50 protein-coding genes, 7 tRNA genes and 1 pseudogene (1 of these 58 running past the window's edge) are annotated in these 57,548 nt (G+C 70.8%); 24 read left to right on the top strand and 34 right to left on the bottom strand.

Annotated elements, in window-relative coordinates; all coding sequences use genetic code 11:
- The 14 genes from secD to pgsA form a co-directional block, all read right to left on the bottom strand.
- Positions 1-1,144 carry the 5' portion of a protein translocase subunit SecD gene (gene secD, locus ACWEF2_RS17710; protein WP_453816404.1) on the bottom strand. Its footprint begins 623 nt before the window's first position, so the window shows 1,144 of its 1,767 coding nt (coding positions 1-1,144); the start codon lies at positions 1,142-1,144; the stop codon falls past the left edge of the window.
- Between the two features lie 83 nt (positions 1,145-1,227).
- Complete coding sequence (yajC, locus tag ACWEF2_RS17705) at positions 1,228-1,602, bottom strand: preprotein translocase subunit YajC (protein WP_453816402.1); 375 nt, start codon at positions 1,600-1,602, stop codon at positions 1,228-1,230.
- Between the two features lie 226 nt (positions 1,603-1,828).
- On the bottom strand, positions 1,829-2,887 hold the full coding sequence (gene ruvB, locus ACWEF2_RS17700) for a Holliday junction branch migration DNA helicase RuvB (protein ID WP_453816400.1): 1,059 nt from the start codon (positions 2,885-2,887) through the stop codon (positions 1,829-1,831).
- A gap of 115 nt (positions 2,888-3,002) precedes the next feature.
- Entirely contained in the window at positions 3,003-3,623 is a 621-nt protein-coding gene (ruvA, locus tag ACWEF2_RS17695; protein WP_453816398.1) for a Holliday junction branch migration protein RuvA, read from the bottom strand.
- On the bottom strand, positions 3,620-4,210 hold the full coding sequence (gene ruvC / locus ACWEF2_RS17690; RefSeq protein ID WP_453816428.1) for a crossover junction endodeoxyribonuclease RuvC: 591 nt from the start codon (positions 4,208-4,210) through the stop codon (positions 3,620-3,622). The genes ruvA and ruvC overlap by 4 nt, the downstream gene beginning before the upstream one ends.
- Positions 4,211-4,313: 103 nt before the next feature.
- A complete protein-coding gene (locus tag ACWEF2_RS17685; RefSeq protein WP_453816396.1) occupies positions 4,314-5,471 on the bottom strand; it encodes a GNAT family N-acetyltransferase in 1,158 nt (385 codons plus the stop codon).
- 256 nt (positions 5,472-5,727) lie between these two features.
- Positions 5,728-6,480, bottom strand: a complete 753-nt coding sequence (locus ACWEF2_RS17680; RefSeq protein ID WP_355599485.1) for a YebC/PmpR family DNA-binding transcriptional regulator — start codon at positions 6,478-6,480, stop codon at positions 5,728-5,730.
- A gap of 3 nt (positions 6,481-6,483) precedes the next feature.
- Positions 6,484-7,074 carry a pyridoxal 5'-phosphate synthase glutaminase subunit PdxT gene (pdxT, locus tag ACWEF2_RS17675; RefSeq protein WP_453816394.1) on the bottom strand — a complete coding sequence of 197 codons (591 nt, stop codon included), beginning with the start codon at positions 7,072-7,074 and terminating at the stop codon, positions 6,484-6,486.
- 310 nt (positions 7,075-7,384) lie between these two features.
- A complete protein-coding gene (pdxS, locus tag ACWEF2_RS17670; RefSeq protein ID WP_453816392.1) occupies positions 7,385-8,299 on the bottom strand; it encodes a pyridoxal 5'-phosphate synthase lyase subunit PdxS in 915 nt (304 codons plus the stop codon).
- A gap of 367 nt (positions 8,300-8,666) precedes the next feature.
- Positions 8,667-9,674: a DUF3048 domain-containing protein gene (locus ACWEF2_RS17665; protein WP_453816390.1), complete on the bottom strand. Its 1,008-nt coding sequence runs from the start codon at positions 9,672-9,674 to the stop codon at positions 8,667-8,669.
- An 82-nt stretch (positions 9,675-9,756) separates the two neighbouring features.
- The gene (locus ACWEF2_RS17660) at positions 9,757-10,296 is read right to left on the bottom strand and encodes a hypothetical protein (RefSeq protein ID WP_355599489.1); all 540 of its coding nucleotides are present in this window, start codon (positions 10,294-10,296) and stop codon (positions 9,757-9,759) included.
- Positions 10,293-11,420, bottom strand: a complete 1,128-nt coding sequence (locus ACWEF2_RS17655; protein ID WP_355599490.1) for a glycosyltransferase family 4 protein — start codon at positions 11,418-11,420, stop codon at positions 10,293-10,295. The genes ACWEF2_RS17660 and ACWEF2_RS17655 overlap by 4 nt, the downstream gene beginning before the upstream one ends.
- A 67-nt stretch (positions 11,421-11,487) precedes the next feature.
- Positions 11,488-12,402 (bottom strand): phosphatidylinositol mannoside acyltransferase, encoded by a 915-nt coding sequence (locus tag ACWEF2_RS17650; protein WP_453816387.1) that lies wholly within the window; start codon positions 12,400-12,402, stop codon positions 11,488-11,490.
- A complete protein-coding gene (gene pgsA, locus ACWEF2_RS17645; protein WP_453816385.1) occupies positions 12,399-13,031 on the bottom strand; it encodes a phosphatidylinositol phosphate synthase in 633 nt (210 codons plus the stop codon). Before pgsA ends, ACWEF2_RS17650 begins: the two co-directional genes overlap by 4 nt.
- A gap of 198 nt (positions 13,032-13,229) precedes the next feature.
- Between pgsA and ACWEF2_RS17640 the strand changes: the two genes are divergently transcribed.
- From ACWEF2_RS17640 to ACWEF2_RS17630, 3 genes are all read left to right on the top strand, one after another.
- Positions 13,230-15,362, top strand: a complete 2,133-nt coding sequence (locus tag ACWEF2_RS17640; RefSeq protein ID WP_453816383.1) for an elongation factor G-like protein EF-G2 — start codon at positions 13,230-13,232, stop codon at positions 15,360-15,362.
- Between the two features lie 127 nt (positions 15,363-15,489).
- Positions 15,490-17,130 carry a glycoside hydrolase family 10 protein gene (locus ACWEF2_RS17635; RefSeq protein ID WP_453816381.1) on the top strand — a complete coding sequence of 547 codons (1,641 nt, stop codon included), beginning with the start codon at positions 15,490-15,492 and terminating at the stop codon, positions 17,128-17,130.
- Positions 17,131-17,223: 93 nt separating this feature from the next.
- Positions 17,224-19,461, top strand: coding sequence for a hypothetical protein (locus tag ACWEF2_RS17630; RefSeq protein ID WP_453816379.1), 2,238 nt, complete (start codon positions 17,224-17,226; stop codon positions 19,459-19,461).
- Here ACWEF2_RS17630 and ACWEF2_RS17625 read toward each other — a convergent pair.
- The 3 genes from ACWEF2_RS17625 to ACWEF2_RS17615 form a co-directional block, all read right to left on the bottom strand.
- On the bottom strand, positions 19,404-19,970 hold the full coding sequence (locus tag ACWEF2_RS17625) for an HIT family protein (protein ID WP_453816377.1): 567 nt from the start codon (positions 19,968-19,970) through the stop codon (positions 19,404-19,406). The genes ACWEF2_RS17630 and ACWEF2_RS17625 overlap by 58 nt on opposite strands.
- Positions 19,971-20,107: 137 nt before the next feature.
- Positions 20,108-22,075, bottom strand: a complete 1,968-nt coding sequence (thrS, locus tag ACWEF2_RS17620) for a threonine--tRNA ligase (RefSeq protein WP_453816375.1) — start codon at positions 22,073-22,075, stop codon at positions 20,108-20,110.
- Positions 22,076-22,291: 216 nt separating this feature from the next.
- A complete protein-coding gene (locus ACWEF2_RS17615) occupies positions 22,292-22,897 on the bottom strand; it encodes a glycoside hydrolase family 25 protein (protein WP_453816374.1) in 606 nt (201 codons plus the stop codon).
- Positions 22,898-22,991: 94 nt separating this feature from the next.
- On the opposite strand from ACWEF2_RS17615, the gene dapD reads away from it, so the two are divergent.
- Positions 22,992-23,969, top strand: a complete 978-nt coding sequence (dapD, locus tag ACWEF2_RS17610) for a 2,3,4,5-tetrahydropyridine-2,6-dicarboxylate N-succinyltransferase (protein WP_453816372.1) — start codon at positions 22,992-22,994, stop codon at positions 23,967-23,969.
- 78 nt (positions 23,970-24,047) lie between these two features.
- Positions 24,048-24,662: a phosphatase PAP2 family protein gene (locus ACWEF2_RS17605; protein WP_453816370.1), complete on the top strand. Its 615-nt coding sequence runs from the start codon at positions 24,048-24,050 to the stop codon at positions 24,660-24,662.
- A gap of 77 nt (positions 24,663-24,739) precedes the next feature.
- On the opposite strand, the gene ACWEF2_RS17600 is transcribed toward ACWEF2_RS17605, so the two are convergent.
- The 3 genes from ACWEF2_RS17600 to ACWEF2_RS17590 all read right to left on the bottom strand — a co-directional run bounded on the left by ACWEF2_RS17600 (position 24,740) and on the right by ACWEF2_RS17590 (position 27,073).
- Entirely contained in the window at positions 24,740-25,489 is a 750-nt protein-coding gene (locus ACWEF2_RS17600; protein ID WP_453816368.1) for a DUF4232 domain-containing protein, read from the bottom strand.
- A gap of 104 nt (positions 25,490-25,593) precedes the next feature.
- Complete coding sequence (locus ACWEF2_RS17595) at positions 25,594-26,436, bottom strand: alpha/beta fold hydrolase (protein ID WP_453816366.1); 843 nt, start codon at positions 26,434-26,436, stop codon at positions 25,594-25,596.
- A 382-nt stretch (positions 26,437-26,818) separates the two neighbouring features.
- Positions 26,819-27,073: a hypothetical protein gene (locus ACWEF2_RS17590; RefSeq protein WP_453816364.1), complete on the bottom strand. Its 255-nt coding sequence runs from the start codon at positions 27,071-27,073 to the stop codon at positions 26,819-26,821.
- Positions 27,074-27,364: 291 nt separating this feature from the next.
- Here ACWEF2_RS17590 and ACWEF2_RS17585 point away from each other — a divergent pair, with 291 nt between their 5' ends.
- The 3 genes from ACWEF2_RS17585 to ACWEF2_RS17575 all read left to right on the top strand — a co-directional run bounded on the left by ACWEF2_RS17585 (position 27,365) and on the right by ACWEF2_RS17575 (position 29,493).
- Positions 27,365-27,898, top strand: coding sequence for a hypothetical protein (locus tag ACWEF2_RS17585; protein WP_453816362.1), 534 nt, complete (start codon positions 27,365-27,367; stop codon positions 27,896-27,898).
- A gap of 8 nt (positions 27,899-27,906) precedes the next feature.
- On the top strand, positions 27,907-28,569 hold the full coding sequence (locus ACWEF2_RS17580) for a TetR/AcrR family transcriptional regulator (RefSeq protein WP_453816360.1): 663 nt from the start codon (positions 27,907-27,909) through the stop codon (positions 28,567-28,569).
- A gap of 366 nt (positions 28,570-28,935) precedes the next feature.
- Complete coding sequence (locus tag ACWEF2_RS17575; RefSeq protein ID WP_453816358.1) at positions 28,936-29,493, top strand: AAA family ATPase; 558 nt, start codon at positions 28,936-28,938, stop codon at positions 29,491-29,493.
- A gap of 235 nt (positions 29,494-29,728) precedes the next feature.
- On the opposite strand, the gene ACWEF2_RS17570 is transcribed toward ACWEF2_RS17575, so the two are convergent.
- Positions 29,729-29,800, bottom strand: a tRNA-Val gene (locus tag ACWEF2_RS17570).
- Between the two features lie 462 nt (positions 29,801-30,262).
- Between ACWEF2_RS17570 and ACWEF2_RS17565 the strand changes: the two genes are divergently transcribed.
- The gene (locus ACWEF2_RS17565; RefSeq protein WP_355598152.1) at positions 30,263-30,679 is read left to right on the top strand and encodes an SsgA family sporulation/cell division regulator; all 417 of its coding nucleotides are present in this window, start codon (positions 30,263-30,265) and stop codon (positions 30,677-30,679) included.
- A gap of 15 nt (positions 30,680-30,694) precedes the next feature.
- On the opposite strand, the gene ACWEF2_RS17560 is transcribed toward ACWEF2_RS17565, so the two are convergent.
- Entirely contained in the window at positions 30,695-31,330 is a 636-nt protein-coding gene (locus tag ACWEF2_RS17560; protein ID WP_453816356.1) for a DUF305 domain-containing protein, read from the bottom strand.
- A 53-nt stretch (positions 31,331-31,383) separates the two neighbouring features.
- On the opposite strand from ACWEF2_RS17560, the gene ACWEF2_RS17555 reads away from it, so the two are divergent.
- Positions 31,384-32,754 carry an LVIVD repeat-containing protein gene (locus ACWEF2_RS17555; RefSeq protein WP_453816427.1) on the top strand — a complete coding sequence of 457 codons (1,371 nt, stop codon included), beginning with the start codon at positions 31,384-31,386 and terminating at the stop codon, positions 32,752-32,754.
- A 35-nt stretch (positions 32,755-32,789) separates the two neighbouring features.
- On the opposite strand, the gene ACWEF2_RS17550 is transcribed toward ACWEF2_RS17555, so the two are convergent.
- From ACWEF2_RS17550 to hutH, 3 genes are all read right to left on the bottom strand, one after another.
- Positions 32,790-33,620 carry an aminotransferase class IV gene (locus ACWEF2_RS17550; RefSeq protein ID WP_453816354.1) on the bottom strand — a complete coding sequence of 277 codons (831 nt, stop codon included), beginning with the start codon at positions 33,618-33,620 and terminating at the stop codon, positions 32,790-32,792.
- Positions 33,617-34,639 carry a chorismate-binding protein gene (locus tag ACWEF2_RS17545; protein ID WP_453816352.1) on the bottom strand — a complete coding sequence of 341 codons (1,023 nt, stop codon included), beginning with the start codon at positions 34,637-34,639 and terminating at the stop codon, positions 33,617-33,619. The genes ACWEF2_RS17550 and ACWEF2_RS17545 overlap by 4 nt, the downstream gene beginning before the upstream one ends.
- Before the next feature lie 65 nt (positions 34,640-34,704).
- Entirely contained in the window at positions 34,705-36,252 is a 1,548-nt protein-coding gene (gene hutH / locus ACWEF2_RS17540; protein WP_453816350.1) for a histidine ammonia-lyase, read from the bottom strand.
- Between the two features lie 290 nt (positions 36,253-36,542).
- Between hutH and ACWEF2_RS17535 the strand changes: the two genes are divergently transcribed.
- From ACWEF2_RS17535 to ACWEF2_RS17495, 9 genes are all read left to right on the top strand, one after another.
- Positions 36,543-36,614 (top strand) — tRNA-Gly (locus ACWEF2_RS17535).
- A gap of 23 nt (positions 36,615-36,637) precedes the next feature.
- Positions 36,638-36,708, top strand: a tRNA-Cys gene (locus ACWEF2_RS17530).
- Between the two features lie 14 nt (positions 36,709-36,722).
- A tRNA-Val gene (locus tag ACWEF2_RS17525) sits at positions 36,723-36,794 on the top strand.
- A 330-nt stretch (positions 36,795-37,124) separates the two neighbouring features.
- Positions 37,125-38,903 (top strand): phosphatidylglycerol lysyltransferase domain-containing protein, encoded by a 1,779-nt coding sequence (locus ACWEF2_RS17520; RefSeq protein WP_453816347.1) that lies wholly within the window; start codon positions 37,125-37,127, stop codon positions 38,901-38,903.
- A 167-nt stretch (positions 38,904-39,070) separates the two neighbouring features.
- On the top strand, positions 39,071-39,748 hold the full coding sequence (locus ACWEF2_RS17515; RefSeq protein WP_453816345.1) for a helix-turn-helix domain-containing protein: 678 nt from the start codon (positions 39,071-39,073) through the stop codon (positions 39,746-39,748).
- A 323-nt stretch (positions 39,749-40,071) separates the two neighbouring features.
- Positions 40,072-41,916 (top strand): tetratricopeptide repeat protein, encoded by a 1,845-nt coding sequence (locus ACWEF2_RS17510; protein WP_453816343.1) that lies wholly within the window; start codon positions 40,072-40,074, stop codon positions 41,914-41,916.
- Between the two features lie 62 nt (positions 41,917-41,978).
- Positions 41,979-43,259, top strand: coding sequence for an MFS transporter (locus ACWEF2_RS17505; RefSeq protein WP_453816341.1), 1,281 nt, complete (start codon positions 41,979-41,981; stop codon positions 43,257-43,259).
- Positions 43,260-43,329: 70 nt separating this feature from the next.
- Positions 43,330-43,458, top strand: coding sequence for a hypothetical protein (locus ACWEF2_RS17500; protein ID WP_453816339.1), 129 nt, complete (start codon positions 43,330-43,332; stop codon positions 43,456-43,458).
- Between the two features lie 77 nt (positions 43,459-43,535).
- Complete coding sequence (locus tag ACWEF2_RS17495; protein ID WP_453816425.1) at positions 43,536-44,615, top strand: HesA/MoeB/ThiF family protein; 1,080 nt, start codon at positions 43,536-43,538, stop codon at positions 44,613-44,615.
- A gap of 1,010 nt (positions 44,616-45,625) precedes the next feature.
- Here ACWEF2_RS17495 and ACWEF2_RS17490 read toward each other — a convergent pair.
- Entirely contained in the window at positions 45,626-46,807 is a 1,182-nt protein-coding gene (locus tag ACWEF2_RS17490) for a phosphotransferase enzyme family protein (protein WP_453816337.1), read from the bottom strand.
- Between the two features lie 114 nt (positions 46,808-46,921).
- On the opposite strand from ACWEF2_RS17490, the gene ACWEF2_RS17485 reads away from it, so the two are divergent.
- Entirely contained in the window at positions 46,922-47,335 is a 414-nt protein-coding gene (locus ACWEF2_RS17485) for a GlcG/HbpS family heme-binding protein (protein WP_453816335.1), read from the top strand.
- A 116-nt stretch (positions 47,336-47,451) separates the two neighbouring features.
- Here the strand turns inward: ACWEF2_RS17485 and ACWEF2_RS17480 are convergent.
- The 3 genes and pseudogenes from ACWEF2_RS17480 to ACWEF2_RS17470 all read right to left on the bottom strand — a co-directional run.
- Positions 47,452-47,550 (bottom strand): annotated as a pseudogene (locus ACWEF2_RS17480) (RNA-guided endonuclease TnpB family protein); the annotation flags it as partial.
- A 42-nt stretch (positions 47,551-47,592) separates the two neighbouring features.
- Positions 47,593-48,237 (bottom strand): response regulator, encoded by a 645-nt coding sequence (locus tag ACWEF2_RS17475; RefSeq protein WP_453816333.1) that lies wholly within the window; start codon positions 48,235-48,237, stop codon positions 47,593-47,595.
- On the bottom strand, positions 48,228-49,475 hold the full coding sequence (locus ACWEF2_RS17470) for a sensor histidine kinase (protein WP_453816331.1): 1,248 nt from the start codon (positions 49,473-49,475) through the stop codon (positions 48,228-48,230). The genes ACWEF2_RS17475 and ACWEF2_RS17470 overlap by 10 nt, the downstream gene beginning before the upstream one ends.
- Before the next feature lie 234 nt (positions 49,476-49,709).
- Here ACWEF2_RS17470 and ACWEF2_RS17465 point away from each other — a divergent pair, with 234 nt between their 5' ends.
- Complete coding sequence (locus ACWEF2_RS17465; protein WP_453816329.1) at positions 49,710-52,202, top strand: DEAD/DEAH box helicase; 2,493 nt, start codon at positions 49,710-49,712, stop codon at positions 52,200-52,202.
- On the opposite strand, the gene ACWEF2_RS17460 is transcribed toward ACWEF2_RS17465, so the two are convergent.
- The 4 genes from ACWEF2_RS17460 to dusB all read right to left on the bottom strand — a co-directional run bounded on the left by ACWEF2_RS17460 (position 52,180) and on the right by dusB (position 56,785).
- Entirely contained in the window at positions 52,180-52,569 is a 390-nt protein-coding gene (locus tag ACWEF2_RS17460; protein WP_453816327.1) for an MmcQ/YjbR family DNA-binding protein, read from the bottom strand. The two genes, ACWEF2_RS17465 and ACWEF2_RS17460, sit on opposite strands and share 23 nt — an antisense overlap.
- Positions 52,570-52,620: 51 nt before the next feature.
- Positions 52,621-53,592, bottom strand: a complete 972-nt coding sequence (locus ACWEF2_RS17455) for a TAXI family TRAP transporter solute-binding subunit (protein ID WP_453816325.1) — start codon at positions 53,590-53,592, stop codon at positions 52,621-52,623.
- Positions 53,589-55,508, bottom strand: a complete 1,920-nt coding sequence (locus tag ACWEF2_RS17450) for a TRAP transporter permease (RefSeq protein WP_453816323.1) — start codon at positions 55,506-55,508, stop codon at positions 53,589-53,591. Before ACWEF2_RS17450 ends, ACWEF2_RS17455 begins: the two co-directional genes overlap by 4 nt.
- A 155-nt stretch (positions 55,509-55,663) precedes the next feature.
- Positions 55,664-56,785, bottom strand: a complete 1,122-nt coding sequence (dusB, locus tag ACWEF2_RS17445) for a tRNA dihydrouridine synthase DusB (protein ID WP_453816321.1) — start codon at positions 56,783-56,785, stop codon at positions 55,664-55,666.
- Positions 56,786-57,019: 234 nt separating this feature from the next.
- On the opposite strand from dusB, the gene ACWEF2_RS17440 reads away from it, so the two are divergent.
- From ACWEF2_RS17440 to ACWEF2_RS17430, 3 genes are all read left to right on the top strand, one after another.
- Positions 57,020-57,091: transfer RNA gene (locus tag ACWEF2_RS17440), tRNA-Gly, on the top strand.
- Between the two features lie 25 nt (positions 57,092-57,116).
- Positions 57,117-57,187 (top strand) — tRNA-Cys (locus ACWEF2_RS17435).
- A gap of 14 nt (positions 57,188-57,201) precedes the next feature.
- Positions 57,202-57,276 (top strand) — tRNA-Val (locus ACWEF2_RS17430).
- 139 nt (positions 57,277-57,415) lie between these two features.
- Here the strand turns inward: ACWEF2_RS17430 and ACWEF2_RS17425 are convergent.
- Positions 57,416-57,548 (bottom strand): tectonin domain-containing protein (locus tag ACWEF2_RS17425; protein WP_453816423.1); only part of this gene is annotated, 133 nt, incomplete at its 5' end.

Below are 57,548 nucleotides of genomic sequence, written 5' to 3'. Positions count from 1 at the left end.
AGCCCTTCTCGAACTTCAGCGGCAGGGCGCCGAACTTGAGCTGGCTGGCCAGCTCGTTGGCCGACGCGTCGGTGAAGTTGCCGGAGATCTGCGCCCGGCCGCCGGTGATGGGCTCCTGGATGACCGGCGCGGAGATCACCACGCCGTCCAGGACCATGGCGACCTGGTTGCGCGGCGGCTGCGAGTTGAAGGCGGTGGTGGTGACCCTCGACCACTGGTCGGGGCCCTGCCCCTTGAAGGAGAGCTGGACGAGCCACTCGCCGGTGGTCTGGTCCACACCGGCGTTCGCGGTGGCGATCGAGCTGCCGATCACGGCCGCCTTGTCGAGAACGTACTTGGCGCTGCCGTCCTCGCTACAGCCGACGAACTGCTTGTTGGGGTCGTCCTGAGCGCCCTGCCCCTTGTCCTTGGAGCAGTCGAGGGCCTCGAACTGCTTGAGCACCGCCGGATCGATACCGGTCGGGTCCACCCCCGCCAAGGGGTCGTCGGACTCCCCGGGCTGCGGCGGCTGCGCGGACGGAGTCGCGCTCTTGCCGGGCTTGTCGGACTTGCCAGGCTTGGTGGAGGGGGTGGGCGCCGGGCTGGGGTTGATGAGCGCCGCGGACAGGGCACGACCGGCGGGTGAGCCGTTCGGGGTGGGTGCCGCGGTCGTGGTCGCGGCCGGCCGAGACGAACCGGTGTCCTCCTTGCCCTCGGCCTTGGGCGAGGAGGACGGGGCCGGCGTTTTTGCCCCCTTCCCGCCGGGGGCTGTAGGAGTCGGCGTCGGCGCCTGGGTGGGCATTTGCCCCGGGGGCTGAGGTGATCCCGCCGCGACCGCCATCACCTGACGGAATCGCAGTTCCGCGGTGGTGCCGACCAGCTTGACGACTTCCTCTTGGCCCACTCCGGGGACGGAGATGATGATGTTGTCGCCGGACTTGGCGACCTCGGCGTCGGAGATGCCGCTGCCGTTCACCCGATTCCGGATGATGCCAACGGCCAGGTCGATACTCTCCTCGGTGGGAGGGGTACCGTTCGGGGTGACGGGTTGCAGCGTCACTGTCGTGCCGCCGGCGAGGTCAAGGCCATATTGGGGGGTGTACGCCTTGTTCAGGAGCATCACCCCGCCCATGGCGAGAATAATCGCCAGAAGCAGGAGGAGCATGCGTCCCGGTCTGCTCTGGCCACTGGTCGATCGGGCCACTGGTCGTCAGTTCTTTCGGCTGTAGGGATTGTTGGCGTGCCTACTCATGACTTCTTGGTCGTCGAGTCCTGGTCGTCACCATGCGGCTCCACGGTCCCGGCCACGTTGTCGTCCACGGTTCCGACGTTCTTGACATCATCGTCCTCCACGTCGTCGACCGGTGTCAGCACGCGGCCGATCGCGGCCTTGACCCAGCGGGTCTCAACACCGGGGGCGATCTCAAGGATCACATCGTCGGCGTCGATCGCCACCACAGTCGCGAAAAGCCCGGTGGTCGTCATGATGCTGGTCCCCGGGGCCAGGGAGTTCTGCATCCGGGCCTGCTCCTGCTGCCGCTTGCGCTGCGGCCGGATCAGCAGGAAGTAGAACACCACGACCATCAGAGCGATCATGATAAGGCTCGAATAGTTGCCGCCCATAGGGCCGCTCCTTCACTTAAGAATGACCGGCCTGGCGCCGGACGTCGTATACGGCCACGCCGCTCAGCACGTCAGCCTACACAGCCAGCCAAGCCACGGAGTTTAGGCGAGCTGTTAGGAGCGCGGCAACGAAGTCACGATCTGGCGCGCGGGGAAGTTCCCATTTCGATACCGTTGTCACCAATTCGTGATCAACGTGACGCGGCCTTCCTCCCAGGATTCAACGTCAGGGAGGGGCCGAATCATCCCCGAAATCACCGATCATCGAGGCGCCGAACGCCTCCGGGGGCGGGGTCAGGCCCAGGTGAAGCCAGGCGGCGGCGGTCGCGACGCGCCCGCGGGGCGTGCGGGCCAGCAGTCCCTGCCGCACCAGGAACGGCTCGGCGACCACCTCGACGGTCTCAGGCTCCTCACCCACCGCGACCGCCAGGGTGGACAGGCCCACCGGGCCGCCGCCGAACTTACGCAGCAGCGCCCCGAGCACGGCCCGGTCCAGCCGATCCAGCCCTTCGGCGTCGACCTCGTAGAGGTTCAGCGCCGCCGAGGCGACATCCCCGGTGATCACTCCGTCGGCCCGCACCTCCGCGAAGTCGCGCACCCGGCGCAGCAGCCGGTTGGCGATGCGGGGCGTGCCCCGGGAGCGCCCGGCGATCTCGTGGGCCGCGTCACCGGGAAGCCGCAGGCCGAGCAGCCGCGCGGAACGGTGCAGAACCTGCTCCAGCTCGGCGGGGTCGTAGAAGTCCATGTGCGCCACGAACCCGAACCGGTCGCGCAGCGGCGCGGGCAGCAGGCCGGCCCGGGTGGTGGCCCCGACCAGGGTGAACGGCGCGACCTCCAGCGGGATCGCGGTCGCCCCCGGCCCCTTGCCAACCACGATGTCGACGCGGAAGTCCTCCATCGCGAGATAGAGCATCTCCTCCGCCGGGCGCGCCATCCGGTGGATCTCGTCGATGAAGAGGACCTCGCCCTCCGAGAGGGTCGACAGGATCGCCGCGAGGTCGCCTGCCCGCTCCAGCGCGGGGCCCGAGGTGATCCGGAGCGGCACGGAGAGCTCGGTGGCGATGATCATGGAGAGGGTCGTCTTACCCAGTCCCGGTCCACCGCTCATCAGCACGTGGTCCGGCGGCCGGTTGCGCCGCAGCGCGCTGTGCAGGACCAGGGACAGTTGCTCGCGCACCCGCGCCTGGCCGATGAACTCCTCCAGCCGTTTGGGCCGGAGCGCCGCCTCGACGAGCCGCTCGTCGCCCTCGGCCTCCGGCGACACCAGATCCCGCTCGGAAGTCACGCCGATCCACCCTCACTCGCTGGGACGCCCGCCCGGGCCGCCGTCCTGCCGATCCTTCGCCACCCGGACCCGTGGCGCCCCGGGACGACCGGCGCCCGCGTCGCGGCGTCCGGGGTCACCGGACGCTCAGCATGCGGAGCGCGGCCTTGAGCAGCGCCGCCACCTGCGGGACCCGGCCCTGCGCGATCTCGGCGTCGGCCTGGGGGGCGACGGCGGCGACGGCCTCGTCGGCGTCCCTGGCCGGGTAACCCAGCCCCACCAGGCCGGAATGCACCTGGTCACGCCAGGGGGGCGTGACCCCGCCCCCGTCGAGCGCGGCGTTGACGGCCTCCTCGGGCGTGCCGAGCCTGTCCTTGAGATCGACGATGATCCGCTGGGCGCCCTTGGGCCCGACCCCCGGCACCCTGGTCAGCGCCTTGACGTCCGCGCTCGCCACGGCCATCCGGAGGGCGTTGGGCGTGTGCACGGCCAGCATCGCCAGGGCGACCTTGGGGCCGACCCCGTTGGCCGTCTGCAGCATCTCGAAGACCGCGCGCTCGTCGTCGGCGGCGAAGCCGAACAGCGTCAGCGAGTCTTCACGGACCACCAGGGAGGTGGCCAGCCTGACCTCCTCCCCCAGCCGCAACGTGGCCAGCGTGCCCGGCGTGCAGTGGACCAGCATGCCCACCCCGCCGACCTCGATCACCGCCCCGTCCGGCGCGATCGTGGCCACCCGTCCGCGCACCGAGGCGATCACTGCGTGGTTCCTCTCGGATGCCCCGCGGCCCGGCCGCGTCCGCGGAAGTAGGCGGCGGCGGTGGTGCCGGGGTCTGAGCGGACCCTGGCCACCGCCTCCGCCAGCCGATTCTGCGCGCCGCCCCGCCACACGTGGCAGATGGCGAGGGCGAGGGCGTCGGCGGCGTCGGCGGGCTTGGGCATCGCGTCCAGCCGCAGCAGCCGGGTCACCATGGCCCCGACCTGCTGCTTGCCGGCCGTACCGCTGCCGGTGATCGCGGCCTTGACCTCGGAGGGCGTGTGCAGCGCCACCGGCAGCCCCCGGCGGGACGCGCACAGAATCGCCACCGCGGAAGCCTGCGCGGTGCCCATCACGGTCCTGAGGTTGTGCTGGGCGAAGACGCGCTCCACCGCGACCGCGTCGGGCTCGATCTCGTCGAGCCACCTCTCGATCCCCGCCTCGATCGCCACCAGACGGGCACCGATCTCCTCGTCGGCCGGGGTCCGCACGACTCCGACCTTGACCAGGGTGAGCGGCGCTCCCGGCCGTCCCTCGACCGCACCGAGGCCGCACCGGGTCAGCCCCGGATCGACCCCCATCACCCGCAGCTCGGGCAACCGCACCGACACGCCTCCACTCGCCGAACATCTGTTCGGTGCCCGACTCTACCGTGTGTGAGCACGCGACGCACGGTTACCCGGCACCGCCCCGTCAGAAGTAGTCGAGCATGTGGGGCCTGGCCTGGAAGGCCTCGTCGAGGGCCGCGTCACCGTCCGCCGGCCCGGTGAGAAGTCCCGAGCGGCGGAGGGTGGGTGTGGGAACCCCCGCGTACAGGGCGGCGAGGGCGTTGGCCGTGAGAACGGGAACGGTCCCGGGCCGGGAGCCGGCGGGCTGGACCGTACCGGATCCGCCGGAGACCGTCAGATGCCAGCTTCCGGAGTTGGCCTCCCGCCGGGGGTCGTCCACCTGGATCACGGTGTCGAGGACGGCACCCGGCGGGAAGCCTCGCCCCGCGACGGCGGAGGCGAGGTCGACGACGCGGAACATCCAGCGGGTCTGCTCGATCCTGTCCTCGGCGCGGTCGCCGATCAGCCAGAGAACCGGGTCGTCGGGGGCGACGACCGCGCGGACCGACTTGGCGATCGAGGCGGAGGAGCCCACCAGCGACCACAGGGCCCGGACGGTGGCCTCCGAGCCCGCGACGAGGTTGGAGACCTCGATGTCGTTGCCGTTCCAGCGGTAGACGACGAAGCCGTCGTCGGCGAGGTAGAGGAAGGCGTCCTTGTCCGCCAGCCGCGACTCCCAGACACCGGCGTCCCAGCGGACGGGGCCGGAGGCGCGGGTGGCCGCGTGGACGCGGCCGAGCAGCGCGATCACCTCGGCGGCGTCGCCGGGGCCCATCCGGCGGAGCCCGACCCGCTCGGTGAGCCTGATGCCGCGCAGCGCCTCGGCCGGCAGCGTGGCCCGGTACATGGCGCCGGCGTGTTCCCAGCCCAGCGACCGGTAGAGGGAGGTGGTGGCCGGATAGAGGGCCGAGACCGGATGTCCCAGGTCCGCGCAGCGGTCGAGGGTGGCCTGCATCAGGGTCCGGGCGACGCCACGTCCCCGGTCCTCCGGGGCGACGGTCACCGAGGCGACGCCGCCCATGGAGATCGGCCTGCCGTGCCACCACTGGGTGAAGTCGGCGATCCGGCTCGTCGCGACGAGCCGGGGGCCGTCGACAAGGCCGAGGTATCTCCCGCCGCCGAGCATCGGGACGACCAGCCTGCGCCAGACCTCCTGCTCGGCTTCGGACAGGAGTCCGAAGGCACGCGTGCGGTTGTCCATCACGGCGTCGAGATCGTCGAGGGTCAAATCACGTAGCTGCACAGTCGTCCAACCTAGGCCATCCGCCTGGGGCGGGAGCCGCGGGGGAACGGTCCACGTCGAGGGCGCGCCGAAGGGGCGGTCCCGCCTTCGGCCCTCCTGCGGGACGGCCCCGGCGGATCGCCCGGAAAACCCCGTGCGGCGAGGCGTCCACCTCCGGCGGCGAATCCCGGAGCCTGCAGGACCCGCCGATCGAGGCGCCGGGGACCGCGGGAGCGCGGGGAGGGGGCTGCCGGGGACGGGCGCCGGGCGGGTGCGCTCAGGCGTCGAGCTTCTCCATGACCTCGTCGGAGACGTCGAAGTTGGCCCAGACGTTCTGAACGTCGTCGCTGTCCTCAAGGGCGTCGATCAGCCTGAAGACCTTGCGCGCGCCGTCCTCGTCGAGCGGGACGTTCATCGTCGGCAGGAACCCGGACTCGGCCGAGTCGTAGTCGATCCCGGCGGCCTGCAGGGCCTTGCGGACCGGCACGAGGTCGGTGGCCTCGGAGACGACCTCGAAGGAGTCGCCGAGATCGTTGACCTCCTCGGCTCCCGCGTCGAGCACGGCGGTCAGCACGTCGTCCTCCGACAGCTCGCCCCTGGGGACGAGCACGACGCCCTTGCGGTTGAACATGTAGGACACCGATCCGGGGTCGGCCAGGGAGCCGCCGTTGCGGGTCAGGGCGACCCGGACCTCCGAGGCGGCGCGGTTGCGGTTGTCGGTGAGGCACTCGATCAGCACCGCGACGCCGCCCGGGGCGTAGCCCTCGTACATGATGGTCTGCCAGTCGGCGCCGCCGGCCTCCAGGCCGCCGCCGCGTTTGCGGGCGCGCTCGATGTTGTCGATGGGGACCGAGTTCTTACGCGCCTTGGTGATGGCGTCGTACAGCGTCGGGTTGCCGTCCGGGTCGGGGCCACCGGTCCGAGCCGCGACCTCGATGTTCTTGATGAGCTTGGCGAACAGCTTGCCCCGCTTGGAGTCAAGCGCGGCCTTCTTGTGCTTGGTCGTCGCCCATTTGGAGTGGCCCGACATCGGCTAGAGCTCCCTCACCATCTCAACGAAGTATGAATGCACCCCGACGTCCCCGGTAAGTTCCGGATGGAAGGACGTGGCGAGCAGCGATCCTTGGCGGACCGCGACGATCCTATCCCCAGCTTCGGCCCGAGCCAGCACTTCAACCTCGGAACCCACGGATTCCACCCACGGGGCGCGGATGAAGACCGCGCGGAGCGCGCCGCGCCCGGCGAAGTCGACGTCGGCCTCGAAGGAGTCGACCTGGCGGCCGAAGGCGTTGCGGCGGACCACCATGTCGATGCCACCGACCGTCTGCTGGCCCTCGACCCCGCCCTCGATCCGGTCGGCCAGCATGATCATGCCGGCGCAGGAGCCGTAGGCGGGCATGCCTCCCTTGATCCTCAGCCGGAGCGGTTCGAGCAGCTCGAACGTGTCGGCGAGCTTCCACATCGTGGTGGACTCCCCGCCGGGGATGACCAGGCCGTCGACCGCCTCCAGCTCACCGGGACGCCGTACGGCCACCGCCTTCGCACCCACCGCCTCCAGAGAGCGCACGTGCTCGCGCACGTCTCCCTGCAGGGCGAACACACCGATGGTCGGGGCGATGCTCACAGTGGTCCTCTCAAGGGGCTCGGAAGGCCCCTTCAGCGTATGGCCACTCCGCGCGCCGCCCCAAACCCGATCATCCTCCGGACCGTTCCCGCGGAACCGTCCGATCCGGGCCTTCGCCTCCGGCCCGGACCGTTCCCGGAGCCCCCGCCCACCGGCTCCCTCCTCGGCGGGAGGGGATCGTCCCGGCGGGGGAACGCCCCGGCGAGCCCCGCGCGGCCTGGGGCGCCGACCGGCACGGGCCGCGGAAACCGCGCCCCGGGAAGCGGAAAAGGCGGCCTCCTCGCGGATGCCGCCTTTTCCGGGGGAACGCCTACCAGCCGCGCTCCGCCAGACGGTGCGGGGCCGGGATGTCCTCGACGTTGATGCCCACCATGGCCTCGCCCAGGCCGCGGGAGACCTTGGCGATGACGTCCGGGTCGTCGTAGAAGGTGGTGGCCTTGACGATCGCCGCGGCGCGCTGGGCCGGGTTGCCGGACTTGAAGATGCCCGAGCCGACGAACACGCCCTCGGCGCCGAGCTGCATCATCATCGCGGCGTCGGCCGGGGTGGCGATGCCACCGGCGGTGAAGAGCACCACGGGGAGCTTGCCGGTCTTGGCGACCTCGGCCACCAGCTCGTACGGCGCCTGCAGCTCCTTGGCCGCGACGAACAGCTCGTCCTCGGGCAGCGAGGACAGGCGCTTGAGCTCGCCCCGGATCTTACGCATGTGGGTGGTGGCGTTGGAGACGTCGCCGGTGCCGGCCTCACCCTTGGAACGGATCATCGCCGCGCCCTCGGTGATACGGCGCAGCGCCTCGCCCAGGTTGGTCGCGCCGCAGACGAAGGGCACCGTGAACTGCCACTTGTCGATGTGGTTGGCGAAGTCGGCCGGGGTCAGCACCTCGGACTCGTCCACGTAGTCGACGCCGAGCGACTGGAGCACCTGGGCCTCGACGAAGTGGCCGATGCGGGCCTTGGCCATGACGGGGATGGAGACGGCGGAGATGATGCCGTCGATCATGTCGGGGTCGCTCATCCGCGAGACGCCCCCCTGGGCGCGGATGTCGGCGGGGACCCGCTCAAGGGCCATGACGGCGACGGCGCCTGCGTCCTCGGCGATCTTGGCCTGTTCCGCGTTGACGACGTCCATGATGACGCCGCCCTTGAGCATCTCGGCCATGCCGCGCTTCACCCGGGCGGTTCCGGTGACGGCGGTCTCGGTGACTTCGGGCGTGCTGCTGGACACGGTCTCTACCTCACGACGGCTGGGTTGCGGATCACGGGCCGCCCCCCAGGGCGGTTTCCGGCACCTCCATCGTAGGCGCTGGGCGGCATGTCCTCTTACACACCATCTTGTCTCCATCGAGCGATCTTCTTGGACATCATGGAGGACCTGCGGCGACGGACGGGGAATTCCCTGGGTTCCAGGCCGTGCGGCGGTCTTCCCGACCGGCCGGAAGGCGGTGGCCCGACACCGGAAACGACCGGGGACGGCGGGTCCGGGAGCGACCGGAACGGCCCAGGCCGGTCGGGGAGAGATCCCGGTGGACGACCCAAAAGAACCAATACCACCCACAGGTGATCCCGGGGGGCAGGAGACGGGCCCGGGGCGGTCAGGGAATGACGGGCTTGGGGGCGGCCAGGACGATCCAGACCTGACCGGGGGCGAAGTTCATCGGCTCGCCCGACTCGGTGGTGAAGACCGTGCCGTCCTCCTCCGTGGCACGCGACCACCTGGCCTTGAACGCCTGGCCGTCGCGGAGCACGACCGCCCTGCCCTTGCCGACGCTGTGCACCAGGGGCGTGTAGCTCTGGTTCAGGTCATGATACTCCGAGCGCTCGGTCTTGGCGTACTGCACCACGATCGTGGGCGCGCCGAGCTGGCCGCCCTCGGCCGCCATGTTCTTCTTGCCGTCCTGCCAGATCAGCCACTTGCCCGCGGCCTGCGACCAGCCGAAGGTGAAGCGGGCCGCGGGATATCTGACACCGAACGTCTTCCTGGGCACGCCCCCCTGCGGGGCGTCGCCGAAGGTGAGGCCGATGTCCTTGGCCTTGGTCGCGGCGGGCGCCTTGGCCAGCAGCTGCCTGGTGCCGGCGAACAGGTTGTAGGGCGCGTAGCGGCCCGGCTGACGGAAGTAGGCGCCGGGCGCCCTGCTGTCGGAGACGTCGACCAGCGACGCCTCCTGGACCTTGGGGATCATCTTGGTCTGCACGCCCGAGTAGGCCAGCGCGGGCTTGCCGAACTGCGGCAGGAGGTGCAGGTCGGAGATCCGGGCGCTGCGGACCGGGCCGATCTTGGGCGGGAGCCTTGAGGAGAAGATCGCCATGAGGCGGGTCAGCCCCGCCTCGACCTGCTCGACATAGACGATGTCGGCGCTTTTGAGCCCCAGCTGGGGTTTGCCCGCCGAGGTGTTCTCGATCTTCGCCGCGAGCACGGGCCTGCGCGCGGCGTCGGGGAGCCCGGTGAAGGGATGGGACGGCTCCGGAGTGGGGGTCGGCGGCACAGAGGGGGCGGCCTGAGGGTTTCTTCCCGGAGCGGGCTCGTCGGAGGAACAGGCGGCCACCGGCGCGAGAACGGCCGCTCCCACCAGGGTGACGGCGATCATCCGGGGTACCCGCACGGCTCATCTCCTCAAATCGGCCACGAAACGCCCAAGAGCTTACCTGTGTCCGACTTGCCGGATATCCCGGTTCGTATTCCCTCTATTCGATACCGAGGGCCTGCGGTGGGGCGTCGTCGATCTCGAAGAAGCCCGGATAGGCCGTGTGCCCGGCCAGCCTCAGCGTCCGGGCCAGCCAGCGGCGCTGGGCTGTCCGGGTCACGCCGACCGCGTTGTTGTAGAAGCGGCGCGAGTAGACCACCTTGGCCACCGCGGCGCCGAGCTCCTCCAGCAGGGCGGCACCCGCCGGGGTGTCGGCGAGGCGGTCGCGGAAACGCTCCTGGTCGACGACGGCCCGCAGCGCGCGCGACAGGTCGCTCTCGGCGTGCTCACGCTCGTCGGGCCCCGCGGTGCGGGCCTCGTGTGCCGCCGCCGCCAGCACCAGGCTCGTCGCGGGGTCCAGCAACCGGGAGGCGGCCAGTTCGAGGGCGACGGCGGCCCGCCGTACCAGGGCCGCGTCCAGGGACTCGCGGGCCAGCTCCAGCCGGATGTGCAGCCGGTCGAGCCGGCCTGCCCGCCAGGAGACGTAGACGGCGGTGAGCAGCACGAACGCGCCCACCACCAGGATCAGCGTGGTCGTCACGGAACGTCGTCCTCCTCAACTCCGGAGCCACTGGCCACGGTCTCGTAGACGCGCAGGACGTCGCGGGCGACCGTGGACCAGTCGTACTTCCACACGGCCTGGCGGGCCTCGTCCGACAGTTTGGCCCGGCGCCGGGGGTCGTCCAGCAGCGCGGCGGCCTCCCGGGCGAGCGACCCGGCGTCACCGGTCGCGAACAGCGCCCCGGCCTGGCCGTCGCCGAGCACCTTGCGGAAGGCCGGGATGTCGCTGGCCAGGATCGCGGCACCCGCCGACATCGCCTCGGTGAGCACGATGCCGAAGCTCTCCCCGCCCAGGTTGGGCGCGCAGAACACGTCCACCGAGTGGTAGGCGCGGACCTTGTCCTCCTCGCTGACCATGCCCAGCAGGCCGATCCGGTCGTGGAGGTGGGCCGGGACCCGCTGCAGCACCTCGTCGGCGTCACCGGGGCCCGCGATGAGCAGGCGCAGCCCGGGACGCTCGGCGGCCAGAGCGGCGAACGCGTCCAGCAGCACCGGCAGGCCCTTGCGGGGCTCGTCCATCCGGCCGAGGAAGCCGATCACCTCGCCCCCGTCCCAGCCCGGCAGCGGCTCGGCGCGGGCGTAGCGGCCGACCGTCACCCCGTTGGGGATGAGCACGGCGTCGCCGCCGATGAACTCGACCAGGGTCTTCCTCGCGGCGTCCGACACGGCGATCCGGCCGGTGATCTTCTCCAGTGCGCTCATGAGCACCGGCGTGGTGACCGACAGGGTGCGGGACCGCTCGAAGGAGGCGTGGAAGGTGGCCACGATCGGCCCCCTGGCCACCCAGCAGGCCAGCAGGCCGACCGAGGGGACGGCCGGTTCGTGCACGTGCAGCACGTCGAAGCGGCCCTCGCGCACCCAGCGGCGCACCCGGTTGGCCGACAGGAAGCCGAAGGAGAGCCTGGCCACGGAGCCGTTGAAGGGGACGGGAACCGCCCGGCCCACCGAGGTCACGTAGGGCGGCAGCGGCGCGTTGTCGGCCGCGGGGGCGATCACGGAGACCTGGTGGCCCTCCTCGATGAGCGCCTCGGCGAGATCGCGGATGTGCGCCTGGACGCCGCCCGGCACATCCCAGGTGTACGGGCAGACGATGCCGATCCTCACTGCCTCACTGCTTCCTCGTCGCCTCTCACGTGTCCCCCGGCCCGCCTCGGCGTATCCCAGCCGTCTGTCATCCGCGGGGTTCCAGGTCCTCAAGCCAGAGTCGCTGGAGCATGTGCCAGTCCTCGGGGTGCTCGGCGATGCCCTTCTCGAAGACGCCCGCCAGGCCCTGCATGACGGTCGCCACCTTCTCCTTGCGGGTGCCCTCGGCGGGGACCGCGATCTCCTCGTGGAACTGCAGGCCCCAGTCACGCCCCTGGAAGTAGAGGATCGCCGGGATCAGCGCGGCCCCGGTGTGCACGGCCAGCAGGCCGGGACCGGCGGGCATGCGGGTGGTCTCGCCGAAGAACTGGACCTCGATCCCCCGGGCGGTCAGATCCCGCTCGGCGGGCAGCGCGACCGGCAGACCGGCCCGCAGCCGCTGCGACAGGACGCCGAAGGTGTGGCCGTCCCCGCCGGTGAGCGGCAGCACCTCCATGCCCAGCCCCTCGCGGAAGGCGGTGTAGCGGTGGAACAGCGACTCGGGCTTGAGCCGCTCGGCCACGGTGGTGAACGGGTGTCCCGTCCGGGCGAACCAGGCGCCCGCCAGATCCCAGTTGCCCATGTGGGGCAGGGCGAGGACCACCCCGCGCCCCCTGGCGAGGTTGTCGTAGATCTGCTGGTCGCCGGTGACGTGCATGCGGGAGACGATCTCGCGGGTGGGCATGGAGGGCAGCCGGAAGACCTCGTGGAAGTAGCGGAAGTAGGAGCGCATGCCGTCACGGCTCAGCGCCCGGACGGCCGGATCGTCCGGCGAGGTGCCCTTGACCCGGGCGAGGTTGGCCTCCAGCCGGAGCACGGACGTGCCGCGGCGCCTCCAGAGCCGGTCGGCGGCCACCCGGAACCCCCAGGCCGTGAGGCGTTCGGGGAGGCGGGGAACGATCGCCCAGCCGGCGCCGAACCCGGCCGCGACGAGACGATCCTTCGGGGACGGCTTGTCGGTCATCGCTCTCCCGGTGAACGGAGGGTCCCCGCCGCGGCGGAGGCGGCCTGGCGGTGGACGTGGAGCAGGCGCTGAACGACGGTGACCACACTGGCGACGGCGAGCAGCCAGAGCCCCGCCGCCAGCACGTACGGCACGCCGAGACCGCCGAGACCGGCCGAGACCAGGCCGACGACCAGCCGCTCCGGCCGTTCGGCGAGACCGACGTCGCAGTTCAGGCCCAGCCCCTCGGCCCTGGCCTTGACATAGGACACGAGCGCCCCGGCCACCAGGCAGAACAGCGCCACCCCGGCCAGCACCCGTTGCCCGCTCACCATGAACCAGATCACCAGCCCCGAGAAGATCCCGGCGTCGCCCACCCGGTCGAGGGTGGAGTCGAGGAAGGCCCCCCACAGACTCCCCTCGCCCCCCATTCTGGCCATGACCCCGTCGAGCAGATCGGCCAGTACGAAAATAGTGATCACTACGGTGCCGGGGAACAACTCCCCCCGGGGATAGAAGAAGAGGGCTGCGGCGACGGTGCCGAACGTGCCGACCGCGGTGACCACGTTGGGGCTGATCCCCCGGCGGGCAAGCGCCCTGCCCAGGGGGGTCAGGATTCGGGTTACGGCGGGGCGCAGAAGTTTCAGCATCGCGGTCCGATCGTAGGCCACACGACATGTGAGCGCGCATCCAACGCTCCGCAAGCGGATTGCCACAGGCCTCTTGTGATATTTGCCACATGGGTATTTGGTGAACACACCGCGTCCTTGCGGTGTATGGACGCGGCGGCGGACCCGGGGTGCGGCCGCAGCCGGCCGCGCTCCTTCGGCAACGACGCGGGAGGCGACGTGGCAGAGAAGGCAACCGGCGTGACAGCGGGAGCCGCGGGCAGGGCACCCGTGGCCGACCGGCCGGACATGATTCGCAACGTGGCGCTGGTCGGCCATTCCGGCGCGGGAAAGACGACCCTGGTGGAGACGTTGCTGGCCGCGACGCGGACCGTGCAGCGGGCAGGCCGGGTCGAGGACGGCAACACGGTCAGCGACTTCGACGAGGTCGAGATGCGCCAGCAGCGCTCGGTGAACCTGACCGTGGCCCCGATGGTGCACAACGGCATCAAGATCAACCTGCTGGACACCCCCGGCTACGCCGACTTCGTCGGCGACCTGCGCGCCGGGCTGCGCGCGGCCGACGCGGCGCTTTTCGCGGTCTCGGCCTCCGAGGGGGTGGACGGCCTGACCCGGATGCTCTGGGAGGAGTGCGCGGCCGTCGGGATGCCGCGCGCCGTGGTGATCACGAAGCTCGACCATCAGCGGGCGGATTTCGAGGAGGTCCTCGCCGTCTGCCAGGACGCCTTCGGCGAGGGCGTGGCCCCGCTGTACCTCCCGGTGGTGACCAACGGCCGGCTCAACGGCCTCATCGGGCTGCTGACCCAGAAGTTCTACAACTACGCGACCGGCACGCGGACCGAGAACGCGCCGGGCCCCTCCTACCAGGGGCAGATCGAGGGATACCGGGACCCGCTGATCGAGGGGATCATCCAGGAGAGCGAGGACGAGTCCCTGATGGACCGCTACCTCGCCGGCGAGGAGATCGGCACCGAGACCCTCGTCGCCGACCTGGAGAAGGCGGTCGCGCGCGGCGGTTTCCACCCGGTGCTCGCCACCGGGGGCGGTGTGGGCGCGCTGGAGGTCCTCGAACTCATCACCCAGGGCTTCCCCTCCCCGCTGGAGCACCCGCTACCGGAGATCACCTCGATCGACGGCAGGCCGGTCCCCGGCGTCTCCTGCGACCCGGACGGCCCCCTGGTGGCCGAGGTCGTCAAGACCACCAGCGACCCCTACGTCGGCCGGATCAGCCTGGTGCGGGTGTTCTCCGGGACGCTCCGCCCGGACATGACCGTGCACGTCTCGGGACACGGGCTGACCGAGCGCGGCCACGAGGACCACGACGTGGACGAGCGCATCGGCGCGCTCTCCTCCCCCCTGGGCAAGATCCAGCGGACCGCCGCCAAGTGCGTCGCCGGCGACATCGTCGCGGTGGCCAAGCTGTCTCGCGCGGAGACCGGCGACACCCTCTCCGACAGGGAGCGGCCCCTGCTGATGACCGCGTGGACGATGCCCGATCCGCTGCTGCCGGTGGCGATCCAGGCCAGGTCCAAGGCCGACGACGACAAGCTCGGCCAGGCGCTGCAGCGGCTGGTCGCCGAGGACCCGACACTCCGGCTGGAGAACAACCCCGAGACCCGGCAGCTCGTGCTCTGGTGCATGGGCGAGGCCCACGCCGACGTCCTGCTGGACCGGCTGAGCAGGCGGCACGGCGTCGAGGTGGAGAAGGTCGAGCTGCGGGTGCCGCTCCGGGAGACCTTCGGCGGCAGCTGCCGGGCCCTGGGACGCAACGTCAAGCAGACCGGCGGGCACGGCCAGTTCGCCGTCTGCCACCTGGAGGTGGAGCCCCTGCCGTCCGGCGGGGGTTTCGAGTTCGTGGACAAGGTCGTCGGCGGCGTGGTGCCGCGCCAGTTCATCCCGTCGGTGGAGAAGGGCGTGCGCACCCAGATGCAGCGCGGTGTGCTGGCCGGATATCCCATGGTGGACGTGCGGGTGACGCTGTACGACGGCAAGGCCCACTCGGTCGACTCCTCCGACATGGCCTTCCAGATCGCCGGGGCGCTCGCGCTGAAGGAGGCGGCGACCAAGGTCCCCACGCTGCTGCTGGAACCGGTCGACGAGGTGGCGGTGCTGGTCCCCGACGACCACGTCGGCGCGGTGATGTCCGACCTCTCCAGCCGCCGGGGCCGGGTTCTCGGCACCGAGCCGGTCGGCGTCGGGCGCACGCTGGTCCGGGCCGAGGTGCCCGAGCTGGAGATCACCCGCTACGCCATCGACCTCAGGTCGATGTCGCACGGGACGGGGACGTTCCACCGCGCCTTCCTCCGCTATGAGCCGCTCCCGGCCCATCTGGTGGACAAGGTCGCCGGTTGATCTCGCGGGGAGGCGCGAACCTCCTGGTTCTCGCCTCCCAAAGATTTAATCCGGTAACAGTAATGTCACGGAACGATTTCTTTTTTCCGGCCAAAGCATCCCGACCCCGATGCCAGACTAATTAACCATGCGAACCGGACGCCCTCTGCTTGCCGCCGCCGCCCTGGCCGTCATCACCACCGGCGCCGCCTACACCTTCGGCCCGGACGCCCCGCCCGCCAAGCCCGCCAAGGTGGTCAAGCCCATCAAACCCACCAAGCCGGCCAAGCCCGCGAAGCACACCACCACCGAGCAGGTCTCCGGCACGACCACCCCGGCCTCGGGGGCGGCGGCGTGCCCGGTCAGCGCGGAGTACCCCAAGCGCCAGCTGCGCGGGGTCTGGATCGCCACGGTGAAGAACATCGACTGGCCCTCGCGGACCGGCCTCTCGGTCGCCCAGCAGCAGGCGGAGTACGTCAGGCTCCTCGACAGCGCGGTCAAGCGGCGGTTCAACGCGGTGTTCGTCCAGGTCCGCCCTGCCTCCGACGCCCTCTACCGGTCGGCGCTGGAGCCCTGGTCGCAGTATCTGACCGGTACGGCCGGCAAGGACCCCGGCTGGGATCCGCTGACCTTCCTGGTGACCGAGGCCCATCGGCGCGGGCTGGAGTTCCACGCCTGGTTCAACCCCTACCGCGCCGCCTACGACGGCGGCCTGAAGGGCCTGCCGGCCAACCACCCCGCCCGCAGGAACCCCGGCTGGATCGTCAGGCACGAAGGCAAGATCTACTACAACCCCGGCCTGCCGCAGGTCCGCGACCACGTCACGTCGGTCGTCAAGGACGTGGTGGGCCGCTACGACGTGGACGGGGTCCACTTCGACGACTACTTCTATCCGTACCCGGGGGCGGGCACCGCGTTCGACGACACCGCCGCGTTCAAAAAGTACGGCAAGGGCGCCAAACGGGCCGACTGGCGGCGCGCCAACGTCAACAGCCTGATCGCGCAGGTCGACAAGGCCGTGCACGAGACGAAGCCGTACGTGAAGTTCGGGGTGAGCCCCTTCGGGATCTGGCGTAACAAGTCCGAGGACCCCACCGGCTCGGCCAGCGGCGGCATGTCCGCCTACGACTCCATCTACGCCGACGCCCGCCATTGGATCCATGAGGGCACGGTCGACTACGTCGTACCGCAGCTGTACTGGCCGCGCGGGTTCAAGGTCGCCGACTACGACGTGCTGATGCCGTGGTGGGCGAACGAGGTCAAGGGAACCGGCGTGCATCTGTACATCGGCCAGGGCCTGTACCGGGTGGGGAGCACCGACACCCCGGCCTGGACCAGGCCCGGCGAGCTGCCCTCGCACCTGACGCGCAACCGTGAGTACGAGGAGGTCCGCGGCGACGTCTACTTCAGCGCCAAGCAGCTTCTCACCGACCCGCTGGGCGTCCTGGGCCGGATCGCCAAGACCACCTACGCGCGTCCCGCGCTGCTGCCCCTGATGGAGAGCCTCGGCGGCCGGGCACCCGCCGAACCCGCCGACGTGCGGGCACAGGGTGCCGTGATCAGCTGGAGGACCTCCCCGGGCGCCCGCTCCTACGCGATCTACCGGATCGCCTCCGGCAAGGCGGGCAAGTGCGCCACCGCCGACGGCCGCAACCTGGTCGCGGTCGTGCCCGCCACGGGCGGCGACCGCCAGACCTTCACCGCCGGCGCCGGTGGCGGAGCGTATCTCGTCACGGCACTGGACCGCCTGCACAACGAGAGCTCGGCCGCCAAAACGATCATCCCCTGACCCCGCCGGGTCACGATCATCACATCCGGTAGACCGCGAGCCCGATGTTCCCCTACGGTGCCAGCATTTGAGCGAGGTCTGGGGAGGTCTCCGGTGAGGCGGACGCTTGTCGCGTTTGCGCTGGTCTTGAGCGCGCTGTGGCCCGGGGCCGGATGGGCTGCGGCCGAGGTCGCGGCGCCGCCTCCGGTGCGGGCCGTCGTGCGGGCCCCGGCGTCGGCCACAGTGCAGGCCACAGCACGGACCACGGCGCGGGCCCCGGCGCGGGCCACCGCGGGGCCCACCGCGCGGGCGGGCGGGCGGGTGGCCCTGATCGGGGTTCCCGGCCTGCGGTGGAGCGACCTCAGCCCCGAGATCACGCCGAACCTGTGGCGGCTGGCCGGCCGGAGCGCGGTCGGCTCGCTGTCGGTCCGCACGGTCGGCCGGGTGACGTGCCCCTACGACGGGTGGCTGACGGTGTCGGCCGGGGTGAGGTCCGCGGTCGGCTACGGGTGCGGGCTCCCGCCGGCCCCCGTCCCCGCCGGGGCCGGCGCGGTCATCCCCGACTACGGGTATCTGCACCGGGTCGCCCGGCAGCGGAACGCCGGAGTGCTCGGCGACGCCGTACACGCCGCCGGGGAGTGCACCTTCGCGGTCGGTCCCGGCGCGGCACTGGCCCTGGCCGACCGGACGGGCAGGGTGGACCGCTACGCCCCCTCCCCCGCACAGGTTCCCTCCGGGGCGTTCACCGCCTGCCGGCTGATCGCCGTGGACGTGGACGACCTGATCCGGCCCTATGTGACCGGCGGGCGGCTGCCCGAGATCGCGGAGAGCCTCACCCCTCAGCGGCGGGAGGCGGCGCTGCGACTGGCCGACGCCGGGGCCGGGGCGGCGCTGGACGCGCTGCCCGAGGACACCTCCGTCCTGCTGGCCGGCCTGGGCGACCACGGGGGCGTGCCCCACCTGCGGGTGGCCATGATGACGGGGGGCGCGGACGTCTCCGGCCGGTTCCTGGGGGCGGCCTCGACCCATCGCGAGGACGTCACGATCCTGCCGGACATCACCGCCACGATGCTCGCCGTGACGGGCGTCGCGGCCCCGCCGACCGTGATCGGGGTGCCCTGGGGGGCGGGTGCGAGCCGTACCGGTGGCGTGGAGAGCGCGCGGAACGAGCTGGTCGACGCCGACCTGGCCGGGCAGACGATCAGGGACATGGGCGGGCTCTTCTTCACGGCGATCGCCGTGCTCCAGGTCGGCTTCTACGGCACCGCGTTCCTGCTGATGCGGCGCAGGCGCGGGCTGAACGGAATCCGCGTGGCCGCGCTGGTCCTGGCGTCCCTGCCGGTGTCGACGTATCTGGTCAATCTCCTGCCCTGGCACCACAGCGGAGCTCCGCTGCCCGTCCTGGTCGGCGGGATCGTGGGGATCGCGCTCCTGCTGGCGGTGACGGCGCTGGCGGGCCCCTGGCGGCGCCGTCCGCTCGGGCCGCTGGCGGTGGTGGCCGGGATCACCGCGGCGGTGCTCGCCGGCGACCTGCTGACCGGGACGACCCTGCAGCTCAACAGCGTGATGGGGTACACCGCCGTGGTCGGCGCCCGCTACTACGGCCTGGGCAACATCCCGTTCGCGCTGTTCGCCACGTCGGTGCTGCTGCTGGCGACCGCACTCGCGCACCGGTTCGCGGCCCGGGGGCACCGGGGCGCCGCGGTCGCCACGGTGGCGGTGCTGGGCGGTACGGCGATGATCCTGGGCGGCTGGCCCGGGGTGGGCAGCGACTTCGGCGGGGTGATCGCCTTCGTACCGGGTATCGCGGTGACCGCGCTGCTGATCGCGGGCAAGCGGGTCTCGGTCATCAGGCTGGGCGCGTTCTGCGTGGCGGGCGGCGTCGTCGTGATGGCCATCGCCACCCTCGACTACCTGCGCCCGCCCGGCTCCCAGACGCATCTGGGCCGGTTCGTCGGCCAGGTGCTCACCGGCGAGGCCGCGGAGGTGATCGGCCGCAAGCTCGGCGCGATGCTGAACACCCTGCTCAGCCCCAACCTGATGCCGATCGTGATCACTGCGGTCGCGTTCCTGGTCTACGCGGTGATGCGGCCGGACACGGCGAGCGCCGGTGTGCTGCCCGCCGCGTTCGGCCACTCCCCGGCGCTGCGGGCCGGCCTGATCGGCACCCTGGTCAGCGGGGTGGTGGGCATGCTGGTCAACGACTCGGGAGCCGCGGTGCTGTCCATGGCGCTCGCCCTGGGGGTGCCGCTGGCGCTGTCGGTGGGTGTCAGGGCGCTCGGCGACGCGGCACCCTACGAGGAGGCGGGCCAGGAGCCGGCGAGCAGTTCCCTGGTGTCGCGGAGCAGCTGAGGCAGCACCTTGGTGTGGCCGACCACCGGCATGAAGTTGGTGTCGCCGCCCCAGCGGGGCACCACGTGCTGGTGCAGGTGGGCGGCGATGCCCGCGCCGGCCGCCCCGCCGAGGTTCATGCCCACGTTGAAGCCCTGCGCGCCGCCGGCCTTGCGCAGGGCGGCCAGCGCCCGCTTGGTGAAGTCGGCGAGCTCGGCGGTCTCGGTGTCGTCCAGGTCGGCGTAGTCGGCGACGTGCCGGTAGGGACAGACCAGCAGGTGGCCGGAGTTGTACGGGTAGAGGTTGAGCACCGCGAAGACGGCGGTGCCCCGGGCGACGACCAGGCCGTCCTCGTCGCTCATACCGGGAATCTCACAGAATGGGCAGCCGTCGTCGGGACTGACACCGGTCGGCTTGTTCTCTCCCTTGATGTAGGCCATCCGATGCGGTGTCCACAACCGCTGAAAGTTGTCGGGATCCCCCGCACCGGACTGCTCGATCGGCTCGCTCTCCTGCATGCATTGCAGCATAGGCCCACCCCTGGCGGGGGTATCCAGCCGGTGTCCCACCGCCTGCCCCCGAGCGCTGACCTCACCGATCACGCCGCCGGCCGCCTCCTCAGGCCCTTCGGGGTCTCCCCCGACAACCGGGGGAGACCCTCCACAGGTCAGACCTGGACGTGGCGTTCGATCGCGTCGACGATCTCGTTGATCGCGTCCTCGACCGGGACACCGTTCTTCTGCTCGCCGTTGCGGAAGCGGAAGGAGACCGCGCCGTTGGCGATGTCCTCGTCGCCCGCCAGGAGCATGAACGGCACCTTGGACTTCTGGGCGTTGCGGATCTTCTTCTGCATCCGGTCGTCGGAGGCGTCCACCTCGATCCGGACGCCCCGCTCGCGGGCCTTCTTGGCCACGTCCTGCAGGTAGGGCAGGTGAGCGTCGGCGATCGGGATGCCGACGACCTGCACCGGGGCGAGCCAGGGGGGGAAGGCGCCCGCGTAGTGCTCGACCAGGACGCCGAAGAAGCGCTCGATCGAGCCGAACAGCGCCCGGTGGATCATGACGGGCCGTTGGCGCGAGCCTTCGGCCGCCTGATATTCCAGCTCGAAGAGCTGCGGGAGGTTGAAGTCGAGCTGGATGGTCGACAGCTGCCAGGTGCGGCCGATGGCGTCACGGGCCTGCACGGAGATCTTCGGCCCGTAGAACGCCGCTCCGCCCGGATCGAGGACGAGCTCCAGGTTCTCCGACTCGGCCACCTCGCACAGCGTCTCGGTGGCCTCCTCCCAGTCCTCGTCGGTGCCGACGAACTTGACCGGGTCCTTGGTCGACAGCTCAAGGTAGAAGTCGTCCAGCCCGTAGTCACGGAGCAGATCCAGGACGAACCTGAGCAGCGACTTGAGCTCGTCGCGCATCTGCTCGCGGGTGCAGTAGATGTGCGCGTCGTCCTGGGTCATGCCGCGGACACGGGTCAGGCCGTGGATGACGCCGGACTTCTCGTAGCGGTAGACGGCGCCGAACTCGAACAGCCGAAGCGGCAGCTCACGGTAGGAGCGCCCGCGTGTCCTGAAGATCAGGTTGTGCATCGGGCAGTTCATCGGCTTGAGGTAGTACTTCGCGCCTTCGAGCTCCATGGGCGGGAACATGCCGTCGGCGTACCAGTCCAGGTGGCCGGAGATCTTGTAGAGGTTCTCCTTGGTGATGTGCGGGGTGTTGACGAAGGAGTAACCCGCCTCCTCGTGCCTGCGCCGCGAGTAGTCCTCCATGACGCGGCGGATCACGCCGCCCTTGGGATGGAAGACCGGCAGGCCCGAGCCGAGCTCGTCGGGGAAGGAGAACAGGTCGAGCTCGGCGCCCAGCTTGCGGTGGTCGCGCTTCTCGGCCTCCTCCAGCAGGCGGAGGTACTCGTCCTGCCTGTCGCGCGACTCCCAGGCGGTGCCGTAGATCCGCTGGAGCTGGGGGTTCTTCTCACTGCCCCGCCAGTAGGCGCCGCCGGAGCGCATGAGCTTGAACGCCGGAATGGACCGGGTGGTCGGCACGTGGGGACCCCGGCAGAGGTCCTTCCAGCACAGATCGCCGCTCTTGGGGTCGAGGTTGTCGTAGATGGTCAGCTCGGCGCCGCCCACCTCGACGTTCTCCTCGGCGTCCCCGCCGCCCTTGAGACCGATGAGCTCCAGCTTGTACGGCTCGGCGGCCAGCTCCTCGCGCGCCTCCTCGTCCGACACGCGACGCCGGGAGAAGAGCTGCCCCTGCTTGACGATCTCGCGCATGCGCTTCTCGATGCGCTTGATGTCCTCGGGGGTGAACGGGCTGTCGACGTCGAAGTCGTAGTAGAAGCCGTTCTCGACCGGCGGGCCGATGCCCAGCCGGGCTCCGGGGAAGAGCTCCTGAACGGCCTGGGCCATCACGTGGGCGGCGGAGTGGCGGACGATGGCCCGGCCGTCGGCGCTGCCGACCTCGACCGGCTCGACCACGTCGCCGTCGGAGACCGGCGCCGCCAGGTCCTTCAGCTCGCCGCCGGCCCGGGCGGCGACCACGGAGCGGCCGTCGGCTTCGAGCAGGTCGCCGTAGGTCGTGCCCTCCGCCACCACACGCTCGGCTCCGGCGAGGGTGACACGAAGTTCTGACACGGCCGACACGGTTGCTCCTCGGTAGACGGCGACACTGGGCGTCGGAAAATCCGACCCTGGGTCGATGCTACCGGTGTCCGCCGGCCGTTTTCTCAAGCCGCGACGCCGCCGGAGGCCGCGCCGCGAACCCCGCGACACCGCCGGCGGCCGTATCTCAAGCCCTCCGGCGCCGCCGGGGGCCGAACAGCATCTCAAACGCTCCCGCCACCGGGGCCGGGCCAGGTCTCAGGCGTTCCGGCGCCGCCGGTAGCCGAGCGAGACGAGCTGAGCCCGGGTCCCCTGGAAGACGTTGCGGTCCAGCGGCTGGTGGGAGTACTGGTGGATGGTCCACCTGCGCCACGGCACCGGCACGTCCGGCCGGCCGGTGGGCTGGTCCGGGGCGGCGATCCAGAGGGGATACTCCTCCAGCCCCGCGCAGTTGCCGGCGTAGGCGAACGACAGGAAGGTGTAGACCACCGGCCGTACCCCGGCCTGCGCGGTGACCGCCTGGCACCAGCGGCGGGCGAAGCTCGCCACCCGGCGGGCGGGCAGCCGGTCGTTGGTCTCCAGGTCGAGCGCGAGCAGGTCACCGCGGCGCAGCCCACCCGCCCGTTCCACCGCCCGCAGGAAGTATCGCGCCTGCACCTCGGGGTCGCCCGAGGGGCGGGCGAAGTGGTAGGCCCCGCTGACGATCCAGCTCTCCCTCATCCCGGTCCAGTTGCGGTCGAACCACCGGTCGGCGAAGGTACCCCCCTCCGTCGCCTTGGCGAAGGCGAATGAGACACCGTCGTCCGCGTGCCTGCCCCAATCCACCGCACCTTGCCAGTTGGACACATCGATGCCGTGCAACATGGCGGTCAGGTTATTGACCGGGCTGCGGGGACACACGCCCACCGCGCCCGGTGGCGTACGGCCATTGCACCGGCTTTGGCTAGGCTTGGTCGGCGTGAACGCAGCAGCTCAGACCTCCGGCGCCCACGGCGCCGGCATCGCGACCATCACCTCCGACGGGACCGTCCTCGACACCTGGTTCCCCGCCCCGCAACTGGGCGAGCCCCCATCGGGCGGCAGCAGGCGGCTGACCGAGCGGGAGGCCGTCCAGGCGCTCGGCCCCGAGGCCGCCGGGCTGCTGGGCCCTGACGAGGCCCGAGGCGTGGAGGTGGTGGCCGTGCACACCGGAGTCGCCAAGCTCTCCGAGGCCCCCGCCGACGCGCACGACGCCTACCTGCGCCTCCATCTGCTCTCCGCCCGCCTCGTCCAGCCCCACGGCCAGAACCTGGACGGCCTGTTCGGCCTGCTCAGCAATGTGGTGTGGACCAACCACGGCCCGTGCGCGGTCGAGGGCTTCGAGGCCGTACGGCTGCGCCTGCGCGCCCGCGGCCCGGTGACCGTCCACAGCGTGGACAAGTTCCCCCGGATGACCGACTACGTGATGCCCGGTGGCGTCCGGATCGCCGACGCCGACCGCGTCCGCCTCGGCGCGCACCTGGCCGCCGGCACGACGGTGATGCACGAGGGCTTCGTCAACTTCAACGCCGGGACCCTGGGCACGTCCATGGTCGAGGGCCGCGTCTCGGCGGGCGTGGTCGTGGGCGACGGCTCCGACGTCGGCGGCGGTGCCTCGATCATGGGCACCCTGTCCGGCGGCGGCACGCAGGTCATCTCCATCGGCCGCCGCTGCCTGCTCGGTGCCAACAGCGGCGTCGGCATCTCCCTGGGCGACGACTGCGTGGTGGAGGCCGGCCTCTACGTCACCGCCGGAACCAAGGTCACCCTGCCCGACGGCCGGGTCGCCAAGGCCGTGGAGTTCTCCGGCGCCTCGGGCCTGTTGTTCCGCCGCAACTCCACCTCCGGGGCGGTCGAGGTCGTCCCCCGGCGGGGTGGCGGGGTGGAGCTCAACAGCGCTCTGCACGCCAACGACTGACCGGCGCGCGGAGGTTCGTCTCGCGACCGCGCACCTGACAGGGTTGATCCCACGGACCTCGTACCGATGGGGAGTGGGATGGGCGATCGGGAAGCGGCGCGCGACGAGAGGGCCACGACGGTGGCCGCCCGGTGGATCACCGGTCTGTTCGCGCCACAGGTGCTGGTCATCGGGCTGCCCCCGGCCGTCGGGCTGCTGGCGGACGGCTGGCCCGGCGCGGGGTGGGGGCTGGGGGCCTCGCTGCTGTGCGGCGGGGTTCCAGCCGGGGTGATCATGGCCGGGGTCCGTTCGGGGCGGCTGGACTCCCACCACCTGGTCGACCGCGCGAGCCGGACGAAACCGCTGCTGGTGGCCGTCGGGGCGGTGCTCGTCACGCTGGTGCTGCTGGTCTCCCTGGGCGCGCCCCGGCTGCTGGTCGCCACGGTGACCGCGATGCTGGCCGCGCTCGCGGTGACGGTCCCGATCACGCTCGGCTGGAAGATCTCCTTCCACGCGGCCGTGTCCGCGGGCACCGTGGTGGTGCTCACCAGGGTGCTGCCCGCCGCGCCCGCCCTGGTGGTGGGCGCGCTGGTCGTGGCGGCGGTCTGCTGGGCGCGGGTGCGGCTCGGCCACCACACCCCCGCCCAGGTCACCGCCGGGGTCCTGGTGGGCGCCGGTACCGCCTGGGGCACCCTGGTCGCCTTCGACGCCTGACATGGCGTACCGGGCCGGTTCGGGACACCGGGGTGACCGGGGGCGCGGAGGTGGCGATCTCCGTCTCGCCCGCCGGCCTACAGGCGACTGCCCGGCGCCATCGGGGTGATGCTGAGACGACCGTCTCCGCAGACCTCCGAGGTGAAGGGGATCTCCAGGTGCGCGATCGCGTCCGGCGGGATGATCATCAGCCGTGCCGCGGACGGGCAGGTGGACTCGCGCCTGCCCGGCACCACGGTCCAGTGGATCCTGGCGTGAGCGCTCGCCCCCGGCCGCAGGGTCACCCTGCGCGACGGGACGCTCTCCCTGCGCACCCTGGTGCGCAGCGCGTCACCGTTGCGGTCGAACATGACCAGGCCGACGAAGCCGTAGACCCAGCAGGTCCTCTCCGACGCGTTGGTCAGAACCAGCGGCGCGTACCGCTGCCCCGCCCCCGCGTCCACCTCGCCGACACGCGCCCGGAGCTGCCCGGTACGGCAGCGCCCGGGTGCCGCCTTCCCCGCGGAGAGTCCCTCGGTCCCGGCCGCCGCGCCTGCCGCCCCGGCCGGTACACGCGCGGCCTGGCCGGGTTCCGCCTCCGTGATCTGGGCGCGTTCCCGGGACGTCCGCCGCGCGCGGCCTCCGATCGCCGCCTGGGCGGGCCCCTCGGCCGCGGCCTTCACGCCCGGATCCGCCGGGCGTTCCGCCGATCCCGGGGAACCGGAGCCCGCCGGGGTGAGATCCGCTCCGGGCCGCACAGGTGAGGCGCACGCCGCGACCGCCACCAGCATGGCCGCCGTCACGAGGGAGAGGGCCGGAAGCCGGCCCGGCCTGTTGTTCCGTTTCACATCTCCTTGGACGCGCGCCGTGCTGGTTTTGTTTGCTCCGCGCCGTCCCCGGCGGTCCGAGGGCACGGTCCCCCGTCCCGCGGGAGGCCGTACCGGCGCCGGGGTCAACGGTCGTCCTCGCCGAGAAAGTCGAGCAGGGCCCGGTTGACCTCATCGGGGTGGGTCCAGGCGATGTTGTGCGGGCCGCCGGGGATCTCCACGTAACGGATGTCCTTGACCAGCGCCGGCAGGCGCCTGCCGGTGGCGCCGATGGGCAGGATGCGGTCCTCCTCCCCCTGCACGACCAGGATGGGAACATCGATCCTGGGCAGGTCGTCGCGGAAGTCGGTCAGCCACGCGGTGACGCAGTCCAGCGTGCCCTTGGCCGACGCGTCGGCGGCGACGTTCCAGCTCAGCTGCCACGCCTCGTCGCTGACGCGGGTGCCGCGGAGCTTGTCGACGTTGTAGAAGTCGTCGAGGAACGTCTTCAGATAGGCCGGCCGATCCTCGACGATCGCGCGCTTGATGCCCTCGAACACACTCCCGTCGACCCCCTCGGGGTTGTCGCCGGTCTTGAGCAGGAACGGCGGTACCGGGGCGAGCAGGGCCGCCCTGCTCACCCGGCCGGACCCGTAGGCCGCCAGGTAACGGGTCACCTCACCGGTCCCCATCGAGAAGCCGACCAGCGCGGCGTCGCGCAGGTCGAGCTCCTCCATCAGAACCTTGAGGTCGGCGGCGAGGGTGTCGTAGTCATAGCCGGACGTGGGCCGGCTGGAGTCGCCGAATCCACGGCGGTCATAGGTGACGACACGGTATCCGGCGCCGAGCAGCACCAGGAGTTGCCTCTCCCAGGAGTGGCCGCTCAGGGGGAAGCCGTGGATCAGCACAACCGGTCTTCCCTGGCCGTGATCCTCGTAGTAGAGCTCGACGTTCCCGGAGTTCTCCCTGCCGACGATGACGTAGGGCATGTGGTTCTCCACTCTGATCTGACCGGTTCCCGGGCCGTGTGGTGGCGACGCTCTGACGTGGCCGACCTCCCGGGCGTGTGACGACGGCTCGGTGACCGCTCCTCACACGCACCCGGCGGGGCGGGGCGGTACGGCCGCGCACCCCCTCGGCTCCCGGAGCGGACGGACCGGGACGGCCGGCGTGACGATGGTTTCCGGCATCGTCTCGCCCCAACCCTGGGCACGGGCAATATCGGAGTAAGCGCCCCCGCGCGCAGTATGCCCGCCGGCATCGACCTCGCTCAACAATGAGCCGCACATCTCTACCGAACAATTGTTTCCCAACAACCCCATTTACGACAATTAACCTAACTCAAGCTCTTTCGATGGCTCATATCGGGCATCACCTCCCCGCTGAGGAATTTGCGGTCCCGCCAGACCAGACCGCCTGATCAGCAAAGGAGATGGTTACCATGTCCATCGGAATTCGCCGGGCGATCGTAGTCGGCGCCGCCACCATCGCAATGGTCGGCGGCGCGATGAACACGGCTGACGCGGCCTCAACCGGCTCGGCCTCCGCGAAGACGCCAACCACGTCCCAGACCAAGCCATGCCAGAAGGACAAGAACTGCGCGAGAGGGTACAGCGACGGATACACCGCCGGCGTACGATCCTGCAAAGCAGGCGGCGGGGGCGGCGGAGGAGGCGGTGGCGGTGGTGGAGGCGGCGCCGGCTTCGGGGAATATCAGCGCGGATTCGATCTAGGATTCAAGCACGCTCGCGCCAAGTACTGCCACTAACCCCAAGACGAATAGACGTCGACAAACAGAGCGGAAAGGGTCATTGGCGGTAAATTCGCCATACCCCTTTCCGCTCCGTCTTGGCACGCCGACCGCGGCGGAGCAAGGGAGTGTGTACCGAAGGTGTGTACCACTAGTACACTTCTGGCGTGAACATCACCCTCGTCAAAGCCGCGGGCACCATCCTTGCCTCGATCCTCCTCAGCCATCCCCTGTGGGCGCCGCAGTGGGGCCGCGGAATCCTAGGCGAGATCGGCGCACAGGGAATGCCCGGCGCGCTCATCGCCGTCGCCGTCTTCTTCGGACTCGTCGCCCTGTACTGCCGCGCCCTCCAGCGCACGATGACGGCGGTGCGGCCCGCCGCCAGGACCGCGTCCCCCGCCTCGGTCTGGTGGATGTTCGCCATCCCCTACAACTTCACCGAGGACTTCTTCATCGTGCGAACCGTCACCGCCTCACTGACCGCCGACGGGCATGTGCCAGGCGGATTCATCCGCTGGTGGACCGCCCTCGGCTACAGCTGGTGCACGCTCCAGATCCTGTCGCTCTTCCCCGGGGCGGCCGGATACATCGGCGGAGCAGTCGCCCTCCCCCTGTGGGCGGCACACTGGATCATGACGGTCCGCGTCAACCGCGTGCTCGGCGGCCGGCGGCAGGTCACCCCGCTCCCCCACAGCCTCTAGGGAAACCGATGCCACTTCCCCGCTTCAACCGACTGCCGGCCGACACCCGAGCCGCCATCCTCGCGGTGGCCCGTACCCACTTCGCCCGTGACGGCAAGGACGCCGCGTCGTTCAACCGGATCATCGCCGAGGCCCGCATCTCGAAGACGTCCGCCTACCACTATTTCGACGGCAAGGACGACCTCTTCGGCGCCGTCGTCGCCGAAGCGGCCGCCCGTACACTCGCCGCGCTCGGCCCCTGGACCGATGTGGCAACCGAGGAGGAACTGTGGGACCAACTGGCGGCGGGCACAGCACGACTGGTCGCGCACCTGCGCGGACATCCGGATGACCGGGCGGTCCTCGCCGGGCAGCCGCGTCTCGGCGGCGACTCCTGGATCCGGGGGCTCGTCGCCAACGGCGTGAAGATCGGCCTGATCGCCCCTGACCCGAGTGCCGAACTGGTCGCCGTGGCGACCGTCGGGGTCTTCGGCGCCCTCGACGCGTGGGCGCTCGACCATCCAAGCGATTTCGACCGGTCCGTCACCGACGTGCTCGGGGTGTTCCTCGCACGGCTCTGGGGCGCGGGCGACCATCGCCCGGGGACCGGCCCAGGGACCGCAGCGGGGACCGAAGGCCCACCCCTCAGCCACGTTGACCCACGCGGGCAAGGGACCACGACCAGCCCGTGAACCGTTCCCGCGACGGCGGACAACCCGGGCTTTCCCCTTGTCCGGCTCTCACACCCCCGGATGGCAGGCTTACCCGCACTCGGGTGCTCCACCATGCTCGTCACAGAAACGACCTTGGAAGTAGTTATATATACAACCACTTTTCAAGATCACCTCCGCTGGCCGCACACCGACTCATGCCGGAAATATTTGAACCTGTCGACAACGGTTCGGGGGAGCCGTCAGGGGCGCTGCCGGCAATTCCCCTCCAGACTCGGCGGCACTTTGTTCCGTCCGTTTTGGGAACTCAGGAGGGCGTATGGCTGACATTCGGGGTCCGCCCCGCGCGAGAGGTGACCCCCGTGCGCGAGATGTCATGATGATCGCATGGCAAGTCACGAAGCCTCGGTGATCGTGCTGACCGGTCCTCCGGGAGCCGGCAAGTCGACCGTCGCCAGGCTCCTCAGCGATGAACTGACGCCGAGCGTCCATCTGCACACCGATGACTTCTGGGCGTTCATCCGGCAGGGCCGTGTGGCCCCGTATCTGCCGGAGTCCAAACGGCAGAACGAGGTCGTCATGAGCGTCCTGGTCGCCTGCGCGTTCGGATACGCCGCGGGCGGCTATCAGGTGGTCGTCGACGGCATCGTTGGCCCCTGGTTCGTCGACCTGTTCCGCGACGAGGCCGCCACCGGGAAGATCGCACTGCACTACGTCGTGCTCCGCCCCGATCGAGAGACCACCCTGGCGCGGGCGGTCGGACGCGATGAGGGCGCGCTGACCGACCCCGGTCCGGTGCTCCACATGTTCGACCAGTTCGGCGAACTTGGAGCCTTCGATCACCATGTGCTCGACTCGACCGGCATGAGCCCCGCCCAGACCATGCGCGCGGTCCGGCGCGGCCTGGCCGAGGAGGCCTTCCTCCTCAGACCTGACCCGCTGTAGACACCGGCAACGATGACTCCCCATCACGCCCCGACCTGTCCGCCCCAGTACGGACAGGAGATCGAGCTCTCGGCCGGATTCGAACCGGCGCCCCGCCGCCGGCCGCGTCCTCATCAACCGGCACGGCGAGGGTCGTGATCTCGCTCTCCCGAAAATCTCCCAAGAGGCTCCGCGGGCACGAAAAAACCCGGCGGACCGTGTAGTCCACCGGGCCTTTACCTGCGTCTACCATGTGTGGGCGATACTGGGATCGAACCAGTGACCTCTTCGGTGTGAACGAAGCGCTCTCCCGCTGAGCTAATCGCCCGCCCCGTCTGGCTCCTCTCGGGGCCGACGTGAAAACCATACAGCAATCCGGAGGCGCTGGCGAAGCGACGTCCGCACCGAAAAAGATCTTGGGAGGCGACACGGTCGGGAATCAAACGTCGGAGGATGCGTCCGGCGGGGGGCTACGGTGTCATAGCATCGTCCTGATCCGCAGAAGCACCGTACGACCCAGGCTCAACCTCTATCGCCCGAGACGCCCCCCAGGGGGAGTCGACGGTGACCAAAACGATACGCAAAACCCTTGCAAATATGGCCCTGTTGGTGATGTTTAGCCAGGTAGACGCCCAAATGTCGCGCTGTGATGTGTGTTACAGAAGGGCCCGGAGGCGGAATCTTTCCTACAGGTTTCTTTGTTCCGCGTCATAGCTCGGGACAGAGAGAGTCCGCCAGAGCAGTGAAAGCCCCGAAGAGGGGACCGACGACGAAAAAGGTTTGGCTGACGATGAACAGCTCCACCGTCTCTGCCGAGCTTGGCCTTCGGCTTGTGGTCCCCGACCGTACCACCGTCCCCCTGCTCGCCGGGCTCAGCTACACAGCCGATGATCCCTACGCGATCAGAATGGCCTTCCACGTGGGGAACGACGAACCGGTCGAGTGGATCTTCGCTCGCGAGTTGCTGACGGTCGGCATCGTACGGCGGGTCGGCGACGGCGATGTCCAGGTGTGGCCGGCGCGCGCCGACGGCGAGCGCACGCTGCACATCAGTCTCACCTCGCCGTTCGGGCAGGCCCTGTTCGAGGTGCCGCTGGCACCGCTCACCGACTTCCTGCACCGGACGTACGACCTGGTCCCGGCCGGTCGCGAGACCGACTTCATGGACCTCGACGCCGAGCTGAGCAACATGCTCTGGAGTTCCTGAGCCCGGCCTTCGCATCTAGGGCCCCCGGAGCAGCTTCCGCATCCGGGCGATCTCGACGCCCTGTCCCGAGACGACGTCCTGGGCGATGGCCAGCATGACCCGGTCGGCCCCCTGACGGAGCCGGCTCCCGGCCATCCGAAGCGCCTCCTCGTGATGGGCGATCATCAGGCGCAGGAAGAGCCGGTCGAAGGCCTCGCCCCTGGCGGCCCTGAGGCGGTTCATCTGCTCCAGTGTGACCGCTCTGTGGTCGCCGTGCCCTCCCGGAGCGCGGCCCACCGACGTCAGCCAGGACGTCATGGCCGCGATCTCGGGCCGCTGCGCGGCGGTGATCCGCCCGGCGAGCCCGCGTACCTCCGGTGACGACGTCCTGGGCGGGACCAGCGCCGCGATCTCCAGCGCCTGCCGGTGGTGCGGAATCATGCCCTCGGCGAAGCGCACATCGGCCGCCGTCACCCGCGCCTCCGAATCACCCAGGCGCTCGCCCGGCCTTGCCGTACGGCCGGCGTCACCCGGCCCACCGGGAACGATCACCGGTGCGCCGGTGCCCGCGACCAACGGGGTCCGTCCCTCCAGGTCGCCCGCGCAACCGGGAAGGAGCGCGGCCGCCACGATCACGGTGGTCACCCCGTACCACAAACGCACCCTTCGCATACCTCCAATAATGGGTCAAGATAACCGACACAACGGGGGGCACTGTGCGATGGATCGCGGCATTCGGGCTGGCGGTGCTGCTTCTGACGGCCGGGTGCGGCGCCGATCCGGGGGAGTCGGTCTCGTGGGCCGCCGGCTCCACACCGCCGGCCGTGCGGACCACCGGGGACGCCGTACACAGCTCCAACATCACCCACCTGGCGAACGTGCCGCCAGGGGCCCCGCTGGACGGTCCCCAGTCATGGGGCACCGACCTGGCCTTTCAGGACGATCACGTGTTCGTCGGCAACTTCGACGGTTTCACCGTACTCGACGTGTCCGATCCGGCCAGGCCGTCCGTGGTCAGCCGGGTGCTCTGCCCCGGTGAGCAGAACGACGTCTCGGTGAGCGGGAACCTGCTGTTCCTGTCCGTCGACTCCCCGCGCGGCGGGCCGGAGTGCGGCGGGGGGCGGAGCCCGCGGGAGGAGGCCGGGGACGGTGACGGCGGGACCTGGGAGGGGATCCGGATCTTCGACATCGCGGACAGGGCCCATCCGAGGTTCGTGTCGGCGGTCGCCACGGAGTGCGGCTCGCACACCCACACCCTCGTACCCGGAAAAACCGGGGAGACGGTCTACCTCTACGTCTCCTCCGCCGGACCGATGCCGGAATCGCCGACCTGCCCGCCCCCGCACAACAACATCTCGGTGGTCGAGGTGCCCACCGGGAACCCGGCCTCGGCCAGGGTGGTCTCGCAGCCGGTGCTCTCCGAGGAGACGGACCGCGAGGGCGGTTGCCATGACGTCACGGTCTATCCGGAGAAGAACCTGGCCGCGGCCGCCTGCTTCGGCGACGGGATCCTGCTGGACATCGCCGACCGGGTGAACCCCAAGGTGATCCAGCGCGTGCGCGACAGGGAGAACTTCTCCATCTGGCACTCGGCCACGTTCAACAACACCGCCACCAAGGTCGTCTTCGGCGACGAGCTGGGGGGCGGCATGAGCGCCACCTGCGACTCCGGTACGCCGAGAACCCACGGGGCGAACGCCGTGTACGACCTGGGCGAGGATCGCACGCTCACCCTCCGCGGCTATTTCAAGATCCCCAGGGAGCAGCAGCCCGACGAGAACTGCGTGGCGCACAACGGAGCGCTGCTACCGGTTCCCGGCAGGGACATCATGGTGCAGTCCTGGTATCAGGGCGGGGTGTCGGTCTGGGACTTCACCGACACGGCGAACCCCCGGGAGATCGGCTTCTTCGAGCGCGGCCCGGTCGACGCGGTCGCCGGCTCGTGGTCGGCCTACTACTACAACGGCCACATCTACTCCAGCGACATCACCCGGGGGCTGGACGTGCTCCGGATCGACGACCCGCTGACCGATCCGGCCAAGAAGGTCACCGTAGAGGCGCTGAACGCCCAGACCCAGATGTCCTATCCGGAGTGATCCGGAAGGTGGCCGGAGCGGTCCAGACCGAGAGGTCACGGGTCGAGGTCGGCCGCGCTCCGCTCGGCGAAGACCCGCATGGCCTTGGCGGTGATCGGGCCGGGGGCGGCCGGCAGCACGGTCCGGTCGACGGCGCGGATCGGCTGGATGTCGCGGGTGGTGGAGGTCAGGAACGCCTCGTCGGCCTCGTAGAGGGCCGACAGCGGGACATCCTCCTGGTAACCGCCGCACCATTCGAGGGTGAGCGCCCGGGTGACCCCGGCCAGGCAGCCGGAGGCCGTCGTGGGAGTGATCAGGCGGCCCTCTCGCACGATGAAGACGTTGCTGCCTGTGCCCTCGCAGAGGTCGCCCGCCAGGTTTTCGAAGATCGCCTCACCACCGCCCGCGGCCTTGGCGTACAGGAGCGCCTTGACGTTCTCGCCGTAGGAGGTGCTCTTCACACCGGTGAGCGCACCGTGCTCGTTGCGGGGCCACGGCACGACGACGACGCCGGCGGTGGCCGGGAACGGCCGCTGCTCACCGGCGATCACCACGGTGGTGCAGCCCTGGTCGCCCCGGTCGGAGCCCAGCGGGCCAAGACCGCCGGTGTAGGTGATGCGGACCCGGCCGAGCGGCCAGGGGGGCGCCTCCGCCAGGCAGGCCCGCACCCCCGAGGCGATCGCCTCGACGTCAGGCTCGGGCAGGTCCATACGCCGGGCCGACAGGCGGAGCCGGTCCAGGTGGCGGGTGAGCGCGAAGGGGACGCCGTTCACGGACTTGACGGTCTCGAACACGCCGTCCCCGACCATCAGGCCGTGGTCGAACACCGAGACGGTCGCCTGGTCGGGCCGGACCAGCCGCCCGTCGACCCACACGGGTACGTTCATCGACTTCCTCCCGAAACTGCTGAATCCGATGTGGAGGCGAGCGCGATGAGCCGGGCGGCCTTCAACTCGGTCTCGTCCCACTCCCGGCGCGGGTCGCTGCCCCAGGTTATGCCCGCGCCGGTGCCGAAACGGATTTCGTCGGACGAGAACCAGAAGGTGCGGATCCCCACGGCCAGGGATGCCCGGCGCCGGTCGGCATCGACCCAGCCCACGGCTCCACAGTACGGCCCGCGAGGCTCGGGTTCGAGTTCATTGATGACACGCAGCGCGGAAGATTTCGGGGCTCCGGTTACCGAACCTGGAGGAAACGTCGCACCGAACAGCTCGGGCCAGCCGAACTCCGGGGCGAGCCGGGCCCGGACCGTGGAGACCAGGTGCACCAGGCCCGGATGCTCCTCGACCTCGCACAGCGCGGGCACGCTCACCGATCCGACCTCGGCGACCCGGCCCAGGTCGTTGCGGACCAGGTCGACGATCATCACGTTCTCCGCGTAGTCCTTCTCCAGCAGGTCCTCCACGGTGACCCCGGTGCCCTTGATCGGCCTGGACTCGATCACGTCGCCGTCCCTGGACAGGTAGAGCTCCGGGGAGGCCGACACCACGCTCAGCCCGGGCAGGCTCACCGTGGCGGCGTAGGGGGCGGGGTTGCCCTCGGCCAGGCGTACGGCCAGCGCCACCGGGTCCGGATCCGGTGGCAGCGGCGCGGTCAGCACCCGGCACAGGTTGGCCTGATACACCTCACCCCGCTCGATGTGGTCACGGATGCGGCGTACGCCGTCCTCGTAGGCGGTCCGGTTCAGCGAGCTCCGCCACGACGAGGGGTGCGGCCCGCGCCAGGGACTCCGTGGCACGGGCAGCGGCGCGGGCCGGACGTCGTCGAACCTGGCGCAGGTGACCTTGCCCTCGTAGTCGACCACCACGGCCCACCACCCCTGGCCGTCGAGCGCGGCCAGGTCGGTGGTGACGTCGCGGAGCCGGGTGGCCAGACGGCCCCCTATATGAGCAAATGGGTCATACACCCCGCTATTGTCCCGCCGCGCCGGCCGAAAGGCGCACCGATGGTGCGGCAAGGGCGGAAACCCCGCTATCCCAGCGGGCCGGTGACCCCCTCGGCCGCGGCGACGACGGCGTTGTCCGCGACGAGCCGGACCACCGACTCGATCTCCGGGGCGAGGAAGCGGTCCGGGCCGGGGCCGGGGACCACCTGGCGCAGGGCGGCGACCACGGCTCCGGTCGCGGGTGCCGGCCGGTGTGGCGCGCGCAGGTCGAGCGCCCGGGCCGCGGTGAGGATCTCCACCGCGAGCACCCGGGTGAGGCCGTCCACCGAGCGGCGCAGCTTACGCCCGGCCGACCAGCCCATGGAGACGTGGTCCTCCTGCATGGCCGAACTCGGGATGGAGTCCACGCTGGCGGGCACGGCCAGACGCTTGAGCTCGGAGACGATCGAGGCCTGGGTGTACTGGGCGATCATGTGGCCGGAGTCCACGCCGGGGTCGTCGGCGAGGAAGGCCGGCAGGCCGTGGCTGCGGGCCACGTCGAGCATGCGGTCGGTACGGCGCTCGGAGATGCTCGCCATGTCCGCGACCGCGATGGCCAGGAAGTCGAGCACGTAGCCCACCGGGGCGCCGTGGAAGTTGCCGTTGGACTCCACCCTGCCGTCGGCCAGGATCACCGGGTTGTCGATCACGGAGACGAGCTCGCGAGCGGCGACCGCGGCGGCGTGCGCGAGGGTGTCGCGGGCGGCTCCGGCGACCTGCGGGGCGCAGCGCAGCGAGTAGGCGTCCTGGACTCGGGTGCAGGTGCCGTCCCGGTGAGAGTCCATGATCCCTGAGTCCTTGAGCAGGGCCCGGAGGTTGGCGGCGCTGGCCGCCTGCCCCGGATGCGGGCGGAGTGCCTGCAGGTCGGCGGCGAAGACCCTGTCGGTGCCCAGCAGCGCCTCCACGCTCATGGCCGCGGCGACGTCGGCGGTCCTGAGGAGGCGGCCGAGGTCGTTCATGGCCAGGATCAGCATGCCGAGCATGCCGTCGGTGCCGTTGATGAGGGCCAGCCCCTCCTTGGCCGCCAGCTCGACGGGCTCGATGCCCGCGCGCTTGAGCGCCTCGGGGGCGTCCACCAGGTCACCCGAGGCGTCGCGGACGACGCCCTCCCCCATGATCGTGAGGGCCACGTGGGAGAGCGGCGCCAGGTCTCCTGAGCAGCCGAGACTGCCGTACTCGTGCACCACCGGGGTGATCTGGGCGTTGAGCAGGCTCATGAGCACCTCCGCGGTCCTCGGCCGGACGCCCGTGTGACCGGTGGCCAGGGTGCGCAGGCGGAGCAGCATCAGCGCCCGGACGGCCTCGGTCTCCACCTCGGGCCCGGATCCGGCGGCGTGCGAGCGGATCAGGGAGCGCTGCAGCCGGGCGCGGAGTGAGGGTTCGATGTGCCGGGTGGCCAGGGCGCCGAACCCGGTCGACACCCCGTAGGCGGGGGTGGGGCTCTCGGCGAGCTCGTCCACCCGGGTGCGGGCCGAGGCCATGACCGCCACGGCCTCGTCGGTGAGCCTTACCTCGGCGCCGTACCGGGCCACCCTGACGACCTCGTCGAAGCTCAGCGGCTCCGGCCCGATGTTCACTACCGCGTTGTTGCCCATGGTGCCACTCTCTCGGATCAGGTAACTGGCGTATGCGATGTTAGCTCCTTACCGGAAGCTCGTTACAAGGCGATCCACCCCCGGCCGCCCGGCTCGGCGGCTCCCGGGGTCCGAGGGCGGCGGGGCCGGTGACAGGGCCGGCGGACTCCCGGATCAGGGTGAGGGCGGACTCCCGGACCCGCGGCCGAAACAGCCTGCCGCCCAGGGCCGGGGCGCGCGCTCCGGTTTGGGGAGTCGGCGAGTATTCGCTAGAGTTCTGTCCGTGAGTCCGGGTCGGCCCGGAGACGCACGCGGAAGTGGCTCAGTGGTAGAGCATCACCTTGCCAAGGTGAGGGTCGCGGGTTCGAATCCCGTCTTCCGCTCGAAGGGGCTCCGGCCCCCACTCGGTGGAGTGGCCGAGAGGCGAGGCAACGGCCTGCAAAGCCGTGTACACGGGTTCAAATCCCGTCTCCACCTCTTGTCTTCGGCGCGGACGATTAGCTCAGCGGGAGAGCGCTTCCCTGACACGGAAGAGGTCACAGGTTCAATCCCTGTATCGTCCACCCTTCGCAGATCCCCAGGCCCACGGCCTGGGGATCTGTGGTTTTCTCCACGGGAACCGGCTGCTCCGCGAGCCGTCCGCGCGGATCGCCGACGGTCATGCCGGTGCACCCATGTCGGCGTCGCGAGGGTCGTTACCGTCACCGGACCGCAAAGAAACGGCAATTGTGCCGCTGTAAATCGTATGTCGCCCTTATCCGATTTCATACCGTCCGGGGTGTATGTTGGCACGGGCCAATCGGCAAAGCCACTCAGACCGGTTAAGGGCACGGTTAATCATGCGCAGGCCCGGCCTGCACGAGGCGATGGACCGCACCGTTTAATGTCCTAACATGAGCGATCGCCCACGTATCTCTCGTTCCTGGGTACCCGCCGCGGCGGGTTACGCGGCGTTGGTCATCGGGATCCTGGACATCATCCGGGCCGTGTTCCGGCCCTTCCGGGGAACACGGGTGGGCGAGATAGCGGGGTTCCTGCCGGGGACCGTCACCTCGCTCGCCCAGGCGGCCTCGCTCGTCATGGGGATCCTGCTCGTCATGATCGCGCACGCGCTCCGGCGCCGGAAGGTGCGGGCCTGGCGGGCCGTGGTGCTGCTGCTGCCGCTGAGCGCCCTCATCGAACTCGTGCACCTGCGCCGGCCCGTCAGCGCCGCGATCAGCATGCTGGTCTTCGCGGTGCTCGTGATCAACCGGCACGAGTTCCACGCCCTCTCCGACCCGCGCACCCGCTGGCGGGCGCTCTGGAACTTCCTGCTCCTGTGCGTCCTGGACGTCGCCATCGGGTGGGTGGTCGTCAACAGCCACCCGCGCAACATCGTGGGCGACCCCGACATCGGCGAGCGGCTCCAGCACGTGCTGCTGGGCCTCATCGGCCTGGAGGGCCCGGTCCAGTACTCCAGCGAGAGAACCGCCGACCTGGTTTACTTCTCCCTCGCCGGGCTCGGTCTGCTCACCGCTGTGACCACTCTCTACCTGGCGCTGCGGCCGGAGAAACCCGTCGCCGAGCTGAGCCCCGAGGAGGAGGGGACGGTGCGCGCGCTGCTCGACCGGCACGGCGCCCGTGACTCGCTGGGCTACTTCGCGCTGCGCCGGGACAAAAGCGTGATCTTCTCCCCCACCGGCAAGGCCGTGATCGCCTATCGGGTGGTCGCCGGGGTCATGCTGGCCAGCGGCGACCCGATCGGCGACATCGAGGCCTGGCCGGGTGCGATCAGGCGGTTCATGGAGGAGGCCAGGCGGCATGCCTGGGTGCCCGCCGTGGTCGGGTGCAGCGAGACCGGGGGCGAGGTCTGGACCAGGGAGGGGGACCTGTCCGCGCTGGAGATCGGCGACGAGGCCGTGGTCGAGGTGGCCGACTTCACCCTCCAGGGCAGGGCCATGCGCAACGTCCGGCAGATGGTGAACCGGATCGAACGCGCGGGCTACACCTGCCGGGTACGGCGGGTCGGGGACCTCTCCGAGACGGAGAAGGAGCGGATCCGGCACGCCGCCGACTCCTGGCGGGGCACGGAGGTCGAGCGGGGCTTCTCCATGGCGCTCGGCCGTTTCGGCGACCCCTCCGACGGCGACTGCGTCGTCGTCACCGCGCACAGGGCCGCCGAGGAGGGGACGGCCCCGCCCGGCGAGGACATCCGGGCGGTCCTGCACTTCGTCCCGTGGGGGGCCGACGGCATCTCGCTGGATCTGATGCGCCGTGACCGCGGCGCCGACCCCGGCCTCAACGAGCTGCTGATCGTCAAGGCGCTGCAGGCGGCCCCCGAGCTCGGGGTGCGCAGGGTCTCGCTCAACTTCGCCATGTTCCGCGCGGTGCTGGCCAGAGGCGAGCGGCTGGGGGCCGGTCCGGTTCTGCGGGCCTGGCACTCCATCCTCGTCTTCCTGTCCCGGTGGTTCCAGATCGAGTCGCTGTACCGGTTCAACGCCAAGTTCCACCCGCTCTGGCTACCCCGGTTCCTGGTCTACCCCGCCGCCCGCGACCTGCCTCGTATCGGCGTGGCCGCGCTCCAGGCGGAGGCGTTCATCAACGTCGGCCTCCCCCGGACCCCGTGGCGCCACAGGTCCCGTCCCCGGTCCGGCCCGGGCGTCGCCGAGGACCGGGCCCCGCTGGCACGGTGAGAGCCGCCCCGGCGCCGAGTGATCAGCGGGTTCGCCGGGTATGGAAGGCGCCCGGGGGCACGGTCACGGGTACGGCGCGCCGGATCCGCCCCGGCACGCGGCGGCTCGGCGGCAGGCGCCCCTGCCGGGCCCGCGTCTCCCGCGCGTCCGTGAACAAGGGGGACTCCATGCTTGAGAACATCGCCACGCCAGGCGATCTTGGTCGCCGGGTCGCGAAGCGGCGCAGGGCTCTCGGCCTGACCCGGCAGGAGCTGGCCGGACGGGCCGGGATCGACCCCGGCTACCTCGCCTACCTGGAGGAGAACGCCGCCTCGCCCACCGCGGGAACCGTGGAGCGGCTGGCCGCGGCGCTCGACACCAGTGGCGAGGAACTGCTCGGCGGCGCCGTGGGCCGGCTCGCGGAGCGCGATCACACCGCGGCGACCCCTCGGCTGGAGGGGCTGAGCGCCGACGAGTGCCTGCGCCTGATCTCCCCCGGCGGCGTGGGCCGGGTGGCCTACGACGGCCCCTCCGGACCGGTGATCCTGCCCGTCGACTACGTGGTGCACGGGGGTGCCGTGCTGCTCCGCACCGCGTTCGGCGGCTCGCCGGACCGGAACCCGCGCACCGGTGTCAAGGGTGCCGGGTTCGAGGCCGCCTTCGAGGTGGACCGGATCGACGAGGTCGACAGGCGGGGCTGGAGCGTGCTCGTCCAGGGCACCGCCCACCACATCTCCTCCGGGCCCGAGCAGGTGGCCGTGACCGCCGCGGACGTCGAGCCGTGGGCGGGCGGAGAGCGGGAGCTCCGCATCCGGATCGTCCCCGCCGAGATCAGCGGGCGGCGCATCCACCACACCACCCGGTAGCGGCCCCGGCCCTGACCGGTTCCGGTCGGTACACCAGGCGGCGAAACGGACACGCAACCGGTTTGTCCAGAGGGTTGTCCTGATTAGGCCACTCTCAGAAGTAAATCTTGTCAAAGCATGCGATTAGTGCGAATACTTACCGTTTGTTCTTATTTCTGGGAAAGGCATGCAATGAAGCAGGTCATCATTCACAAGCCCGGCACCATCACGCTCAGCGGAGCCGCCAGCCCGAAGCATGTCGGCTGACATCTGAGCCACGGAACCGGCGCCCAGCGATGGGCGCCGGCCCCACGCCCCACCCCGAGACAACCCAGAGGAGACCGGTGAGTCCGGGAACGTTCCCATCGGAGAAACCGCCCCTCGCCCCCCTGCTCCTGCCCCCGGTGGACGCCGACCGGCGGCTGCGCGGACCGTACACCGTCGCGGGCGCGATCGTCTCGGCCCTGGTACCCGTGGCCCGGCCGGAACTCGTGGCCCGCCATGACATCGAGCTGCGCGCCGTGGCGCCGGACGCGCGCGAGCTGATCCCCGTCAGGCGCCGCTCGGCGGCCGACGGGCTGCCCAGGGCGGAACGGATCCTGGTGCACGCGCCCCGCCGTACGCTGCGGCTGTCGAACGGGATCGCCGAGTTCCTCCGCGACCACCTGTCCGAAACCGGGCCTCGGACGCTCGTCGTCGAGAACGTCCACCTCGCCGACCCCACCGATCGGGAGCTGCTGACGGTGCTGCGGCGGCGGATCGCCCCGGAGTCGCTGACCGTCGTGACCGGCGGGCGGGCCGTACCCGAGAAGCCGCTCAGCCCCCAGGAGCACGACACGCTGGCCGACGAACTGGAGCGGGGGGGCACGGTCGGCGTGCGGCTCGGGGCGATCCCCTACCACCGCGAGCGGGGCACCGATCAGGACGGAGCGGTGCGGGCGTTCCGGCACGCGGTCGAGTGGTGCCTGGACGCGGGCTGTCACGAGGCGGTGGCCGAGCTGGGCCTGCGCGCGTTGCGACTGGCCTGCCCGGAGAACACCGAGCCGGAGATCCGGTGGCGGCTGCTGCACAGCACAGCGACCGCGCTCGGCGCGCTGCGCCGCGAGGACGAGGCCGAGGCCCTGTTCGACCTGGCCAGAAGGGAGAGCCTCTCCCCTGTCACCCACGCGGCCGCCGCCTACTCCACCGCGATGCTCAAGGTCCGTCACCACGACCCGGCCCGGCGCGACCTCGACGCCGCGCTGGCCTGGGTGAACCAGGCGATCGCCATCTCCACGCTCCTGCCCGATCCGCGCGAGCGGGCGTTCAAACTGGGGTTCGACCTCAACGGCCGGGCGCTGGTGGAGGTACGGCTGGGCCGCCCCGCCAAGGCGCTGGAGCTCGTCCAGCGGGCGCTGGACCTGGCGGACCGGGATCTGCGGCCGGGCGAGCACCCGATCCACCGGATGGTGCTGCTGGCCAACCGGGCGCAGCTCGCCGTCATGCTGGGCCGCCCCGAGGACGCCCTAAAGGACCTGGACGCGGTGATCGCGGCCGACCCCGGCTACCCCGACTACTACATCGACCGGGGGAACCTGCTCCACCGGCTGGGCAGACCGGAGGCGGCGATCGCCGACTACGAGACGGCGATGCGGGCCGGCCCGCCCTTTCCCGAGCCCTACTACAACCGGGCCGAGATCCGTTTCGCCACCGGCGACCACCGGGGCGCTCTCTCCGACCTGGACCACGCGCTGGAGCTGGATCCGGAGTTCGTCGACGGGCTGACCAACCGGGCCGGCCTGCTGGCCGCCCTCGGCGAGTACGGCCGGGCCAGGGCCGACGCGGAGGCCGGCCTGGCACTCGACCCGCTCAACCCGTACCTGCTGTGCGCGCTGGGCCAGGTCGAGATGGCCGAGGGCCGCCCGGAACGGGCGCGGAGCGCGTTCGACCGGGCCGTGGAGCTCTCCCCCTCACTGGCGGCGGCCTGGGCCGGCCGGGGCATGCTGGCGTTCGAGGCCGGCGACCCGGAGGGCGCGGTCGCCGATCTCACCCGCGCTCTGGAACCGGGGGCGGACCCGGTGCTGCTGTTCAACCGGGCGATGGCGCTGCGCGCCGCCGGACGGGAGGAGGAGGCGGTGGCCGACCTCACCCGGGCGCTGGGACTGGCCCCGGACGACGACGACATCCACAGGGCCCTGCACCGCCCCTGACCCCTCGTCGCCAAGGGAAAACGCCTTGTTACCAAGAGGCGAATGGCGAATCATTCACCAGCATGGATACCCTCAGGAGGTCGACACGGCAGTGGCTCGCCGGCTCGGTGATGGGCAATCGGGGGTTCCGGACCCTCTGGGTCAGCCTGATCGCCTCCGTCGCCGGAGATCAGATCTTCCCTGTCGCGGTGGTCGTCTCACTGCTCGACGCGGGTGGGGACGCCACGGTGGTGGGCGGGGTGCTCGCCGCCCGCTGGGCCGCCCTGGTCTCCTTCGGGCTGTTCGGCGGGGTGTGGGCCGACCGTCTGCCCCGGCGGCACGTCATGCTCGCCTCCCAGGGGTTCCTGTGCTGTGTGGTGACCGTCGGCCTGTCGGGGGTGACGTCGGCCTGGGTTCTCGGCGGGATGGTCTTTCTCGCCGGGGCCGCGGAGTCGTTCTTCCGCCCCGCCTTCCAGGCGTGTCTCGGCTCGGTCCTCGCTCCGGCGCAGCGACCGGCCGGTGCCGCCCTGAACGCCGTCTCCTGGCGGATCGGCGCGATCGCCGGGCCGGGCCTGGGCGCGTTCCTGGTGTCGTTCGCCTCGACCGGGACGGCGTTCCTGGCCGCCCTGGTGGCCTTCGCGCTCAGTCTGGGCGTCCTGCTGACCCTGCGCGAGCCCACTCTGGCCCGCGCCCCCCGGGCCTCGGCCTGGAAGGAGATCGCGGAGGGCGTGCACGAGGTCTGGCTGCGGCGCTGGATCGGCGCGGTCGTCGGGGTGACCGCCCTGCAGTCGATGCTCACGATCGCCCCCGTCCAGGTGCTGCTCCCCCTCCTGGCGCGGGAGAGTTTCGGCGGCGACTCCTTCTACGGAACCGGCCTCGCCCTGCTCTCGGTGGGCGGGCTGGCCGGGGGGATCGTCAGCATGGTCTGGAAGCCCCGGCGGGCGGGTCTGGCCGGGATCCTCGGACTGGCGGCGTACGGGCTGGTGCCGCCGGCTCTCGGACTGTCGCCGACCCCGTGGCCCGTCTACGTCTGCCTCGCCCTGGCCGGGTTCGGGCTGGAGGTCTTCTCAGTGCAGTGGGTGGTGTCACTCCAGCGGGAGGTGCCCGCCGAGCGGCTGGCCCGCGTCACCTCCCTGGACTGGATCGCCTCCTCGGCGCTGACCCCGCTCGGCCTGGCCATGACCGGCCCGGTCACCTCGGCTCTGGGAACGTCGCCGGTCCTGCTGCTGGCCACCCTCGCGGGCGTCACCCTGCCCTTAACGGCATTGCTCGCCCCGGGAATGACCCATTTCAAGAGCCAACCCCAACAAAAGAAGAATAATGCCGAAAAAAGATTGACGTCATTTCCCCAGCACCCCATATGATCATGAACCACACAGGACCCCTCCCGCCACTGAGGAAACACCAGTCCCACCGATCTGGATGGAGTGCGTAGTGACGGAAGACGAAAAGATTCAGCAGCCCACCGAGGTCAAGGCCGAGGTTAAGGTCAAGATCCGCATCCGCCGGCTCGGCAAGATCGAAACGACCGGCAACGTCGCCAGCAACGCCAGCGGCAACTGACGCCGCCTGCTCTCGGCCGGCCCGGCACCCTTCGGGGCCCCGGGCCGACCGTGGAGGAACCCGTGCACTTGCCAAGAGTGAAGAGAGAACACGCCGCCTACCGCCTGGCGGACGGCAGGATCCGGATCGGCGGCCAGATCTACGGCGTGGCCCAGGAGATCGAGGACCCCGACGGCCTGGTCTGGCGCGTGCTGGGTGCGATGGACGGCACCCGCACCCCCGAGGAGATCTCCCGGCACCTGACCGGGCTTCCCCCGGCCGCGGCGGCCGAACTGGTCGCCCAGCTGATGGATTCCGGTCATGTCGAGGACGTCGGCGCGACCGCGCCCGAAGAGCTGACCCCACGCGAACGAGAGCGCTACAGCCGCGGTCACGCCTTCTTCCGCTGGGCCGACCTCACCCCCAGGGAGCACGGCTGGGAGGCTCAGCTCCGGCTGAGACAGGCCAGGGTGCTCCTGCTCGGCCTGGGCGGGACCGGCGGGACCGCGGCGCAGGCCCTGGTGGCCTCCGGTGTCGGAACCCTGCACTGCGTGGACGTCGACCGGGTGGAACTGTCGAACCTCAACCGGCAGGTCCTGTACTCCGAACGGGACGTGGGCCGCCCCAAAACCCGGGCCGCCCTGGAGCGGCTGCGCGCCCTCAACTCCGATGTGCGGGTCACCGGCGAGGAGGCGCGCATCACCTGCCCGGAGGACCTGGTCCGGATCTCCGCGGGCTTCGACGTCGTGGCGCTCTGCGCCGACGAGCCCAAAGGGCCCGACGGAATCCGGGTGTGGACGAGCAGGGTGTGCGCGACGGCGGGGCTGCCCTGGGTCGGCGGAGGCTACAACGGCCCCCTCGTCACCGTGGGCGTCTTCCTGCCGGGCCGCGGTCTCTGCTACGAGTGTGTCATCCGGGCCGAGGATCGACGGCGGAGCCGGGAGGTCTCCCACCACCCCGACTCCCGGGGCTTCTCCATCGACCTCGGCGGCCCCGGCGTGACGGCCGCCTCGGCGGGAATCTCCGGCCATCTGGTCGCCAACGCCGTCGTCAGGATCGTCACCGGCGTCCCCGAGATCCTCGCCAACTTCATCCACGGGGTCAACCTGATCGCCCCCGACCACCTGGTTTTCGGCGAATACGGCGAAGGCGAGGGATGCGGACGGTGCCGGAGATGACCGCGGTACGGCTGCGCGAGCTCCGGATCCGGCGGGACGGCGCCGAGTGGATCGTGGGGAGAGCCGAGACCGGCCGGTTCATCTCGATCCCACCGTCCGGAATGCGGGTGATCGAGCTGCTGCGGGAGGGCGCCTCCCCCGCGGAGGCCGAGAACCGCATACGCGGGGAGAGCGGTGAGCGCGTCGACGTCCAGGACTTCGTGACGGCCATGGTCGAAATGGGGTTCGTGGCCGAGATCGACGAGAGGCCGGTGGCCGCCCCTCCCCCGGCGCCCGTCACCTTGCCCCGGCTGAGACCCGGGCATGTCGCCTGGCTGCTCAGTCCGCGGTTGCACGCCGCCGTCGCGGCGCTGATCCTGCTCGGGGCAGGGCTGGCGCTGGCCAGGCCCTCGCTGCTGCCCGGCCCCTCGGCGGTGGCGTGGAACGCCCTCGGCAGCGTGTCCCTGCTCACTCAGGCGATGATCGCGTGGTCGTGCGTCTGCCTGCACGAGCTCGCCCACCTGTGCACCGCCCGCGCGGCCGGGGTTCCCGGACGGATCCGGCTCAGCACCCGGCTGCAGTTCCTGACCGCCCAGACGGACGTGACGGGCGTCTGGGCGGCGGAGCGGCGGGATCGGCTGACCGTCTACCTGTCCGGAATGGCGCTGGACGCCGTGATCGCCAGCTGCGCGCTGGTCACGCTGGCGCTGACCCATCCGGGTGGCGGCCCACACCGCCTGGTCTCGGTCGTCCTGCTCAACCAGGTCGTCTCGCTCGGTTTCCAACTGATGATCTTCATGCGGACCGATCTCTACTTCGTGTTTCAGGATCTCTCCGGCTGCCGCAACCTGTACGCCGACGGGAGGGCCTACCTCGGCTACCTGCTTGGCCGCCCGCTCCGCCGTCCGGCGGTGAACCCGCTGGCCGAGCTGCCCCGGCGCGAGGCCGTGACGGTGCGGATCTACACCGTCGTCCTGCTCACCGGCACCGCGGCCTGCCTGACCGTGGCCGTGGTGGTCATGATCCCGGCCCTACTGACGCTGCTCGGTCCCGCGCTCGACACGTTGATCTCCGGCGGCGACCTGGTCGCGACGGCCGACGCCGTCGTCGTCGTGACGGTTGTCGGGGGCTTTCAGCTCCTGTGGGCGTGGACCCGGTGGCGGGAACGCCCGGTACGGCGTCGCCGGTGTGGGCGGAGTGGATCGGCCGGGGGTCCCCGGCCGGCCGGATAGGTAACGTTCGGCCAGTTCACAGGTGCCCTCGGTGTAACCGGCGCCGAGTTCGGCGGCGATGTCCACGCCGGTGTGCGTGCCGATCCAGGCGACCAGCAGCAGGCGGCGGAACATGATGAACGTCCAGATCTCGGCCTCGTCCTCGGCCGGCAGGCCGAGAACGGTCCGGTAGCCCCGCACCCAGGCCGCGATCATCTCGGGGACCTGGGGGTGGTGCTCGATGAAGCTGACCGCCGCGGCCAGGTCGTAGAGGTACCACCCGAAGCCGCAGTCGTCGAAGTCGATGACACCCGGCGGCTCGTCACCCACCACCAGCAGGTTGGCCAGGCGCAGATCGGCGTGGATCAGTCCGTAGCGCCCGGGCCCCCGGCCGAACCGGCGCAGCCGCTCCCGCAGTTCCTTGGCGAGCCGTTCCAGCACGGCCGCCGCCTCGGAGTCCACCCCCACCCCGTCCTGCCAGCGGCCCCAGCGCGACTCGGCGCCGAGGGCGGCGTCGTAGTCCCAGTGGAAGCGGGTGAAGGCGGCGGGGCGCCGCCAGTTCCGCGCGTGCCGGTGCATGCGCGCGGTGAGCGCGCCGAGCCGCTCGAAACCGGGCACCAGCCGATCCGGCGGCGGTTCGGCCCCCGGCAGGAACTCGAACATCACGCAGTCGCGGGGCTGCGCGCCGGGGACGGTCAGCACCCGCCGCCCGCCGGGGGCCGGGAGCACCCTGGGGGTCCGGACCCCCGCCTCCACCCTCAGCGCCTCCAGCCATGCCAGCTCGGAGAGGATCGCCGGGGTGGCGTGGTAGCCCAGGCGGTGCACCCGCAGGATGGAGCACGTCCCACCTGCCGGATCGTCGACCCGGTAGGTGGCGTTCTCCGAAACGTTGATCAGCGTGACCTCGGCGTCGGGCAGGCCGTGGATCCGCACCGCCGCACGGGCGGCGTCGTGCACGCGGGCCAGCACGTCACCGCCGGCGGACAGATCGTGGGCCTGCATGGATCCTCCGTGAGAACGCTCAGAACTTCCGATACGAGATCTTGCATCATCCTGCCTGGCCTGGATACAAACCAGATTGTCCACCTCTCAGGCTTTCCAAGGGTAAGGAGCCCGGTGAACCTCGAACTCGCGCTGCGCATGTGTGAGGCCGCGGTAAAGCAGGCCGGGCGCGAAGGGGCCCTCGTCTCGGTGGCCGTGGTTGACGAGGGCGCCCGCCTGGTCGCCTTTCAGCGGATGGACCACGCCGAGATCGCCGGTCCGGTCCTCGCCCCCGGCAAGGCGTACACCGCGGTGGCCCACCGGATGTCCACCGCCGACCTCGCCTCCCTGGTCGCGCCGGGCGGGGAGCTGTACGGCCTCGCCGGGGACCGCTACGTCTGCCTCGGCGGCGGCGTCCCCCTCCGGGAGTCCGGTGAGAACCACCGGGTGGTGGGCGCGATCGGGGTCAGCGGCGGCACCGTCGCCCAGAACGTGGCCTGTGCCGAGGCCGCCGCGTCGCTCTGGGAAGGGCTCTGGCAGAGGAGTTGACATCCATTCCGTCCTAAAGGACGGGGATTCCGGTCTGCCGCGCGTGCGGCTCCCGGCGGGTTACCGCTTCACCGCGCGGTGCCGGGATCACTCCCGGTCTTACCCGCGCTCCACAAGTGCGTAAGCCCCAGGTCGACACCGACTTCGCCCGTCGTCTGCGGCAACGGTTCGCCCGTCGCCTTGACCACGAACGAGGCGAAGTACCGCCCCGCCGCGGCATGGGAAGGCGCCGGGTGGAAACGCGGGGCCGTACCCGGTCAGGAGCGCAGATAGGCGAGGACGGCGAGGACCCGGCGGTGCTGGTCGCCGTCCTCCGCGTACAGGCCGAGCTTGGCGAAGATGCTCCGGATGTGCTTCTCCACCGCGCCGTCGCTGACCACGAGCCGGCGCCCGATGGCCGGATTGGACCTGCCCTCCGCCATCAGGCCGAGCACCTCGCGCTCCCTCGGGGTGAGCCGGGAGAGCGGGTCGTCGCGGCGCCGTACCATCAGCTGTGCCACCACCTGCGGGTCGAAGACGGTGCCGCCGGCCGCCACCGTCCGCAGACCTCCCAGGAAGTCGTCGACGTCCACCACCCGGTCCTTGAGCAGGTATCCCACCGCCCCCCTGGCGTCGGCGAGCAGGTCGTCCGCGTAGGACACCTCCACGTACTGGGACAGGATCAGCACCGGCGCCCCGGGGACCCGCCTGCGTGCCTCGACGGCCGCCCGCAGCCCCTCGTCGGTGAAACCGGGCGGCATCCGGACGTCCACCACGGACACGTCCGGCCTGTGCTCGGCGACGGCCGCCACGAGGCCGTCGCCGTCGCCCACGGCCGCGACCACCTCGCACCCGAACTCCTCCAGCAACCTGATCAGGCCCTCCCTGATCAAAACCGCGTCGTCGGCCACGACTACCCGCACGGAACCTCCGCCACGATCACCGTGGGCCCGCCCACCGGTGACTCCACAGCCAGTTCGCCGTCCACCGCCCTGAGACGGTCGGCGAGACCGGACAGACCATGTCCTTTGGCGACATGTGCGCCACCGACTCCATCATCCCCGACCGTCAGCATCAGTACACCGCCGGTCCTGCTCAGCGACACCGTGCAGACGGTGGCGTGGCTATGCTTGGCCGCGTTGGTCAGGGACTCGGCGACCACGAAGTAGACGGTGTTCTCCACCGCGGCGGGGAAGCGGCCCGTCGTCTGCACGTCCAGCTCGACCGGGATCGTGCAGCGGCCGGCCAGCGCGGCGAGCGCCGGGGCCAGGCCGCGGTCGGTCAGGATGGGCGGCGCGATGCCCCTGGAGAGCGCACGCAGTTCGTCCAGGGTCTCCCGGGTCGAGGCGATGGCCTGGCCGAGCATCTCCTCCACCGCCTGCGGATCGCTCCTGAGCCGGCGCTGGGCCCGCGACAGGTCCATGGCCAGGGAGACCAGGCGCTGCTGCGGGCCGTCGTGGATGTCGCGTTCCAGCCGCCGCAGCGCGTTCGCCTCGGCCGACACAGCGGCGGCCCGGCCCTGGGCCAGGTCGTCGATGCGCTCGTGCAGCTCGGCCACCCCGGTCAGCATGGCCCGGCCGAGCCCGGCCTGGACCAGTGCCGCGCCGCGGAGCATCAGCGGCAGGGTGAGCGCGAACAGCACACCGATGACCGTGTTGAACACCACCTCGACCAGCGGGCTGTCGCTCAGGCCCAGCAGTTCGGGAAGCCCCTGGTTACCGGGGATCTGGACGATGATCCACCTGTAGAGGGGGTAGGTGAGGCCGGTGACCGTCCCCGCCCACCAGGTCACCGCGACCACGAAGGTCACGATGGAGAGCGGGAAGGCCACGATGCCGTAGAGCAGGTCGAGCCACGACTGCCCGCTGGTCAGCGGGTTCACCATGCGGCGGAACCATCCCGCGTTCCGCGGCGCGGCGCGGTAACGCGGCCGGGGCACCGGGCGGCCGAGCACCTCGGGCAGCATCCGCCGTTCCACATCGGCCATGCCCCGCGCCACCAGCAGCGTCGCCGCCAGGATCGGCAGGCCCACCCACACGATCACCGTGCCGACCCCCGCGGCGAAGCCGGCCGTCATCAGGCAGAAGAAGACCACCGAGACGGGAAAACCGACGATCAGGTAGCGGCTGTCGACACCGACACGGCGCAGGAGGGTTCTCATGGGGCCAACGCTATGAGCACGGCCCCCGGGCATCGACCCCGCGCACCGGTGTGAGCGGGGTAGGGCGCTCCCTACCGGCGGCACCGTCGCCGCCCCCATTCAGTCCACTTGATCACGGTTTAGCGGTATTTAAGATGAATCGGCCATTCGGAGTTCGCTATTTTGCCCGCGCGATAAGGGCATCCGTGACCCGAGTGGGTCCGACCACCTCCACTTCTTCGGCAGTATTGAACCGTGAGCCTTGTAGATCGCCTGCCAGAAGAGATCGACGCCGACCCCGACGCCATCTTCGACGCGTTCGTCGGATGGAACTCCGAGCGGGGGCTCACCCTCTACCCCGCGCAGGAGGAGGCGCTGATCGAGGTCGTCTCCGGCAACAACCTGATCCTGTCCACCCCCACCGGGTCGGGCAAGAGCCTGGTCGCGGCCGGCGCGCACTTCACCGCGTTGACACGGGACGTGCGCACCTTCTACACCGCGCCGATCAAGGCGCTGGTGTCGGAGAAGTTCTTCGACCTGTGCGCGGTGTTCGGCACCGAGAACGTCGGCATGATGACCGGCGACGCGAGCGTGAACCCCGGCGCGCCGATCATCTGCTGCACCGCCGAGATCCTCGCCAACGTCGCGCTCCGCGACGGCGCCCAGGCCGACATCGGCCAGGTCGTGATGGACGAGTTCCACTTCTACGCCGAGCCCGACCGGGGCTGGGCCTGGCAGGTTCCGCTGCTGGAACTGCCAGGCGTGCAGTTCATCCTGATGTCGGCGACGCTGGGCGACGTCAGCAGGTTCGAGGAGGATCTCACCCGTCGCACCGGCCGGCCCACGGCGGTGGTCAAGAACACCGAGCGCCCGGTCCCGCTGGTCTACTCCTACCGGCTCACCCCCCTCCACGAGACGCTGGAGGAGATGCTCACCACCAACCAGTATCCGGTCTACGTCGTCCACTTCACCCAGGCCGCGGCCATGGAGCGGGCGCAGGCGCTGATGAGCATCAACATGTCCACCAAGGCCGAGAAGGAGTCCATCGCCACCCTGATCGGCAACTTCCGCTTCACCACACGTTTCGGCAAGGCCCTGTCACGCCTCGTACGGCACGGCATCGGCGTCCACCACGCCGGAATGCTCCCCAAATATCGCCGGCTGGTGGAACGGCTCGCCCAGGCGGGCCTGCTGAAGGTCATCTGCGGCACCGACACCCTCGGCGTCGGCGTCAACGTGCCGATCAGGACCGTGCTGTTCACCGCGCTGAGCAAGTACGACGGCAGCAAGGTGCGGCGGCTGCGCGCCCGCGAGTTCCACCAGATCGCCGGGCGGGCCGGACGGGCCGGCTTCGACACGATCGGCTACGTCGTCTGCCAGGCCCCCGAGCACGTCGTGGAGAACGAGAAGGCGCTGGCCAAGATCGGTGACGATCCCAAGCGGCGGCGCGGCTTCTCTCGCAAGAAGCCGCCGGAGGGCTTCGTCGGCTGGAGCGAGGAGACCTTCCAGAAGCTGCAGACCGCCGAGCCGGAGCCGCTGAACTCCCGGTTCAAGGTCAGCAACGCGATGCTGCTCGCGGTGATCAACCGCCCCGGCGACTGCTACGCCGCGATGAGACACCTGCTCACCGACAACCACGACGACCGCAGGTGGCAGCGGCGGCACATCCACCAGGCCATCGCGATCTACCGCTCGCTGCTGGCCGGCGGCGTGGTGGAGAAGCTGGCCGAACCCGACGAGCAGGGCCGGATGGCCCGGCTGACCGTGGACCTGCAGGAGGACTTCGCGCTGAACCAGGCGCTGTCCACCTTCGCGCTCGCGACCCTCGAACTGCTGGACATGGAGTCGCCGACCTACGCCCTGGACATGGTCTCGATCATCGAGTCCATCCTCGACGACCCCCGCCAGATCCTGTCGGCGCAGCTCAACAAGGCTCGCGGCGAGGCCGTGGCGCAGATGAAGGCCGACGGCATCGAGTACGAGGAGCGGATGGAGCTCCTCAACGACGTCACCTACCCGACGCCGCTGGCCGATCTGCTGCTGGGCGCCTACGAGACCTACCGCCGGGGCCACCCCTGGGTCGGTGACTACACGGTCAGCCCCAAATCCGTGGTCAGGGACATGTACGAGCGGGCCATGACCTTCGCCGACTACGTGCAGTTCTACGAGCTGACCCGGTCCGAGGGCACCGTGCTCCGCTACCTCGCCGACGCCTACCGCACCCTGTCGCGGACCATCCCCGAGCATCTCAAGACCGAGGACCTCATCGATCTCATCGAGTGGCTCGGCGAACTGGTCCGTCAGGTCGACTCCAGCCTCCTGGACGAATGGGAGCAGTTGCAGAACCCCACCGGCGAGCTGGAGGCGCCCTCGCTGGAGGAGACCACCAAACCGGTCACCGCCAACATCCGCGCCTTCAGGGTGCTGGTCCGCAACGCGATGTTCCGGCTGGTCGAGCTGGCAGCCCTGGAGAAGGAGGAGGAGCTCGCCGAGCTGGCACCGGACGTCGACTGGGGGGCCGCGCTCGACGCCTACTACGCCGACCACGAGGAGATCGGCACCGGCCCCGACGCCCGCGGCCCCGGCCTGCTCCGCATCGAGGAGGAGAAGGAGTTCTGGCGGGTCCGCCAGGTCATCGCCGATCCGGCGGGCGACGGCGACTGGGGCATCGACGCCCAGGTGGCCCTGGCGGCCTCCGACGAGGAGGGCCGCGCCGTGGTGCACGTCATCGGCCTGAACCGTCTTTGACCGAGGCGAGGCCGGCGCGGGCCTCGTAGTCGGCGACCAGGCCGGACGGGGCGGTCAGGCACCACCCCTCGGTCACCGCCTCGGCCAGCTCGGCGGGGTCGACGCGGTCCAGCCGGATCTCCACCCAGCCGAACCGGCCGCTGGTCCAGGAGGACCCGTAGACCTCCGGGTCCTCCCCCACCATGGCGGCCCGCTCCTCCACGGTGACCTTGACCTGGGCGGTCCGCTTGGCCTCCGAGAAGTAGCCGAAGCCCTTGCCCCGGACCCTGAGCCCGACCCACTCCTCACTGTATTGGGCCAGCTCCACCTCGGGCAGCGCCGACGCGATCCTCAAGAACTCCTCGGGGGTCACTCCACGTTTGGTCATGGAGCAGAGCTATCAGACCCGACCGACAGATCGGGCCCTTCCTCGCGAAGGTCAGCCGTAGTACTTCCGGGCGCCCTCGTGGAGGGGGACAGGGCCGGCCCGGGGGGCGCTCTCACGGGTGACGCTCCGGGCCGCGGGGTGGACCCTCTCCAACTCCGCCCGGTGCTCCAGCAGCAGCCGGGCGAGGCCGCCGGCCAGGGCGGGGTCCATGCCCTCGTTCACCACGAGCAGGTTCGGCACCGTGATCGTGGCGACGTCGGCCGGGGTCGAGTAGACGTCCCTGGGGATCGTGCCCGCGGCGTACGCCTGGCCGTACCGGTCGCGCAGGGGGGCCGGCGCATCGTCCAGCGGGATGAGGGTCACCTCACCCTTGAGGCTGGTCATCAGGTCGGTGACCCCCGGCGTGGGCAGGCCGCCGGACCAGACCAGGGCGTCGAGATCGCCGTCTTTGATCGCCTGCACGCTCTCGGGCAGGCCGAGCGACTGAAGCACGACGTCCTCTTCCGGGTCAAGGCCCGCGACCGTGAGCAGACGCAGCGCGATGACCTCGGTGCCGGAGTTGGGGGACCCCGTGGAGACCCGCTTGCCCTTGAGGTCGGCGAGCGTTTTCACGCCCGACTCGACGGTGGCGACCACCTGGGTGTAGTTGTCGTACAGGCGGGCGATGGCGCGGATCGGCTGCGGAGAGGTGAACGCCCCCGTGCCCGTGACCGCGTCGGCGGCGGAGTCGGCGAGGGTGAAGGCGATGTCGGAGTCGCCCCTGACGACTCGCTGGATGTTCTCCACCGAGGCGCCGGTCGCCTCGGCCGTGGCCTGATAGCCGGGGATGTGCCTGCCGATCTGGTCGGCGAGGGCCCCGCCGAGGACGTAGTAGACGCCCGTGGTGTTGCCGGTGGCGATCGACAGCCGCCTGCCCTCGGCGCCTCCGTCCCCGGCCCGGCCGGCGGAACGGTCACCGCCGCAGCCGCCGAGCAGCAACGCCCCGGCGGCCAGTAGCACGGCCACACGCCTGATGATCGTCATTGTTCCTCCCGAGCTCGGGTGACCAGGTGCAGTGCGACGGCCAGGGCCAGCAGACCCGCCCCGGCCAGCGCCGGAACGGGCGACAGGAACAGCAGCAGGACCGCCGCCACCCCGCACAGCACCCGCTCGGCCGGTCTCGCCCGGCCGAACAGCCAGCCACCGGTGGTGGCGGCCAGGGCCGCCACCGCGAGCGCCGAGACCCCTGTCGCGAAGAGAATCTCCCCTATCGGCCCCTGGGCCAGCAGCGCCGACCCCGTGGGGGTCAGCACGAAGGCGAACGGCACCAGGAAGGCCGGAAGCGTGTACTTCCAGGTGGCCATCATGGTCCGGTGGGCGTTGCCGCCGGTGATGGCCGAGGCCGCGAGGGCCGACAGCGCCGTGGGCGGGCTGACCTCCGACAGCACCGCGTAGTAGAAGATGAACATGTACGCCTCGGCCGGACCCGCCCCCAGGCCGGTCAGCGCCGGACCGATGACGACCGCCGCGATGACGAACGACGCGGTCACCGGCACGGCCAGGCCGAGCACCAGCACCGCCAGCGCGCACAGCAGCGCGGTGACGGCGAGAATGCCGCCCGAGGCCCCCACGATCAGCGAGCTCGCCTTGAGGCCCAGCCCGGTCAGCGTGACGACGGCGACGATCATCCCGGCGGCGGCACAGGTGACCGCGACGGGAAGCACCCCCGTGGTGCCCGCGGCGAGCGCCTCGGCCGCTCTCCGCGGGGTGAGCCGCCGGCCGGGGTCGAGGAAGGAGAGCGCGAGGGCCAGCAGCGTGGCGTACACCACCGCCCGGAACGGCGACTGCCCCAGCGCCATCAGGACGACGATCACGAACAGCGAGCTGAAGTGGTATCCGAACCGCCGCATCAGCGGCCACAGGCGCGGCGCGTCCGCCCCGGCCGGCCGCGTGCCGTACTTGCGGGCGTCGATCTCGATGGCCAGGAAGACTCCCAGGTAGTACAGGATCGTGGGAATCAGCGCGTAGACGAGCACGGTGAGGTAGCTCACCCGGAGGTATTCGGCGATGACGAACGCCGCCGCGCCCAACGTGGGCGGGGACAGGATCGCGCCGATGCCCGCGGCGGCGAGCACGCCTCCGCCCTGCTCACGGGGGTATCCCGCCCCGCGCAGGATCGGCCAGGCGACGCTGCCCACGCTCACCGTCGTCGCCACACCCGAGCCGCTGACCGTACCGAGCAGGAACCCGGCGAGGGCGACCGTACGGCCGGGGGCCGAGCGTGAGCGCCGGAAGGCCGCCAGGGAGACGTCCACGAAGAACCTGCCCGCGCCGGAACGGTCGAGGACCGTCCCGTAGACGGTGAAGAGGATGATGTAGGTGGCCGCCACGTCGAGCGGCACGCCGTACACACCGTCGGTGCCCATCACCAGCGAGGCCACGATCCTGTCGACGTCGTAGCCCCGGTGCCCGACGGCCCAGTCGAAGGGCAGGTAGCCGCCGTAGTAGGCGTAGGCGAGGAACCCGGCGCAGACCGCGGGCAGGATCCAGCCGACCGTGCGGCGGCAGGCCTCCAGCACCAGCAGCGAGATGGCCGCGCCCACCACCACGTCGAGGACCGTCGGGGCGAACGCCCGCCTGATGAAGTCGTCGAAGACGACCGTCGGGTAGAGGCAGAGCGCGAGCGACAGCACCGCCAGCGCCCAGTCGACCGCCCCCGGCCGATCGCCACTCCGCGGCCCCGGCTTGTAGCAGACGAAGGTGAGCGGCAGCACGACCGCGAGGAAGAGCATCCGGTAGGGCAGCACGGGACCGGGGCGGAACGCCCGGTAGAGCGCGTAGAGCGAGAGCCCGAGGGCGACGAGGGCGACGGCCCGCGCCACCCGGCCGGACAGCCGCCTGGCGGGCCGCTCGGCGTCGAACTCCGCGATCAGGTCATCCGGTGCCGTGGTCTCCGTCAAGCGTCGTCTCCCCGTGCGGGCCGCCGATTCCTGACAGGAGGGTAGCCGGAAAGGTGACATTATTCTGTCGGAATGACGCCACATTCCCGTCACCCTCGCGGCATCGGCCCCGCCGGAGGCGGCGGCCGTCCAAGAACCGGTGAGCCCTCCGGCCGTCAGCCGCCGGAGGTGTCGAGCTCGGCGTCGGCGCAGGGGACGACGACCTCGTAGGGGTCGTCCAGCCACCCCGCCGGCAGGTGGACGCGGTCACGCGGGTGCGTCTTGCCGCGCGGCGCGTCCACGCCGTCGGGCCAGGGCTGACCGGCCTCCAACTCGGCCAGGCCGTCCCGGAGGTCGGCGAGGGTGACGGAGACGGCCAGGCGGCGGCGGAGGTCGGCGCCGACGGTGAAGCCCTTGAGATACCAGCCGACGTGCTTGCGGAAGTCGGCCACGGCGTGCTGCTCGCTGCCGAAGCACTCGGCCAGCAGCGTGGCGTGCCGGTCCATCGTCGCGGCGACCTCGCCCAGCCTCGGCCGGATCGACTCGGCGCGGCCGTCGCACACGGCCGCCAGGTCCGCGAACAGCCAGGGGCGCCCCAGGCAGCCCCGGCCCACGACGACGCCGTCGCACCCGGTCTCGGCCATCATCCGCAGCGCGTCGGCGGCGCTCCAGATGTCGCCGTTGCCGAGCACGGGGATCTCGGTCACCGCCTCCTTGAGCCGCGCGACGGCCCCCCAGTCCGCGGCCCCGCCGTAGTGCTGGACGGCGGTGCGACCGTGCAGCGCGATCGCCGCGATCCCCTCCTCCACCGCGATCCGCCCGGCGTCCAGATAGGTGAGGTGGTCGTCGTCGATGCCCTTCCGCATCTTCATGGTCACCGGCAGCGTCCCGGCGTTGCGCACGGCCTCGCGCAGGATGGCCCGGAGCAGGTTCCGCTTGTACGGCAGGGCCGAGCCGCCGCCCCGCCGGGTCACCTTGGGCACCGGGCAGCCGAAGTTGAGGTCCACGTGATCGGCCAGGCCCTCCTCGGCGATCATGCGGACGGCCCTGCCGACGGTCACCGGGTCGACCCCGTAGAGCTGGATGCTGCGGGGCTTTTCACCCGGCTCGAACCGGATCATCTTGAGCGTCTTGGCGTTCCGCTCCACCAGCGCCCGCGTCGTGATCATCTCGCAGACGAACAGTCCCCCGCCCTGCTCGCGGCAGAGCGTCCGGAACGGCGCGTTGGTGATCCCGGCCATGGGTGCGAGCACCACCGGCGGCCAGACCTCAAGCGATCCCAGCTTCAACGACTCCACCTGGTGTTTTTACCGCACCGGGACCGTTAGGACGAATCATGCCGGACGGGACCTCCCCTCCGGCCCCGGCCACGGCGGCGGGATGTGACGGCCCCTTCGATGATCGCGGATCGTACTTCGTGGGGCACGGAATCACCCGCGGGCTCCGCCGGTCCGGCCGGTCACGGTTAGGCAAGCACCCGGAAAACCCGCTAGAGTTCACTCGTTGCCGCGGGGGACGCCCGGCGGAAACACGCGGAAGTGGCTCAGTGGTAGAGCATCACCTTGCCAAGGTGAGGGTCGCGGGTTCGAATCCCGTCTTCCGCTCGAAGGGTCTTCGGGCTCTCACTCCGGTGGAGTGGCCGAGAGGCGAGGCAACGGCCTGCAAAGCCGTGTACACGGGTTCGAATCCCGTCTCCACCTCTCGTGTTCCGCACGGACGATTAGCTCAGCGGGAGAGCGCTTCCCTGACACGGAAGAGGTCACAGGTTCAATCCCTGTATCGTCCACCAGTTTTCATGGCGAGTTTCGCGAGCCGCTCGCGCGTGCGCGCGTGAAGGGGTCCGGGACGGTTTCGCCGGATTCCCCGGCCCCTTACGCGCGCACGCGACAATCCCTCCCCAAAGGGCGGAGTCGTGTGACTTTCGCGATTTAGCCCGGCTGGTCTCCGGTGTAGCGGAAGATGTCTCCGCCGGAGTTGACGCCCCACACGGTGCCGTCGGAGGCCGCGCCGATGTCACTGAGGGCACCGGGGATCTGAACCCAGGGACTGGCGTCGTTGTTG

The organism is Streptosporangium sp. NPDC004631 (assembly GCF_053601935.1).
Note: the sequence above shows the minus strand (reverse complement) of the source record. Positions and strands in the feature narration are given on the sequence as shown.

What these genes read in the sequence shown, in the direction of transcription:
- yajC (WP_453816402.1), bottom strand. Translation starts at nt 1,602, where the DNA reads ATGGGCGGCAACTATTCGAGCCTTATCATGATCGCTCTGATGGTCGTG.
- ACWEF2_RS17680 (WP_355599485.1), bottom strand. Translation starts at nt 6,480, where the DNA reads ATGTCGGGCCACTCCAAATGGGCGACGACCAAGCACAAGAAGGCCGCG.
- ACWEF2_RS17650 (WP_453816387.1), bottom strand. Translation starts at nt 12,402, where the DNA reads ATGACCGACAAGCCGTCCCCGAAGGATCGTCTCGTCGCGGCCGGGTTC.
- pgsA (WP_453816385.1), bottom strand. Translation starts at nt 13,031, where the DNA reads ATGCTGAAACTTCTGCGCCCCGCCGTAACCCGAATCCTGACCCCCCTG.
- ACWEF2_RS17635 (WP_453816381.1), top strand. Translation starts at nt 15,490, where the DNA reads ATGCGAACCGGACGCCCTCTGCTTGCCGCCGCCGCCCTGGCCGTCATC.
- ACWEF2_RS17625 (WP_453816377.1), bottom strand. Translation starts at nt 19,970, where the DNA reads ATGCTGCAATGCATGCAGGAGAGCGAGCCGATCGAGCAGTCCGGTGCG.
- ACWEF2_RS17615 (WP_453816374.1), bottom strand. Translation starts at nt 22,897, where the DNA reads ATGTTGCACGGCATCGATGTGTCCAACTGGCAAGGTGCGGTGGATTGG.
- ACWEF2_RS17605 (WP_453816370.1), top strand. Translation starts at nt 24,048, where the DNA reads ATGGGCGATCGGGAAGCGGCGCGCGACGAGAGGGCCACGACGGTGGCC.
- ACWEF2_RS17595 (WP_453816366.1), bottom strand. Translation starts at nt 26,436, where the DNA reads ATGCCCTACGTCATCGTCGGCAGGGAGAACTCCGGGAACGTCGAGCTC.
- ACWEF2_RS17580 (WP_453816360.1), top strand. Translation starts at nt 27,907, where the DNA reads ATGCCACTTCCCCGCTTCAACCGACTGCCGGCCGACACCCGAGCCGCC.
- ACWEF2_RS17575 (WP_453816358.1), top strand. Translation starts at nt 28,936, where the DNA reads ATGGCAAGTCACGAAGCCTCGGTGATCGTGCTGACCGGTCCTCCGGGA.
- ACWEF2_RS17565 (WP_355598152.1), top strand. Translation starts at nt 30,263, where the DNA reads ATGAACAGCTCCACCGTCTCTGCCGAGCTTGGCCTTCGGCTTGTGGTC.
- ACWEF2_RS17560 (WP_453816356.1), bottom strand. Translation starts at nt 31,330, where the DNA reads ATGCGAAGGGTGCGTTTGTGGTACGGGGTGACCACCGTGATCGTGGCG.
- ACWEF2_RS17550 (WP_453816354.1), bottom strand. Translation starts at nt 33,620, where the DNA reads ATGAACGTACCCGTGTGGGTCGACGGGCGGCTGGTCCGGCCCGACCAG.
- hutH (WP_453816350.1), bottom strand. Translation starts at nt 36,252, where the DNA reads ATGGGCAACAACGCGGTAGTGAACATCGGGCCGGAGCCGCTGAGCTTC.
- ACWEF2_RS17520 (WP_453816347.1), top strand. Translation starts at nt 37,125, where the DNA reads ATGAGCGATCGCCCACGTATCTCTCGTTCCTGGGTACCCGCCGCGGCG.
- ACWEF2_RS17515 (WP_453816345.1), top strand. Translation starts at nt 39,071, where the DNA reads ATGCTTGAGAACATCGCCACGCCAGGCGATCTTGGTCGCCGGGTCGCG.
- ACWEF2_RS17505 (WP_453816341.1), top strand. Translation starts at nt 41,979, where the DNA reads ATGGATACCCTCAGGAGGTCGACACGGCAGTGGCTCGCCGGCTCGGTG.
- ACWEF2_RS17490 (WP_453816337.1), bottom strand. Translation starts at nt 46,807, where the DNA reads ATGCAGGCCCACGATCTGTCCGCCGGCGGTGACGTGCTGGCCCGCGTG.
- ACWEF2_RS17470 (WP_453816331.1), bottom strand. Translation starts at nt 49,475, where the DNA reads ATGAGAACCCTCCTGCGCCGTGTCGGTGTCGACAGCCGCTACCTGATC.
- ACWEF2_RS17460 (WP_453816327.1), bottom strand. Translation starts at nt 52,569, where the DNA reads ATGACCAAACGTGGAGTGACCCCCGAGGAGTTCTTGAGGATCGCGTCG.
- ACWEF2_RS17455 (WP_453816325.1), bottom strand. Translation starts at nt 53,592, where the DNA reads ATGACGATCATCAGGCGTGTGGCCGTGCTACTGGCCGCCGGGGCGTTG.